Raw genomic sequence first — 57,671 nt, forward strand, 5'->3', positions numbered from 1 at the left:
AACTTGAAAAAATGAGTCGTGTTTAATAAGTGAAGTTCATATAAATAAGCCTAGATAATACTTGTTTACTAGGCTTGTTTGCTTATATGATACTCAAATAGTGGAAAGGGAACTCTTTGTTGGGATGTGGAAATAGGTTATACTTTCTTTCTAAGAAATGAAGGGGATTATTGAACAGGTTATTAACCAATTAGAAAGTGAAGGGAAAGAACGTATAAAAATTACTCAACAAGAAATTTGCGAGAAGTTAAATGAATATGGAGTACCGTTTATCGGGTTTAAAGGATAGGGGTTAAATCGATAGAAAAAAGGCTTTGACAAGATGTCAAGGCCTTTTCTAATAACTCATATTAAGGATAATGAATTGGTGATGCTGGACCTAGATCAATTCCAAAGAGCATCCAAATGATCAGCATCGCAGCCCATACAATTGAAAATACAATTGTATATGGAAGCATAACAGAAATCAATGTACCGATACCCATCTTCTTATCATACTTTTGAGCAAAGGCAATAATAATTGCAAAGTATGTCATAAGTGGTGAAATAATATTGGTGGTTGAATCTGCAATACGATAAGCCATTTGTGTTAACTCTGGAGAGTACCCAAGTTGCATCATAATTGGGATAAATACAGGAGCCATAATCGCCCACTTAGCAGAAGCGCTACCGATGAATAAATTAATAAAACCGGCAACAACCATAAATGCAAGAACAAGTGGAATTCCTGTAAATGAAACGCTTTGTAAAAATTCAGCTCCGTATACACCTAATACAAGGCCCATGTTTGTTTCGTTAAAGAAGGCAACAAATTGACCTGCTGTGAAGGCAAGGACAATGAACATTCCCATAGATGCCATTGTATCAGACATTTGATTTGCTACATCTTTATCATTTTTAATCGTTTTAGTCATAATTCCATAAACAATACCTGGAATCAAGAAAACAAACAAAATAATTGGTCCTAATGAACGCATAAATGGCGAGTTGACGATAGCGTTAGGGCCATCCCCACGAAGAGGTCCCCATTCAGGTACAATGAGTAATGCCATAACAGCAATAACTGCTACCATTGAAATACCTGACCATAATAACGCTTTTTTCTCATTAGAGTTTAAATAGTCAATCTTTTCAGCGTCATCAGTCTCTGTTTTCTTATAAGATCCTAGACGTGGTTCAACCAATTTCTCGGTAACAAACGTACCAGCAATAGTTAATACAAATACCGACGCAGCGATAAAGTAATAGTTCATTGCAATGTTGATTGTCTCAGCGTAAGCAGGATCAAATGTTGCTGCAGCTTGTCTTGTTAATTCCCCGAGCATTGGATCGGTTGCAGATAAAAATAAGTTTGCACTAAATCCTGCAGAAACCCCTGCAAATGCCGCAGCTAAACCAGCTAATGGGTGTCTACCTAATGCAATGAATAGAAGTGCACCTAGTGGTGGCAATACCACATAACCTGCATCAGAAGCCACACTTGACATAATCCCAGCAAAAACTAATGCTGCTGTGATAAGTCTTTTAGGAACAGAAGTAACAAGTCCGCGAAGTGCTGCACTAATTAAGCCACTGCGCTCAGCTACTCCGATACCAATCATTGTCGCTAGTACGACACCGAGTGGAGCAAAGTTAATAAAGTTACTTACCATATTCGTGACAATGTAATGTATGCCTTCAGAAGAAAGTAGGTTTGTAACAGTTACTTCTACCCCTGGTTCCGCTGGACTTTCTACACTAATGTTCATGCTAGATAAGATGGCAGAAGCGAAAACAACCAATACCGCTAAAATGGCAAATAAGGTAATTGGGTGAGGTAGTTTGTTACCGGTAACTTCAATAAAGGTTAGGAATTTATTGAAAGCACCTTGCTTTTTACCTTTTTCCATGAGTTAGAAAGCTCCCCTCTAATATGTAATTTTCTGACGATATTGTATCTGGGTCTAGACACGTGTATCATTCTACATCACTTAGGAGTAAGTAGGAAACAAGAATTCGAAAATGAACGAAAAAATGAATCGTAAGTCCTATAAATATCTTAGAATAATAATTGAATAGTTAGATAATAGAAGAGATATTTGAATCTTTAAATATAAAATGAATTTTATTAGGCGGATAAAGAGAGGGGAAGCACCTTCGAGTAACTATCTATTGGAATTTATTGAATACACAATATTATACTAAAAAAGTTATGGTTAAGTATAAAAAACCCCCTCAGTAATGAGGGGGTAGCTAATATTATGCTTTTTGAACGTTAGCTGCTTGCTCGCCACGGTTACCTTCAACGATTTCGAAAGTCACTGATTGACCTTCTTCAAGCGATTTGAAACCTTCGCTTTGGATAGCTGAGAAGTGAACGAATACATCGTCTCCACCTTCGCGCTCGATGAAACCAAAACCTTTTTCTGCGTTAAACCATTTTACTGTACCTTCTAACATTGTATTTCCTCCTATAAGTGCAACTCGCACCAATTGTATTACTATTCTCGTCATTAATAATGTTCAAGAGGAAATCAACATTCGTTTCTTTCATCTAGCACCTTAAGAACGATCAAAAATAATTAACCTTAGTTTAACATATAGGCTTTCATGCAGCAAGTGTTTTTAGCAAAAAGTTGGAAATTAACTGACGATTAGAAGGTATTTACCTAATTGTTCTTGAAGTTAACGTTAACGTAAATGGTAGTCTACTAGTAAGCGAGTGTTTTAATGTGAGGTGAATACGATTGTTTAAAATTAGTGAACTGGCAAACGAATTTAGCATCTCTACAAGAACGATTAGATATTATGAAGAATTACATCTCCTCACACCAGCGCGTACAGATGGAAATCAGCGAATGTATTCAAAAGGTGATCATGTCAAGCTTCAATTAATTCTTCGTGGTAAAAAATATGGATTTACCCTTGAAGAAATCAAGGAAATGGTCCAACTTTTCGAGGTCGATCCAAGTGGGGTAAAGCAGCTTGAGCGGACGATAACATTTGGTGAAAAACGTTTAAATGAAATTACGATAAGGATTAATGAATTGACACAATTGAAAAATGAAATGGAAAATCTCTTATGGGAGTTTAGAGAAAGAGTGAAAAAGGGGAGATAAACATGAACTTTTATGAAGATGATTTAGTTATTCAACGAATACTTAAACAAAAACTTGATCCAGATATGTACAATTGGGCAGATGAAAGACTAAGAATGTTCGGAAAGAGTTGCGCTACAGAAATTGATGAAAGAGCTAAGCACACCGACCAAGAAGGGCGGCCTAAACTAGTGAAATATGATCGTTTTGGCGAAGATATTTCAAAGGTTTGGGTTAATGAAGGGTATAAGAAAACCGTCCTCGATACGTATCATACAGGAATTGTAGGCTATGTTCATAAGCAGATTCCTGAATTAGAAAAAAAGGGTAATTATTTATACTCTTATGCACAAGGTTACCTTTTATCTCAATCAGAGCCAGGTTTTTATTGTCCAGTCACCTTATCGATGGCCACTGCTCTTTTGCTTGATCGATTTGCATCCGAAGAAGTAAAGGAACGCTTTTTACCCCATGTGTTATCGACAGGTGAAATTGAACTATATGAGGGAGCAACCTTTTTAACCGAACGGCAAGGTGGGTCAGATGTTGGTGCTAACGAAACGAAAGCAATTGCAGACGGGGAGACATATTTATTATCTGGTGAGAAATACTTTGCATCAAATGCTGGTATGTGCGGTGTAGCTATGGTATTAGCAAGAATTGAAGGGGACCGAGAAGGAACCAAGGGACTAAGTTTGTTTGCAGTTCCCTGGAAAGACGAGTATGGGTCATTGAATGGTATTTCGATTAGGCGATTAAAAGATAAACTTGGCGTCAGGGCTGTGCCGTCTGCAGAAGTGGAATTTAAAGAGGCAAAAGGGCATCTCGTAGGTGAGACATCAAAAGGGATCTACTATATGATGGAAGCACTTAATTTATCTCGAATTTGTAATGCTGTTGCTTCGATAGGAATTATGCGCAGGGCCTTACAAGAAGCACTAAAATATGCAAAGCTACGGCATGCATTTAAGAGAAAACTTATAGAATATCCTATGGTGCAAGAGACCCTCTTAAATCTTACTGTTAAACACGAGGTAGAAACGCTAGCAACTTTCGAATTAGTGGAACAATATGATCAATTAATGAGTAATGATGAAACAGTTTTAACCGAAGAGGCGGCATATGTGCGTTTACTTATTGCCATTATAAAGAAAGAATCAGCTGAGCAAGCAATTCATTTTTCGCATGAAGCGATAGAAATGTTAGGTGGGAATGGTTACATTGAGGACTTTGTCACACCAAGACTTTTAAGAGATGCTCAAGTATTGACTGTATGGGAAGGGACAGCAAATGTGTTAGGACTCGAGATTATCCGATTAATGAACAAAACAAAAGTTCATTCCCTATTTATCAAACGGATGAAAAAATCGGTAAAAGATGTTCCTGCTAGCCTTACCAAGTCCAGAGATATGATACTAAATGAAATTGATACACTTGAAAGGTTGACCCAATTTATTGAAGGAACTGATGAGGACACTAAAACATATTACGCGAAAAAAATGGCAAAACAAATGGTTCTTATATTTGAAGCACAAGTGGCGTTATCATGGGCAAAAAAAGGAACGGAACGGGAAGAAAAAATAGTAGAACGTTTTTGTAAACAGTCTTTTAACCAGGATCGTGCATTTGAAGATGCGGCTCAGTTAAAGGAAGATTTTAATTTGATTGTTCGATAATTTTTGAACCGCTCTATCAAATGAGCGGTTCTTCACTATGAGATTACCTTTTAGGTATACGTAAACCATTGATTTATAGGTACTATTTCGTCTATTATAAAAGGTGCCTTGTTTTTAGAGAAAACCTAAGAGCAGAATATGAGCGGATTAAGTAGGAGAGAAATCATATGACAATTAAACGAAATGATCCTTGTGTATGTGGGAGCGGTAAAAAGTATAAGAAGTGTTGCATGAATAAAGAAACATCAAAAGTCGTTTCTGAGCAGCAATTTGAGCAGTATGTAACGAAGCGTAAACTTTTAATTGAGAAGATGCGTATGTATATGAAAGAACAGTTAACGGCTAAGCAGCGTTATTTCCTAGAAAAAGAGTTTAATGACCGTACGAATGGTGAAGTTCCAAGTGAACTCCGTGGATCCTTTACAGACTTATGGATGCTATTTTTCAATCGATCAGATGAAGGTCGCCGTTTAATTGAGAGTTTTCTAAGTGATCGTAAAAACCACTTAACAGAAGAAGAAATTGAAATGGTAGTGAGATGGGCAAGTCTAACACCTCGAATTCTTCAAGCGGTTAATAAAACCGATAACGTTGTGACATTTACAGACTGCCTATCAAATGAGTTATATAAAGTGTCATTAGCTGAAGAGAACCAAACTTCTTTTGCACCTTGGTATGGTACGTTCAGTCTGATTGAACCATTTAATAGCAGACATATGTTTTATGGAGTTAGATTGTTTGAAGGACCGATGAACATAAAAGAAGCAACAACTTACATAAGAGAAGTAGCAGAGGCAAAAGAAGCTTCTGTTGAAGAGATTATGCGGGATTATTACCCTGAAATTCTAAGTGTATTTATTAGAGGGCAAAAATCTAAAGAGAAGACAAAAACAAAAGTGGTATGTCAGCACATCGCAAAATGGAATGTCCATGATGAAGAGGAAGTTGTTAGACTTTTAGAAGGTCAACCATCTATCTATCTTGAAGATTGGTCAAATGAAAACAAAATGGCCAGCTTTATTCTAGATTGGTATCGTTATGAGGATTCCGAAATGGAGGGCGATGTCCTAACTGCTGAAGTAAAAAGTACACTCCAAATTAAGGGGACAACGTTGATCGTTGAAGCCTTTGACGAAGAAGCACTAACAGAGGTTAAAAACCTCTTCTCCACTAGCTCGTCTGCTTCTTTTGATGAAGAAACGATTGAGGAGTGGGAAATTCCTCTTCATGCAGAAATGAAAAATATGTTAGTACAGATGGATCCAGAACTACCTAAATGTTTTTCTTTGTTTGCCCAAAATAACCTTCAAGCCCAAATTAAAAAACCACTTTCTATTGAAGAAGGTCGAACCATTCAGCAATTAGTGAGGGAAGGGGAGCTTGAAGTTGTAGAGACATGGATGCGTCAGTCAGAATATGATTTATTTATAGCTCAAAAAAGTAAGGTAGGGTCAACCGAATATACAGCTGATTATAATTCGATACGAAAGCATTTAAATTTACCATTATCTCCATATGTAACTGGCGGAGATCGTCGTCAATCAACTCACGCAATGATTGCCTTAGATCGTGAGCAGGTTGATAAGGTTAATAGGGGAGCAGAAAAGAATACAGGGACGTTTTATTTACCTTTGATAGAACAATTTAAAGAAGTGAAGACAGCTGGGAAGTCAGATTCTACGATTCGTAAATATACAAACAGCTTAAAAATTTTAGAGGAATTATTTGACTCCGTAAGTGGAGAGATTAATAATGTTGAAGAAGTGGATGAGTCAGTATGGAATGATATGTTAATGGGCCACTTAGTTGAGCATTATTCAACACTAACGAAGACACAATGCAAGGACTTTATTAGTGTAACGAAAGCATTTACAAAATGGGTGGATGATCATGAGGGGACAACCTATTCAACTTTTGTTACCGATTTATTAAAAGAAGTAGAAACAACATTATTAAAGCCTGCCGATACAAAGAAATAAGAGAATTTAACAACCGTGCAATTAACATGCACGGTTGTTTTTCTAAATTGATCATAATAATATTATGTAAACATATATAAGTGAAAGCTAATAGCGATCACTTATAATATTAGATACCCATACGTTTACGTTGGTTGTTAGGCTTTTTTGTTAATTGACTAGACATTCTTTTCGTTTTGATGTCTTTCGTTGAACTTGAGTGAGTAGAAGATGTTTGTTGTTTCTTTCTCTCGAGTTGTTGTTTGATTGCATCTTGCAAACTGATTTTCTTTTTTTTCAATTGTTTCTCGTCCATAATGACCTCCTAAGTTTCAATCCTATTCTATTATAAATCAAACGAGCTAATAAGTGTATGAATATTACTCCTTACAGGCATGGAAGGTTTTGTTTACTCTGTAAAAGGCTATTACTAAACGTATAAATAAGCAGTGTGCGTCAGTACAGAGAGGGGAACAATATGCAGCAAGTAAAAGATACCATTAAAGAAGTTTTCTTCGCCGTTCTTCCAATAACAGCCGTTGTTATTATTTTGCAATTTACGCTAATTGGGCTGCCTATGGAAATGTTTTTTCAATTCTTAATCGGTGTGGTGATGGTTAGCGTAGGGTTAATTTTATTTTTAATTGGTGTCCATGTAGGGCTATTACCTGTTGGGGAGATGATTGGTTCTACCTTGCCTAAATCAAAAAAAGTTTGGTTGATCATTGTAGTTGGTTTTATTTTAGGGTTTGTCGTGACGGTTGCAGAACCAGATGTTCGGGTACTCGCCCAACAAATTGACGATGTATCAGGTGGGGAGATCTCTCAGATGGTTCTCATCTACGCTGTTGCATTAGGAGTGGGGATATTCGTGGCACTTGCTATGATGAGAATTATTTATAATATCCAATTAAAATGGTTGTTATTAGGTGGTTATAGTGTCGTTTTTATGCTGGCGATGTTTACACCGGATACGTTCATTCCGATATCCTATGATGCTGGTGGCGTAACGACAGGTCCAATGACTGTTCCTTTTATTTTAGCATTAGGTGTCGGAGTTGCATCAGTGTTAAAAGGCAAGACGTCTTCAAGCGATAGTTTTGGATTAGTTGCACTCGCTTCTATTGGACCAATTATAGCGGTTCAAATATTAGGGGTGATAAACGGATGAATATTACGATTTTCGAAGGGTTTAGTGAAGTATTATTAGAAGTGTTTTTTGCTTTATTACCTTTACTTGTGTTTTTTTTAGTATTCCAATTCTTCTTTTTAAAGCTTGAGAAAGAAAAATTATTTAATATTGGAAAAGGTATGATTTTATCATTCTTTGGACTAGCATTCTTTTTGCAAGGCGTTCATGTAGGCTTTTTCCCAGCGGGTGAAGTTATGGGAGAGAAGTTAGGGGAGTTAACCTTTACTTGGGTGTTGATCCCTATTGGATTTGTGTTAGGTTTTGTGGCAACTTTCGCTGAACCGGCAGTGAGAATTTTAATTGAGCAAGTTGAAAAGGTTTCTGGTGGTTATATTTCTGAGAAGATCATGCTGTACACATTATCCATAGGAGTAGGTGTCTCAATTGCCTTGTCCATGCTTCGAATTTTAGTTGGTTTCTCACTATGGTATTATATCATTCCAGGTTATTTGATTGCGGTTGTTTTACTCTTTTTAAGTAGTAATACTTTTACTTCTATTGCTTTTGATTCAGGTGGAGTGGCTACTGGTCCGATGACTGTTACCTTTATTTTAGCTATTGCAGTGGGTGTGGCTTCTGTTACAGAAGGACGCGATCCGTTAATGGATGGGTTTGGAATGATTGCGTTAGTTGCGCTAGCTCCCATATTATCCGTATTAGTGCTTGGAGTTTTATATGAACGAAAAGGGAGGGAAGAAAGTGAGTCTAAATCGTAGTCAACAACTTTTTGTTACAATCGTGAAGAAGCATCATGCTAAACCACTTGTAAAAGCAGCTAAGAATGCTGGTGCTGAAGGGGCTACTATCCTTTACGCAAAAGGAAGTGGGATCCACGAAAAAAAGTCTTTCATCGGCATTCCCATTGAATTTGAAAAAGAACTTATTTTAACGATTGCTAAAAAGCAGGTCATGGATCAAATCGTTCATGCCATAGTTCAGACGGGCAAATTGAATGAATCAGGGAAAGGAATTGGCTTTACAATTGATTTAAAAAAAGTAACTGGAATCGCTCATTTATTAGACGATCCAGAAGAGGCTGATCAGGTCATGGGTGAGGAGGATGAAGACATTATGCCAAAAGAAGATATTCCATTTGATTTAATTGTTACCATTGTTAAGAAAGGATCTGCTAATCAAGTCATTGATTCTTCATTAGAGGCTGGTGCAGAAGGTGGGACGATTTTAAATGGACGAGGATCTGGAATACATGAAAAAGCCTCTCTTCTTAATATCCCAATTGAACCTGAAAAAGAAGTGGTACTTACATTGATTCATCAGAAAAAAACGAAAGAGGTCCTTCAAGCGATCGAAACTGGAGTTGGTCTGAATCAATCTGGTAAGGGGATTGCTTTTGTAATCGAGGTAGATAAGGTTGTAGGGATTAATCATGTTATAGAAGAATTGATAGAAAAGACTACCGAGTAATTAAAACGAGAGAGAGGAGGCCTTCTCTCTCGTTTGTTTTTTTATGAGTCCTTATAAAAAAATCACAGCATTTGCACGCCGTTATGCAAAAGGTTCTTTAAAATTGCTTTTGTCTCCGTGATTTTTGACTTATCTCCTTGTAAAATATACTCATGTAATTCACATAAATAATAGTCAATTTCATGATATTGGACAGATTTTTTTGTTTGCGCTTCTCTTTCTTTTAAAATCGTAACATGAGTGGTATAATCAATCACTTTATTTAATACATCAATAATTTCTTTGGAGAGAATATGAACACTGACAAGCTCCATATAACGTTTATGTCTGACGAAGGTTAACAAGTTTTTTATTTCTGTATTATGGATAGTGAGGATCATCTTACCTCGGTCAAACCCCCAAAACACTCCGTATTTTAGTTCATTGACCTCCTGAACAATTTCATTCAATTGATTTTTCTTCACTTGAATAGACAGGTTGTCGAATTGATCTTTTGAGAAACGCTTCATTTTTTTCACCCCATTCAAATCGCTGATTCGAAAAGAAAATTAATTCATTCTATGCGATAATGAAGCCGATTATTAAACGAAACAATAAATTGTTTGGTTTTTTATGGGTTATAGCAGGCATTGAGATAGTATGAGCTTATAAAAAGTAAAGGGTATAAAAAAATGATGAACAGTAATGTATTCTGAATATAATTTCAAATACCGTATTAAGTTATTAAACATAGAGCTAAAACTACTAAAATATTCTGACAAGTTGTATACTAAAAGCAAGTGTTAATGAAGGGGTGAATAATCTTTTATGAAATTTCTTGTTGTTGGAGCAGGTGCAGTTGGTGGATATTTTGGTGGGAGATTACTTGAAAAAGGTGAAGATGTTACATTTTTAGTCAGATATAAACGTCAAGAGCAATTACTCGATCATGGATTAGTGATTGAAAGTGTAAATGGAGATTACACAACCACTCCCAAAACGGTAGTAGAAGGAGAAGATGGCCAATTTGATGTCGTTTTAATAAGCACGAAAGCCTACCATCTTGATCAAGCGATTGAAGCAGTTAAACCTTTCGTACATAAAGAAACAGTTATCATTCCTATGCTAAACGGGATTGATCATATCCATTCACTACAGCAAGCCTTTAATCAAGAAAGGGTTATCGGGGGATTATGCTTTATTGAATCAACAGTAAATGAGGATGGTCAGATCATACAGACGAGTAAAGCGCATCAATTTATATTTGGAGAGCTAGATGGTAAGTATTCAGACAGAGTAAAAAGAATCGAAAAAGCATTCTCAGGAGTAAATGCTTCTGTTAATGTGAGTGAGTCCATTTTACAAGAGATGTGGCATAAGTATTCATTTATTACAACGATGTCGGGTGTCACAACATTATTTAGACAACCTGTAGGACCTATTCGCAACTTGAGGGAAGGAAGCGAAGTTATTAAAGGGTTGTTTGAAGAAGTTGCCAAAGTCATGCGTGCAGAAAATGCTCCCATTGATGATGCCCTTGAAACTATTCAGTTTGATCGGTTTCTAAGTGTAGAAGCAGGGATGAAATCCTCGATGCAACGAGATATGGAAAAACAATCAGCTGTTGAAGTAGATCACTTACAAGGTTATTTATTGGAAAAAGCAAGAAAGCATCATATTGAAGTTCCCATTTTAAAGAGTGTGTATGTTAATTTAAAATTATATGAGCAACAAACCCAATAAAAGAAAGCGGACTTTCAACTAGTGAAGGTCCGCTTTTTTGATGGGGAGAGAGGGGGAGTAGTGTAATATCGCCAATGACCCATATATGACCAGCTGATACCTCTTTAATCTCCAATTAAACGATGTAAGAAGGTAGAAAAACAAACAAACATTCGCTACAATGAAGATATTAGATAATCGAGGTGGAACGGATGTTTAAACAAACGATGCAACAACTTTTAGAGGAGATTAGAACAAGCGAAGACTTCAAAGATCGAATTGTGCATTGGGAAGAGATTGAAGCGGTTGAAGCAAAGACAAAAGCCTTTCCAACGTTTATAGATGAAAAAATACAATATGCACTCCAAAAAAGAGGTATAGGCGAGTTGTATTCGCATCAGCATGAGGCTATTACACACACTCATTCGGGAGAAAATGTAACAGCGGTTACTCCGACTGCTTCAGGAAAAACACTTTGTTACAACATTCCCGTCTTGCAACAAATTCTAGACGATGATGAAAGTCGGGCTCTCTATTTATTTCCGACCAAAGCATTGGCGCAGGATCAAAAGAGTGAAATGAACGAGCTGATTGAGGAAATGGGCGTAGATGTAAAGTGTTTTACATATGATGGAGACACAGCTCCTACTATTCGTCAAGCAGTGCGAAAGGCTGGGCATATTGTGATCACAAACCCTGATATGCTCCACTCTGCCATTCTTCCTCATCATACGAAATGGGTTGCTTTCTTTGAGAATTTAAAATATGTCATTATCGATGAATTACACACTTATCGAGGTGTTTTCGGTAGTCATGTTGCCAATGTGATTCGTCGCTTAAAGCGAATTGCAGCATACTACGGAAGCTACCCTATTTTCATTTGTACCTCAGCTACCATTGCTAATCCCAAAGAACTTGCAGAGGGATTGACTGGTGTTCCCATGCGTTTAGTAGACAACAACGGCGCGCCTAGGGGGAAGAAACATTTTCTTTTCTACAACCCACCAATCGTGAATGAGGCGATGAACATCCGAAAAAGTGCAACGGTAGAAGTGAATGATTTAGCCAAACGCTTTTTAGAAAATAAAATTCAAACCATTGTTTTTGCTAAAAGTCGTGTGCGTGTAGAGATTATTTTAAGTCATTTACAAGAATTAACAAAAAAGAAAATTGAGCCAGACACAATTCGTGGATATAGAGGAGGGTATCTCCCTAAACAACGACGTGAAATAGAAAGAGGCCTACGCTCTGGGGAAATCATTGGAGTAGTTAGTACAAATGCCCTCGAACTCGGAGTGGATATCGGACAACTTCAAGTATGTATTATGACAGGATACCCTGGATCGATTGCAAGTGCTTGGCAACAGGCAGGTCGTGCGGGGCGTAGGCAAAATGAGTCCGTCATTATTATGGTCGCTGGATCTACGCCTATCGATCAATACGTCATTAATCATCCTGACTACTTTTTTGAACGGTCTCCAGAATCAGCAAGGATTAATCCAGACAATCTCGTTATTTTAGTGGACCATTTGAAATGTGCAGCCTATGAATTGCCTTTTAAAAAAGAAGAAACATTTGACGGGGTAGAAGTTGAAGATGTTTTAGAATTTTTAACGGAAGAGCAGGTTCTCCATCATCGTCAAAATAAATGGTATTGGATGAATGATGCTTTTCCGGCACACGGTATAAGCTTACGATCAGCGTCTCAAGAAAATGTCATTATTATTGATCAATCTGACGTGGCCAATCCAATAGTAATAGGAGAGATGGATCGCTTTAGTGCGATGACGTTACTGCATGATGAAGCGATTTACTTGCATCAAGGCATTCAATATCAAGTAGAATATTTAGATTGGGATGAAAAGAAGGCTTTCGTACGGGAAGTAGCAGTAGAATATTTTACCGATGCCAATCTAGCAGTTCAGTTGAAAGTATTAGAAGAGGACTTACACAAAAACAAAGAATATGCAGAGATATCGTTTGGTGATGTCATGGTCAATGCAAAGGCAACAATTTTTAAAAAGATTAAATTAACGACATTTGAAAACATTGGCTCAGGTCCAATCCATTTGCCAGAGGAAGAACTCCACACCAATGCTATGTGGTTAAGTTTCAGTGATTTTGTTGTCTCGGAATATAGTGAAGGGGCATTTGATCAAGCCTTAATCGGACTAGCTCACCTTTTTCAACATGTTGCACCCGTCTTTGTTATGTGTGACCGAAATGATTTACATGTGATCCCGCAAATGAAAGCTGACCATTCAGAAAAGCCGACGATCTTCATTTATGATCGTTATCCCGGTGGAATTGGGTTGGCAAAGGAAGTTTATCGAAATATTGACATCATCCTAGAAAATGTCGCTACATTAGTAAGATCCTGTTCGTGTGAAAATGGCTGCCCTGCTTGTGTCGGTGCATCAGGTGAAGCAGGAACTTATGTGAAGTCGACTGTGCTACGATTGGTCGGGATGCTAAAAAAACTGAGAGGGGGTTGTGATTAATGGCTTTAAAAGGAAAACTTAGTAGACTAAAAAAACATATGAATTTACAACCAAATGAAACAAGCCCTCCTCAAAATGAAGTTAAAGAAGATCTAACGGTTAGGGAAGAAGAAGTGGTGCCTTTTATAGATGAATGGAAGAACAACGCGACTGTTCCAAAATGGTTTGAAGATCAATATACGCTAATCCGTGAGGTACGTTATCCAATTGATACAAAACACGGAATCTATCATTTCTCCGAACTCAAAACTGTTGTCGAGAAATGGCAGGATTATCACATCCCGCACCCTTTATCTTCTAATGGAAGAGAGCAAAATGAACTGTTGTTTTTTGATACAGAGACCACTGGTTTAAGCAGTGGCGCTGGCAACAGAATCTTTTTATTAGGGTATGGACAAGTGACGGAGAAAGAAGTAATTGTTCGCCAATATTTCCTGCCAGGACCGGAAGCGGAAGTCGCGTTCTATCATCATTTTTTAACGGATGTTAACGACATGAAAAACTTAGTGACTTATAATGGTAAAGCTTTTGATTGGCCACAAGTAAAAACGCGTCATACCTTTGTCCGAAGTCAAGTGCCTCAATTGCCGAAATTTGGACATTACGATTTACTTCATGCAGCTAGAAGACTATGGAAGGAGCAACTACCTTCCTGTAAGCTTTCTATAGTAGAGAGTGATATTCTTGGTTTTAGTCGAGTAGAGGATACCCCTGGATATTTAGCACCTATGCTTTATTTTGATTTCCTTCAAGAACAAGATCCAGGCTTAGTGAAGGGGATCATCCAGCATCATGAATGGGATATTCTTTCATTGATTACTCTTTATGTACATATGTCTAAGCTTATCTTTAATGCGTGGGAAGAAGATTCATCCTCTTCTATCCACCCGGTTGAGAAGTATGAAATTGCGAGATGGTATAAATATTTAGGCGAGAAAGAAGCAGCCAAAAAGCTTTATGAATCAGTGAGCCTCACAACTGATCCTATACAACCTAAAGCTATTCTTGCACTTGCTCACATCAAGAAGCAACGAAAAGAGTATGAAGAGGCTTTATTGCTTTTCAATAAGTTGATTGATCAGAATGAATACTTGATTGAAAGTGCTATAGAGGTTTCTAAATTAATGGAACACCATTTTAAAGAAATTGATCAAGCTCTTGAGTATTCTACCCTAGCATATGATGCACTAACGGAAGGATTTGTCCGTAAAAATAAAAAAGAAGAAAAACTTGAAAATGAATTAATAAAAAGAAAAGAGCGTTTGAAAAGAAAGAAGAAATCGACTTAAGGAAAAAGTCAAGATCTATTTCCTGGGCAAGCGCAAAAAACGGCTTTTTTCTTCAAAATGTTACAATTGTGTGAATTGATTAATTTGTGCTCGATTCTTCAGAAAAATCAATTGTCAAGCTCATTAAAAGCAAGTAAAATATGAACTGGAAATTGAGTTGAAGAAAAGAGTGAGAAAAGTATGAGTAAAGCATTGTTGATTTTATTTTTCCTAATGATTGGATTTACCGTTTTTTTTATGAGTGAAATGAAAGACGAGGCTTCTACAAACTTGCAACAAAACAGCCCAATCTCGGTAAAAAGCGAGATAAGTGCTTAGAAATAGGTGAAACAACTAGTACACCTGTATACGTTTTTACATAGGTTAATATTGACTCACCAATAAAAGGAGGAAGTTAACCTATGAAAAAATGGAATAAGTGTCATCAACCCCCGACGTGTACAAAAGTAATGCCAGCAGTTGTTCACCCGACTAAGTGCAATGTTACTCAAAAAACATGTGAATACATTGTACCAGAAGTTCATCCAACACACACAACTCATGTTACAAACCATGTATATAAGCACGTTCACAGCTTCCCGCATACCGACTCATTTAAGCAAACAATCTCAAGTCAACAGTTTGTAGGGCACGGACCTGGTCCACAAGTTGCTGGAGCTATGATGCCGCCTCGTCCACCAATGGGAGGATACGGCCCGCAAGCTATGGGTCCTATGGCAGGAGCAAATATGGGACCTATGGGATTCGGTCCACAAGCGGGTGCAAATATGGGACCAAACATGGGACCTATGGGATTCGGTCCACAAGCAGGTGCGAATATGGCACCAAACATGGGACCTACTGCAGGAGCATATATGGGACCTATGGGCAAAGATAACGGCGGGTGCGGTTGTACCTACCGTTAATCAGGTAATAATCAACAGGGTCTAGACCACTATGGTGCTAGGCCCTGATTTCTTTCATAAGGGGTAATTAGATGATGAAAGTGTTAGCGATATCCGGCTATAAAGCTCATGAGCTAGGTATTTTCGATCAAAAACATCAAGGAATTGCCTACATAAAAAAAGCGATTGAACAAAAGCTCCGTACATTTATAGATGAGGGATTAGAATGGGTTATTATTAGTGGGCAGTTAGGTGTTGAGTTGTGGGCAGCTGAAGTTGTCTTATCTCTTAAGGAAGAATTTCCGCAATTGAAACTTTCTGTTTTAACTCCTTTTTTAAAGCAAGAGGAGCGTTGGAAAGAAGAGACCCAGCAACATTACAACTCCATTATTAACCAAGCTGATTTTGTTGACAGTATTACAAAACGCCCATATGATAGTCCAGCACAGCTTAGATTAAAAAACGAGTTTATTATTGAAAAATCACATGGGTTACTGCTTCTAGTAGATGAAGAAAAGCCAGGCTCACCAATGTACTACCTAGAACCTGCTAAAATTAAAGCAGAGCAGCAGAACTTTATTATCCACTACATTACACCCACAGATCTCGATTTACTTATACAAGATGAGCAAATGAATCACACGGATTATTAATAAGTCGAATAATTCAAATTGACAAGATAGCGAAGTTTTGAAAAAATAGAAAGAAATAACCTATAAGGTTGAACAGTCATAGAGGTGATGGGAATGAATAATCCAGAAATTCGTTTATCAGCAAAAGATATCTTAGATAAAGAATTTAAAACAAGTATGCGTGGGTATAATCCTGATGAAGTGGATAAGTTTCTTGACTCCATCATTCAAGATTATGAAGCTTATCAAAAAAGAGTTGCACAGTTGGAGAAAGAAAATCAAAAGCTTCGACAAGAGATGAAGCAATTATCTGAACGACCGCAACGTCAAACATCAACACCAAATGCAGGAAGTACGAATTATGATATTTTACAGCGCTTATCGAATTTAGAGAAAAAAGTATTCGGTAGTAAATTATACGAATAAGCGAGAGAACTTCGATAAGGGGAGAGGGAATTGATTGACATCTACATTGACGGTGCGAGTGCCGGGGACCCTGGCCCTTCAGGTGCAGGGGTTTTTATTAATTATAAAGATGGAAATGTAGAACAATTTTCCATCCCTTTAGGGAACATGTCTAATCATGAAGCAGAATATGAAGCATTAATTCATGCGCTTAAAATCTGCAAGGAAAAAGAGTTTAAACATGTTTCATTTCGAACAGATTCTCAATTGATTGATCAAGCCGTTGAGAAGCGTTATGTTAAAAATAAACGCTATGATCCCTATTTAAAGCAAGCTCTTACTTATATTGATGGCTTTGAATTGTTTTTTTTGAAGTGGATACCAAGCAAACAAAATCGTAATGCAGATCAATTAGCTAGAAAAGCGATTCAAAAGTCAAAGTAAATAATTACCCTTGATTTGCATTACGAAGATAGGTATAATTAGTTTTGTCGCTTATGACAAAAATAACTGTTCAGGTGATCGCTGCACGTTTATCGTGTAGAGGAAAGTCCATGCTCGCACTAGCTGAGATGCTAGTAGTGTTCGTGCCTAGCCAATTCATAAGCTAGGGTAGTCTGGCTTTTGCTGGACTAACGGCAAGGGAAGCACCTAAGTCTCTTGATATGGTGTGCGAACTTTGAAAGTGCCACAGTGACGGAGTCCATATGGAAACGTGTGGAGTGGAACGAGGTAAACCCCACGAGCGAGAAACCCAAAATTTGGTAGGGGCATTTTCTGAACCGGAATTGAACGGGTCAGATGAACAAGATCAATGGTCTTGTAGATAGATGATTACCACCGGAGTACGAGGTTCATCACCGCTTGTAGTACTAAGGTACAGAACATGGCTTATCGAACAGTTATCGATGACTTCATTGAGCGACATTGAGAAATCCCCCTTATAGGGGTTTTTTTCATTTATATACACAATTATAATTGTGATTTGTCAGGGCATTTAACAGAGCGTATAATAAAGACAACTGTTTATACATAAGGAGATACGGATCAATGAGTAAAGTGACATTAATAGCTACAGCTACAATGGGATTAGAAGCCCTTGTTGCACGTGAAGTAAAAGATTTAGGTTATACAGATATTAAAGTAGAAAATGGCAGAGTGGAATTTACAGCCGATGTAAGTGCCATCCCTCGCGTAAACTTATGGCTCCGTACGGCTGATCGTGTGAAGTTAAAAGTAGGAGAGTTCAAGGCATTTACCTTTGATGAGTTATTTGAAAAGACGAAAGCTCTACCTTGGGCAGATCTCATTCCTGTCCATGCAGAATTTCCGGTTATTGGTAAGTCCGTAAAATCGAAGCTTTTTAGTGTGTCAGATTGCCAGGCGATTGTTAAAAAGGCTGTTGTTGAAAGCATGAAAAAAAGGTACAAGCGTGGTTGGTTTGATGAAGATGGACCATTTTACAGAATAGAGGTTGCCCTACTTAAAGATGTAGTTACTCTCACCATTGATACAAGTGGTACAGGGCTTCATAAAAGAGGATACCGTTACTTGCATAACCAAGCACCTTTAAAAGAGACGCTTGCAGCAGCTATGGTGATGTTAACAACATGGAAGCCAGATCGCCCTTTTGCAGATCCGTTCTGTGGATCTGGTACGTTACCGATTGAAGCAGCAATGATTGGTCAAAATATCGCACCGGGCTTTAACCGAGAATTCGTATCAGAAGATTGGCATTGGATAGGAAAAGAGCATTGGAATACGGCAAGACAAGAAGTAGAAGATGTTGCTAACTACGATCAACCACTTGATATTATGGGATCTGATATTGACCATCGTAGCGTAGAACTTGCTCAAAATAATGCGATGGAAGCGGGTTTTGGTGATCTAATTACGTTTAAGCAAATGCAGGTTGGTGATTTTAGACATAAAGGTGAGTACGGTATCTTGATCGGCAACCCTTCTTACGGGGAACGTCTAGGGGAGAGAGCTGAAGTGGAAGAGATGTATCGTGATATGGGCGAGGCTTTTAAGCTTCTAGATACATGGTCTGTATATATGTTAACTTCCCATGAAGAGTTTGAAACTTTTTATGGGAAGAAGGCTAATAAGAAACGAAAGCTCTATAATGGAAATATTAAGACGGATTATTATCAATTTTTTGGACCAAGACCACCAAAAAAAGAAATGAATGATTAAAAAATAACACCATTCAAATATGAATGGTGTTATTTTTTAATCAACTATAATTTTATTATGTAAACTTATAGTTGATGAATACTTTGATATTGATTTGTATATGATATGTAATGAGAAAAAAGAAATGAGGGATAAGAATGAGCGAACCTTATAATGAACTAAAACAAGTTGAAATGGCCATTAAATCAGCTCAACGCATGGTTGGACAAGCGACTATGAGTATGGATCAAGAACAATTAGAAGCAGCAACAGATGCTGTGAACCAAGCAAAAGAACAATATAAAAGAGCAGTGTCTCATCAAACAGGTGTTGACCAAACATTTTTTGAATTCTCTGAGGAACTTTTACTAAAAGCTGATCAACAATTAAATGAAGCAAAAAAATAACCGTACTCTTATGAGTCGGTTTATTTTTTTGCTTATTCATCTTCAAAATCTGGATGGTCGATTTGTTCAAATTTCGGACTTATAAATTCAAGGTAGTCCATATCCTCGTCAAAGTGAATAGTCATACCATCTATATACCAAAAATCATCTTCGTTTACAAAGAAATCGACACCTTGTTTTGTAACAATGTAAGAAGTCTTTTGATGAAGCTCTTTAATCACGCCAACAGAAAAGCCACCAGAACCAATCCCACCAACTCTTACAAATAATCGTAATGTATCACCCTCTTTAAGAGGTATTTCATTTATATAAAATGAACTTGCAGCGTCTGTTATTGTAAGATTCATTTGTATACCTCCTATTCCATTAACACCTTATCACAAATTTCGACAAGATCCTAGAATAAATCACTGATAAGAGAAGGAAATACAGTTCGAGTGACGAATTAAAAAGAGTACGAAGAATACATAGTCTTTTAATGAAGAAGGGTGGCAATCATATGAGTGAGAGATTTAAAAAAGTAGAAGAAGATTTCTTAGCATATACGAAAAAAATGGAGGACTATGGGCAAGCGTTATCGCTACTTGCCTGGGATGCAAGAACAGGAGCTCCGAAGAAAGGAATCCAACAACGTTCTGAGGTCATTGGTACGTTATCATCAGATCTTTTTCAACTCTCAACATCTGAGGAGATGGCAGGGTATTTAGGAGAGTTACGTGAAGAGTCAGCGCAAGAGCATTTATCAGAAATCACAAAAAAGAGTGTCGCTGAATGCCATAAAGAGTTTGAACGTAACTTAAAGATTCCTAAAGATGAATACAAGGAATATGTGATGCTCCAATCACAATCAGAGTCTGTATGGGAAGAAGCGAAAAACAAAGCTGATTTTGAGATGTTTAGACCGAACTTAGAAAAACTTGTTGAATTTAAAAAGCGTTTTGTCGGTTATTTGGGTCATAATGGAAATCCGTACAATACATTGTTAGATGATTTCGAGCCAGGTGTGTTTGTCGATACGATCGACAAAGTATTTGGAGAACTTCGAGACCAATTAATACCTTTAGTAAAAGGGGTAACGGAATCAGGCCATCAACCACGAACGGACTTCTTATTTGAGAAATTTCCTCGTGAGAACCAGCAAGCGTTAAGTAAAGATATTCTGAAGGAAATTGGATATGACTTTGGTGCAGGGCGACTTGATGAGACAGTTCATCCATTTGCAATCGGCATCAACCCTAATGATGTACGAGTGACAACAAAATACAATGAAGATGATTTTCGCGTATCTTTATTTGGAACAATTCACGAAGGGGGACATGCCCTCTATGAACAAAACATCTCACAAGATTTAATTGGAACACCTTTATGCAGTGGAACATCAATGGGAATTCATGAGTCTCAGTCTCTTTTCTGGGAGAAGTTTGTTGGGAAAAATTTTGGGTTCTGGGAGCGAAACTATGATCTTCTTAAAAAAAATTCATCTGGACAATTTGATGATATTTCATTAGATGACTTTTATTTTGCGGTGAACCAATCAAAGCCATCTTTAATTCGTATTGAAAGTGATGAGTTGACGTATTGCCTGCATATCATTCTTCGTTATGAACTTGAAAAAGCGTTGATGCAGGGAGAGATAGAGGTGAGAGATTTACCTCATCTATGGAATGAAAAGATGGAAGAGTATTTAGGTATTAAGCCTGAACATGATGGAGAAGGGGTCTTGCAAGATGTTCACTGGTCATTCGGGGCTTTTGGATACTTCCCGTCCTATGCACTAGGTTACATTTACTCAGCCCAATTAAAAGAGGCATTGGTTAAAGATCTACCAAGCTTTGATGAATTAATCAGAACGGGTGATTATGCACCCATTCGTCAATGGATGACCGATCATGTTCATCAATACGGAAAAATGAAAAAGCCAGCTGGAATTATTAAAGATATTACAGGCGGTGGCATTGATTCGAAACCGCTTGTTCGTTATTTAGAAGAAAAATACCGTCGTTTATATAAGTTTTAATCGTTTAAGACTGTGCAAACAAAATGCACAGTCTTTTTTCAACATTGCCTCTATTAATTTCAATTACTGTACTCTTTTTAAAATTATAATACAAATACCTAAACAAATGATATACAAGATGAATAGAATGAACCAAGATTTCCTATACTTGTGCTAGAGGTGATAAGTAAATGGATGTGGTGATTTTTCAACCAAGAAAAGAACCAACCTATTCACAATTAGACGATCCTAAGCAAATAGAAGAATTAATAGGTGGACCTTTTACGGAGTTTAAATATAAAAAAAGTGGAAATGAATACAAAGCATTTTGTCATCACGAAGCATGGAGAAAGCATCGTGATGAAGTTGCTGCAGTATATGGAACCGTGGTATTAAGCTCATCTACAACATCTACTTTAAAAGAAAAAGACAGAAGCTTGTTAATTGATCACGGATTAGAAATTGAGAACTGGGAATTGAATTAACTTGAAACTTATGACTACAATTAATCGTTCTATATATAAAAGAAAGAGCGGAGGCGATTAATTGAAAGCTTTACTCAGGCCATTACTTTTAATGATGATCGTATTGTTAGCAGCAGCTTGTACAAACGAAATTGAAAAAGATCCATCAAAAACTAATGAACCTTATATTACTGGAAAGATCACCGATAAGGCTGATCAATCTATTCTAGTTGCGGATGAAATTTACTTTAGTATAGATAATGAGACGGTCATTATAAATGAGCTGGGTCAAACAATCGAACATTCTGATTTATCAGTTGGACATACAGTCGTCGTTTGGACCAATGCTCCGGTGATGGAATCTTTCCCAGCTCAAGGATATGCTGAAAAAATAGAAAAACAAGGAGTCGACTAACCAGCGCCTTGTTTTTTTTCATTTGATTTTCTTGTAAAGTGAAATGGGAGATACAGCAAGGTAAACATAGCCAGTGCGATTAGTTCTAATTGGAGTATGTACCAAGGGTGAGGGCCTAGAAAATCTAACAAACTAGCACCTTCAGGCTTATAAGCTAAGAACATATAATTAGCTCCCGTCAATATATTAATCAGATATACAACAGCCGCTAAACCGTTTAAAACAACAAAGGATTTTACGACTGATCTCATGGTTACACGGTATTTTTCCACCCACACCATATAAAGAATAGAAAGAATAATTCCTATATGAGCAATAAAAAAATGTAAAAATCGATAATGCGGGAAACCATAAAATAAATCTGGGGTGAGGATTGCTTGTAGTGCACCAGCCAATCCAAAAAAATAGACGACTTCAAAAACCCACTTCTTATTAGTCAGTAACATATAGATACAAAAGAACAAGCTAATTGTACAAAGGTGAAAAGGAAGGTTATAACGAATATCCCAAGTTCCTATACTTACAGTCCAAACAAAAAGACTAATCTCAGAAACGATAAGGAGGATCAGAAGTCCAGTTCGCATATTTGTTCCCATATAGCTTTTATTCCGACGTATATAAAGCCATACTGTTAAAATAAAAAAGATCATAATCACCACTAAATGATCGATTGATAAGAAAATCGGATAATCTAGATAGTGACCTGGTGCAAAATATTTATCGTACAAGCGTTATCACCTCGACTTAATCTAAACCATTCTCTGTATACTATAGAACGAATGTCGATACTTTATACAGCCGGATACTTAAGAAATCGATAATCGTTGAATCGCTTCTTGTCTTGCATGGTCTTGAACATGAGCATACACTTGTGTCGTTGCAACAGACTCGTGACCAAGCAAACTTTGAACTGTCAATACATCGACTCCATTTGAAACAAGGGCTGTCGCAAAGCTATGTCTTAATTTATGAGCGGTAATATCTTTATGACGAAGAAACTGATATTGCTCTTTTGCTCGCTTTAATTGTCGTTGAATCATTTTTTGTAAAGCACTAATGGTAACTCCTTTTGAGTATTGCTGTACTTGAAAATCATAGCCTACAAATAGAAAATCTTCCCCCCCGCTCGGACGGTATTTTATCGGCAAGGAATTGAGATAATGGTTGATTACATCTACCGTTTCCACTGAAAGAGGAATTCTGCGCTCCTTATTGCCTTTCCCTCGAACCTTAATTGCTTTTTCGACCTCATCAACATCTTTCATTTTTAAATTCGCTAATTCAGATATTCTTAGACCTGAACTAAGTAAAAGATAGATGACAGCATAATCACGTTCAACTAATTTATTGGCATAACGTAATTGGCGTCTAGATAAATGGGAAGTATCACGAATGGTCTTTAGTAGAAGCTGGGCTTCAGAAAGAGTTAGAAAAACAGGTTCTCTTTTTCCGATTTTTGGTCGTTCAACACCAATCACTGGATTAATCGAAGTTTCACCTTTTTTAACAAGATAATCAAATAATGATTGCAGAGCAGACACTTTACGGTTAATCGTCCTCGGTTCATTTTCCATTTCAAGAGCAAGATAGGAGATATAATACTCAATGGCACCTTTTTCAATTTGTAAAAAATCTTTAAGTGAAACCTCAGATGCTAGAAAGCTACGATCTTCTGAAACCCGCTCAACATATTGAAAGAAATAATGATAGTCATATATGTATCGTTGAATCGTTTGTTTCGAATACCCTAACGAAATTCTACTCACTAAATATTGTTGAATAAATGGAGGAAGTAGATCAATTTTACGATATTGCGCTCTAATTGCCGCCGTGAGAACATCTGTTTGTCTTTCGGCGTTTTTATGTAAATCATTTAATTTTGCAAAGAATGACATAGTATTCACCTCATTACTAGTTTATCGTAAAATATACGTTCTGTGAAATGTTGATTTCATGGAACGTAGATAAAATAGTTTGGTATGAATTGCTAAGAGTTATTGACAACCTTCCTTATAGATTGTTAACTTAATATATAACTCGGTTGACATAAATGACAGAGAGAAACTAAGGAAGGTGAAACAATGCAAAGTGAACATACATACTACAGTGTCAGAATGAGAGCTGCCAAAGGGGATTCTCATAAGAACGGAGGAAAACATATCTCGGGCGGAGAGGTGATCGCTACATTCAGTGAGCTTGAATCTTCTATTGCAAGATTAGTAGAAAAAGGACTCACTCATTCGCGGGGTAAACCTGAGTTTATGAATGTTGAATTTGAAAAGATTGAACAATCTGTTGAGCATGTTGCCCCATTAGCTGTTCACACTAATTCTGTTACTACCATTGAACGAGGGCAAGCGACCGCTCGATCTTTATTAACAGAAGCTGGCGTGCACCATAACGTGATTAATAAGTCTTACCAAGTACTATCACAAATCTCCGAACTACGGGGAGCGGTCTTAATCGATGTTCACACTGGCCAAAGACTAGATGACCCTGCCAAAAATGGGGTGAGAGTGTCACGGATGGATTGGCCTTGGAATAATTTTGAAAGCTGGGCTAAAACCTATCATCTTCCACAAAACAACAGAATGAAAGAAGCACTAGTTTTAGCAACAAAAGTCATTCATCACCCTGCAACAACCGCTGAACTATGCTGGTCAGATGATCCTGATTACATTACTGGATATGTGGCGAACCGAGCTCTTGGCTATCAGCGGATTACTCAGCTTAAGGAATTAGGGGACGAAAAAGGCTGCCGTATTTTCTATGTTGATCCAACAAAGGTCGAAAATCTTGATGCCTATATCAACTATTTAACGAGGCAGCCAGTATTTATTCACTGGGAAAAAGAGCAGGTGATAAATGATGAGTCTAGATCATTTCCTGGCACAACAGCTAACTGATACAAAGAAAGCAGGATTATATCGAACGTTCCGAACGATGGAATCAGCTCCGAAACGAACGAATAGAATCGATGGAGTCGAGCAACTAGTCTTTTCATCAAATAATTACTTAGGATTAGCAGCAGATAAAAGGCTTGCTGATGCAGCAAAATTGGCCATAGAAGAGTTTGGTACAGGCAGTTCTGGCTCTAGGTTAACAACAGGAAATACAACTTGGCACCAAAAGCTTGAAACGAAACTAGCTTCTTTCAAACAAACAGAGGCTGCATTATTATTTTCTAGCGGTTACTTAGCTAATATAGGCGTTCTATCAAGTATACCTAAACAAGGAGATCTCATTTTAAGCGACGAGTTAAACCATGCAAGCCTAATCGATGGGTGCCGATTATCAAAGGCAGACAAAGTCATATACCCTCATCTTCACATGGAAACACTCGAAAAGCAGTTAAAGGAGAACATGCAGTATAATCGCCGCTTCATTGTCACGGATGGTGTGTTCAGTATGGATGGTACCATTGCTCCTCTAGTTGAGATGAGAAGATTAGCCGATAAATACGAAGCATATATCATTGTAGATGATGCCCATGGTACGGGGGTTGTTGGTGAAAGTGGACGAGGAACAAGTGAACACTTTGGCGTGTTAAGTGATGTCATTATCGGTACTTTAAGTAAGGCAGTAGGTTGCGAAGGTGGATTTGTAGCTGGTTCAAGCATATTAATTGATTATTTAAAAAATCATGCAAGAAGTTTTATCTTTCAAACATCTATTCCGCAAGCGAGCTGCGCCTCTGCTTATACGGCTTTAGAAATAATGGATTCAGATAAAGGGCACTTAGAACGATTACGGTCATTATCTGCTCAAGTTCGGAGCGGGTTAACAAACTTAGGGTTCAATATCCGCGGAGATGAGACTCCTATTATTCCCGTTATGATTGGTGAGGCGGATAAAGCGTTTTTATTTGCAGAAAGACTTCAAGCAAAAGGAATCTTCGCGCCTGCCATTCGACCTCCTACCGTGCCAGAAGGTGAAAGCCGCATCCGCTTAACGGTAACAGCTGAGCATCAAAAAAGAGATATTGAACACTTGTTACAAAGCTTCTATTTAATAGGTAGAGATATGAAAGTGATTGGTAGAGAAAAGAACTTTGTATAAAAGGAGGAGGGACAGCATGAATATCGTTAGCCGAACCAAGGAAAAACAGATTCGTCTAAAAAGAGAGGATTTTATGGAAAATCCGTATCCCTTGTATGAAAGCTTACGTGGAATAAGCCCCATTTATAAGGGAAGTATGTTAAAACAACCTGGCTGGTTTGTTACGGGGTATAAAGAAGCTGCCCTTATCCTCAAAGAACCATCATTTTTTACTCGCATTCCCTTGCCTCGGTCTACAGAGAAATATGGACATCTCAAAAGAGCCCAAAGCAAGATGATGCTCTACATGAATAACCACGATCACCGCAAGCTCCGCCTACTAGTGAATAAAGGATTCACACCCAAACAAGTAGAAGAGTTTAAGCCCTTAATAGAGAAAATCACTCATTCCTTGCTAGATGAGCTCATTGTAAAAAAAGAATTTGATGTTGTATCAGAGTTTGCTTTTCCGCTTACAAGCCTAGTCATTGCAACCATTTTAGGCGTTCCTGAAGAAGACCGGAAACGCTTTAGAGTATGGGCTAGTGCGTTACTTCAATCGATTGATTTTTCGAGATCACATAAAACACTTGAAGAAAGTGATCGCTTAATAGGGGAACTTAACGATTACTTTACATTAGTAATCGACAAGAAGAGAAAAAAACCCTGTAATGACCTTATCAGCAAGCTGATTAAAGAAGAAGACAAGATAACGAACGAAGAATTAATTGCTACTTCCATTTTACTCGTTATAGCCGGGCATGAGACGACTGTTAACTTAATTAGTAACACGGTATTAGCTTTTGCCAAGCATCCTGCCCAATGGGAGCTTTTAAAGAGTGATTCTTCCTTAGTCGCCCCTTCGATCGAAGAAGTATTAAGATATGAGAGTCCTACACAATTGACAGCCAGGGTTGCGATGAAAGATACAGAAATCGCTGGCCATCAACTGACGAGCGGTGATCAAATCTATCTTATGCTGGGAGCGGCTAATCGAGATCCTGAAGTATTTGAGAAGCCAAATGAATTTATCATTTCAAGAAAGAGTATTCCGCACCTCTCTTTTGGAATGGGTGCACATTTTTGTTTAGGTTCCACACTTGCCAGGTTGGAAGCGCAGGCTGCTTTAGCTGCTCTTTTACAACGTTTAAACACATACGAACTCGTTAGTAATCAAATCAAATGGCGAAAATTGATGGGCTTTCGTTCCCTTGAACAACTAAGGATCAAAACGTTTAACACATCAAAATAGTTCTCTTTGTCTATAGAGCTGCTAAATGGTAGAATCATAGGCAATGGAGGGGATAGTTGTGCGTTTTTACAATTTGAATATTTCACATATTTTAATGATAAGTCCAATGTATAGGGAATTAAAACAACTAATTGAAAATGAGAAACTGGTACAATGCTTTCGTTTTAAATCTGAAGAAGAGGTCACTGACGCTGACTTAGATTGGGCAGATGCTATTGCCACCTTTAACAGTCAAGCAGACTTTGACTACAGTAAAGTAAAGTGGGTTCATTCGCTGGGGGCTGGCGTAGATCGTTTCTTACATAATAAGAGTTGGGATGAGGGTGTTCTATTAACAAGGACGATTTGTTCGTTTGGTCAAAGGATAGCCCAATATACTTTAAGCTATATCTTACAAGACCTACAGCAACACCATCTATTTGCAGAGGATAGTAACAAGAAAATCTGGGAGCCACGAACTCCTATATTAATGAAAGATAAGAAAGCTGTTATATATGGAACAGGGGAAATTGGTCAAGAGACGGCCAGAGTTTTATCGCTGTTTGGTATGGATGTGTACGGTGTGTCTCGCAGCGGTCGACAAAAAGATTTTTTCACAAAAGTATTTGCGATAAATGAACATCAAAGCGAATTAAAGGATGTCGGATATATCATTAACACCTTGCCGCTTACAACAGAGACTGAATTCTTATTTGATGAACACTTATTCTCCTGTTTCACACAAGCAGGTTTTATTAATGTGGGAAGAGGGGCTTCAGTGGATGAAGAGGCACTCCTTCTAGCAATCGACAAGGGCACTTTACGGTTTGCTGTTCTCGATGTGTTCCGTGAAGAGCCGCTTCCTTCTGGGCACCCTTTTTGGGATCATCCTAAGATCATAATTACTCCTCATATATCCGCCGTGACCACTCCGGACGAGGCTGTATCATGTTTTATTGATACGCTTTTTAACATTGAGCAAAACAAAGAGCTGCTGAATCAAGTCGATATTAAAAATGGGTATTGACGAGTTACTTTTAATATATTGGCATAAAAATTGCATTGAATATAGTGGCAGGATTCGTTGTCGTTTTGTCGAATGAATCTACTATTAAGAAACTGTTGGTATAGTTGTTTTAACAACATGAAGGAGGACATTAGTCATGAGAGAAGTCGTTATTGTAAGTGCAGCACGTACACCAGTTGGAACATTTGGAGGTGCCCTTTCAAGTGTACCAGCAGTGGACCTTGGAGCAGTTGCTGCAAAGGAAGCTATAAAACGTGCCAACATCCAACCAGAGGATATTGATGAAGTACTAATTGGTAATATCTTATCAGCAGGTCTAGGTCAAAACGTTGCTCGTCAAGTAGCCATCTATGCGGGCTTACCTGAAATCACTCCAGCCTTAGCGATCAACAAACTATGTGGATCTGGTTTACGTACGGTGAGCATGGGTGCTCAGTTTATCGCTTTAGGGGATGCAGATGTCATCCTTGCAGGTGGTGTTGAAAACATGAGTCAAGCACCATATGTGATGCCAAATGCTCGTTGGGGTCAACGTATGGGCGATGGCAAATTAGTTGATACCATGATCTATGATGCACTAACAGATAAATTCAACAACATTCATATGGGTGTGACAGCTGAGAATATCGCTGAAAGATGGGAATTAACGCGTGAAATGCAAGATGAGTTTGCTCTTCGTAGTCAACAACGTGCTGAAAAAGCTCAAAAAGCAGGCTTATTTGCTGAGGAGATTGTGCCAGTACCAGTACCACAACGTAAAGGTGAGCCAGTCATAGTTGATACTGATGAACATCCAAAGCACGGCTTAACAATGGAGAAACTTGCGAAGCTTCGTCCTGCATTTAAAAAAGACGGAACCGTTACAGCTGCGAATGCATCAGGTATCAATGATGGTGCAGCAATGGTCGTCTTAATGGCAAAAGAGAAAGCTGAAGAATTAGGAATTGAGCCACTAGCGACGATTAAATCGTATGGTAACGCAGCACTTGACCCTAAAATCATGGGGTATGGTCCTGTACCAGCTACGAAAAAAGCGTTAGCTAAAGCTGGTCTTTCTGTTGAAGATCTTGATCTTATTGAAGCGAATGAAGCTTTCGCTGCTCAATCACTTGCAGTAGTGAAAGATTTGGGACTTGATCCAGAGAAAGTCAATGTAAATGGTGGAGCCATTGCGCTTGGTCATCCGGTAGGAGCCTCAGGTACGCGTGTACTTGTTACTCTTTTACATGAAATGAAACGTCGCGATGCAAAGCGTGGTCTTGCTACATTATGTATTGGTGGCGGACAAGGAACGGCACTTATCGTAGAACGTCCATAATGATATGATTTAAAGAGAGCTCTGATATGAGCTCTCTTTTTTTATGATATACTACTCTTTAATAAACACTGAGCGAGGGATTGCAACATGAATATGAAAGAATTTGTGGGAGCCATTGAAAGGTCTTACGAACAAATGGAAGCCATCATACGTGCCCTTCCGTTTGGAGCCATTCTTACAGACACTCACCAAACAATCTTGTTTCATAACGATACGATTCAAAAAATGTTAAAGAAAACAGAAGAGGAAATAAACGGACAAGTTTTAACGAGCTATATTGATAACAGCTTAGTCAAGGGAATTGCTGAAGGAACTAACATTCATGTAACCCTTCATCAACGCACCTTCGTTCTAAGAAAAGAACATACAACCATTAACGGTGTTATTCATTATGTGTATTTAATCTCTTCTATCAAAGGTTTAGAAGAGCTTCTCTCAACAAATAGAGAAAAAACAGAACTCTTAGAAACGGTTATGGAGTTTGCATTTGATGGTATCGTGATCGTTGATAAAAATGGCTATATCACGATGCTAAGTAAAGAGTATGCGGATTTTTTAAACGTAAAAGCAGAAGACGTCATCGGAAAGCACGCAACCGAAGTGATTGAAAATACACGAATGCATATCGTGGCAAAAACAGGAAAACCGGAAATTGCTGATCTTCAGCGGATCAAGGGAGATTACATGATAGCCACTCGCTTACCCATTATAAAAAATGGTGAGATCACAGGGGCTGTCGGACGAGTCTTGTTTCAAAACGTAGGTGGTTTTAATTCACTGTATAAACGAGTGAAACTAATGGAAACAGAGCTTAAGAAATACAAGGGCGAATTTCGCGAGCAAAACAAAGCAACCTATACCTTTCATCATATTATAGGAGAAAGCGAGTCCATTCTGCGAGCAAAGCATCAGGCTGAACGTGCAGCAAATAGTGATTCAAATGTTTTATTACTTGGAGAAAGCGGGACAGGAAAAGAACTATTTGCACATGCGATACACAATGCAGGCAAACGCGCCCCTGGCTCATTCGTAAAAGTCAATTGCGCGGCCATTCCACCAGATCTACTTGAGTCAGAATTATTTGGGTATGAAGAAGGCTCATTTACCGGAGCTAAAAAAGGTGGAAAAAAAGGAAAGTTTGAAGCAGCTGATGGCGGGACAATATTCCTTGATGAAATCGGTGAGCTTCCTCTTCATATGCAAGTGAAGTTTTTACGCGTCCTTCAAGAAAAAGAAGTAGAAAAAATAGGCTCGACAACAAGTAAACCCATTGATGTACGAGTGATTGCGGCCACTAACCGCGACCTTGAGGAGATGGTTCATAAAGGTGAATTCCGACTTGATCTCTATTATCGTTTGAACGTAGTCGCGATTCACATTCCGCCACTCAGAGAACGCGAGCAAGACTTAGTACAATTATGTAATCATTTCACTGAAAAGCTCAGTCCCATTATGAAAAAAAGGGTGGAAGGTATTTCAAAAGAAGCTCAAAGGCTCCTCAATCAGTATCGTTGGCCAGGTAATATTCGTGAGCTTGAAAATGTGATTGAACGAGCAATGAATATGCTTGATGAGACATGGATCAAACCTATTCATCTCCCTGCCAAATTAACAGAACAAGCGACTGGGAAAGTAATCGAACCACTTGCCATTTCGATTGAAAAGGCTGAAAAGACAGCCATTATGAATGCATTGACCCAAACAAAAGGAAATCGTTCAAAGGCGGCTTCACTATTAGGTATTAGTCGCTCTACATTTTATGAGAAGTTAACTAAACACCAACTTTAAAACACCTTGCTTACGGCGGCAAGGTGTTTTAGTAGATAGCAGGAATAATAATGGCCAAAAGAATAGTCACTGTCTGCTTTTATGGACAAGATAAGTAGCTATATCTAATTATGTCCGAAATTCAGTACTTAAATAAGTAGATACTGTCCGTACAATCGTACATTTTAGGTGAACACCACAAACCGAATGGTTAATTATGGATGCAAGGACAAATGAAACCGCATACTTTCGTTCTTAATTTTAAAATTAAAAGTTGGCACACCTCTTGCATATATAAGTCTATGTACTTTTCTTTATGTAAGGTAGAGAAAGCGTATTCATAGATGTTGTAGGAGGGAAAGGTATGATTAATAAAGTAAAATCAGCAGAAGAAGCCGTTAAAATGATTCAAAATGGATCAACGGTTGCAACCGGAGGGTTCGTTGGGAATGGACACCCTGAAGCATTAACTTCTGCGCTCGAGCAGCGCTTCTTAAAGGAACAAAAGCCACAAGACTTAACACTAATGTATGCTGCAGGACAAGGTGACGGAAAAGAAAAAGGCTTAAATCACCTAGGTCATGAAACATTAGTATCTCGTGTTGTTGGAGGACACTGGGGACTTGCTCCAAAACTTCAAAAGCTAGCAATTGATAACAAAATTAAAGCGTATAACTTCCCGCAAGGAGTTATTTCACACTTGTTCCGTGATATTGCAGCTGGTAAACCTGGTACTCTCACTCATGTTGGCTTGAAAACATTTGTTGACCCACGTAACCAAGGTGGAAAATTAAACGAAAGCACAACTGAAGATTTAGTATCACTAATGGAGATTGCTGGACAAGATTATCTTTTCTATAAGACACTTCCTGTACATGTAGCATTAATCCGTGGTTCTCATGCAGATGAAGCGGGTAACTTAACTCTTCATAAAGAAGCAGGAACACTAGAGATCTTATCTATGGCGCAAGCAGCTAAAAACTCTGGTGGTATTGTCATTGCCCAAGTTGAGAAAGTCGTTGCTAAAGGAAGTCTTGACCCTCGTTTGGTTAAAGTACCTGGTATCTTGATTGATGCGGTTGTTATTGCAGAGCCAGAACAACATATGCAAACTTTTGCTGAACAATATAACCCATCTTATTGTGGCGAAATCAAAGCGGTTAATCGTGATTTACCTACACTTAAACTAGATGAGCGCAAAGTTATTGCTCGTCGTTCTGCGATGGAACTAGAACCATATGCTGTGACAAACCTTGGTATTGGTATGCCTGAAGGAGTGTCAATGGTGGCGAATGAAGAAGGTGTTGACCATCTTATTAATTTGACAGTAGAATCAGGTCCTATTGGCGGGATTCCAGCTGGTGGTATGAGCTTCGGTGCATCTATTAACCCTGAATGTATCGTTGATCAACCTTACCAATTTGACTTTTATGATGGCGGCGGATTAGATGTTGCCTTCCTCGGCCTTGCTCAACTAGATGGGAACGGGAATGTAAACGTTAGTAAGTTTGGACCTAAAATTGCTGGGGCAGGTGGTTTCATCAACATCACTCAAAATGCTAAACGCGTTGTATTCTGTGGAACATTTACAGCAGGCGGATTAGGTATTGAGGTGAAAGATGCTAAACTCACTATCGCTAAAGAAGGTAAAATCAAAAAGTTCTTAGCAGATGTTGAACATATTACCTTTAGTGGAGAATATGCAAACGAAACTGGACAAACCATTCTTTATATCACAGAACGTGCGGTATTTGAACTTGGACCTGATGGTGTTGTTTTAACAGAAATCGCTCCTGGTGTTGATCTTGATCGCGATGTACTAGATCAAATGGAATTTAAGCCAGTTATTTCTGAAAATCTAAAAACGATGGATGAACGAATTTTCCGTGATGAGAAAATGGGCCTTGAGCTTACTAACGGAAAAGCTGTTCTTTCTAAATAATCACTAAGGGGGAGAAAGAATGTTAGGTATCGTATTAGGTCTAATATTATTAATGTATCTTGCATACCGTGGTTGGTCGATCATTTGGGTTGCGCCAATTACTGCCGGGGTTGTCGCTATTTTTGGAGGACTTGATCTTCTAGATGCATATAAAAACACTTACATGGAAGGTTTCGTTAATTTTGCGAAACTATGGTTCCCAGTATTTATGCTTGGTGCAATCTTTGGTAAACTAATGGAGGATACTGGATCTGCTAGTTCAGTAGCTTCTATGATTACTAAAGTAATTGGTAAGCAACGAGCGATTTTAGGGGTAATTGTAGCTTGTGCTGTATTAACGTATGGGGGAGTAAGTTTATTCGTTGTAGTATTTGCGGTTTACCCACTTGCTATTGCATTATTCCGTGAAGCTAACATTACACGTCGATTAATTCCTGGTACCGTTGCTCTAGGTGCATTCACCTTTACAATGACGGCGGTTCCTGGTACACCACAAATCCAAAACCTTATCCCAACAGAGTACTACGGGACAACGGCTATGGCTGCCCCGTTCATGGGGATTATTGCTGCTCTAGTAATGGGTGTAGGTGGATATGTCTACTTAACGTGGAGAGAAAAACAAACACGCGCTGCCGGAGAATTCTACACGGAGCCAAAGGATCAAGATATTAAAGAGATTGATGAAGCTAAACTTCCAAATCCAATTCTCTCATTCTTACCATTAATTGCGGTTATCTTTACGTTAAACGTCTTTAACTGGGATATTGTCGTTTCTTTAATTACGGGTATTCTGATGATTATTGCCTTTAACTTTAAGATGATTAAGAAATTTACTGATTCTGTTAACAAAGGGGCGAGTGGTTCTGTTATTGCTATTGTTAACACGAGTGCTGCCGTTGGTTTCGGAGCGGTCGTTCGTGCAGTTCCTGGTTTTGAGAAACTTACAGACTTTGTTATGGGTATTCAAGGAAGTCCACTTATTTCACAAGCTGTAGCGATTAATATTTTAGCTGGTTCAACTGGATCGGCCTCTGGTGGTATGGGAATTGCCCTTGAAGCATTAGGCGATCGTTACATGCAATTAGCTACTCAAACGGGTATTGATCCTGAAGCGTTCCACCGTGTTGCATCGATTTCTTCAGGTGGTCTAGATACATTACCTCATAATGGGGCAGTGTTAACTCTATTAACAATCACAGGTATGTCGCATAAAGATTCCTATAAAGATATTTTTGTGGTAGGGTGTGCGATTCCAGTTTTAAGTGTGATTGTTGCGATTATTGTTGGCTCGATTGGTATTATTTAATTTAAACTTTTAACGATTATTAGGAGGTACAAACATGAAATTACAAGATAAAGTAGCGATTATTACAGGTGCAGGCCGTGGAATCGGTGAAGCAACAGCGTTCAAATTTGCAAAAGAAGGTGCAAAAATTGTTGTAGCTGACATGAATGAAGAAGAAATTAACGCAACGGTTGCAGCTGTTAAAGAATTAGGTGCAGAAGCGACTGGTTTTGTAGTGAATGTAACAAAGCGTGAAGAAGTGAAGAATTTATTCGCTCACACAGTTGAAACGTTCGGTCGCGTAGATGTGGTAGTGAATAATGCTGGAATCACTGCAGATGCTCAACTTCTAAAAATGACTGAGGAGCAATGGGATCGTGTAATCGATGTTAACCTTAAAGGGGTATTCATGGTTTCTCAAGAAGCGGCAACTATCATGAAAGAACAAAAAGGTGGCGTCATCTTAAATGCATCTTCTATCGTTGGTTCATTTGGTAACTTCGGTCAAACAAATTACGCTGCAACAAAGTGGGGCGTTAACGGTATGACTAAAACATGGGCGAAAGAACTTGGTCGTTTCAACGTTCGAGTAAACGCCATTGCTCCCGGCTTTATCCTTACGCCAATGACGGCAAAAATGCCTGAAAAAGTGTTAGACATGATGAAAGATAAGTCTGTACTAAACGATTTAGGAACACCAGAAGATATCGCAAATGGTTATGCGTTTCTTGCATCTGATGAAGCTCGCTTCATTACAGGTACAATCCTTAGCATTGACGGCGGCGTTGTCATCTAAATCTTCTTAAAACCAGCTACTTTAACCGGTAGCTGGTTTTATTTTTCTTTAACAGGAAAGAAAAACCTTTCATCTTTCAGAATAGTTCGTCATAATAGAGTGAGAGAGCGAGTAATGATGATAAGATCGGAGTCAATCTTTTGAAGAGTTGATGGGAGGATTTATCATGGAGAAAAAAACAGTAATCGTAACAGGTGGAAGTAATGGCATGGGAAAAGCAATGGCGAAAAAATTTGCAAGCCAAGGTGCCTATGTCACCATCAGCGGACGCGATGAGGAGCGCCTGCTTCAAGCTAAAGAGGAAATTGAGACATTTGAGGGACAAGTCCTCCCGGTAGTCATGGATGTACGTGATCCAGAAAAAGTTCAACATATGGTTGATGTTACAAAAGAAACATTTGGTCAAATTGATTACTTAGTGAACAATGCAGCTGGTAATTTCTTAGTTCGCGCTGAAGAATTATCAGAAAATGGGTGGAAATCCGTTATTGATATTGTTTTAAACGGAACTTGGCATTGCACACAAGCAGTCGGCAAGGAATGGATTGCAAATAAGCAACAAGGAAGCATTACGAATATTATTGCCACGTATGCATGGACGGCAGGCCCTGGCGTTGTCCACTCTGCATGTGCCAAAGCAGGTGTGCTTGCAATGACACGTACACTAGCAGTTGAATGGGGAAGTCAATACGGGATCCGTTTAAATGCGATTGCTCCTGGCCCGATTGAGGAAACAGGTGGTGCTGAGCGTCTTATTTTAAATGAAGCTGCCCACAAAAAAGTTCTTAAAGGCATTCCTGCGAGACGTTTCGGTAAAGTAGAAGAAGTAGCAGGTCTTGCGGCTTTCTTATTCTCAGAGGAAGCTAAATATATTAATGGAGATTGTATTACCATCGATGGTGGTCAATGGTTGAACGGAGCCTCATTTCAATCATAGAAATGTATTTAAGACCAAGAGCAAATTAGCTCTTGGTCTTTTTATTATGATTTCTTAGCGAATTGGAAAAACTAATGACATATCTAGTTATTCTACGTTTTAATTTCATAAAATCGGGTATTTTGTTTATCTGTTTATTATATCTGGAAGGAATGAATCAATGATTACATTTAATAACGTCTCAAAAGAATTTGTGGACGGTACAAAAGCAGTAGATAATTTGAATTTCACGATTGAAAAAGGAGAAATTTTTGTGGTAATCGGCCCGAGTGGATGCGGAAAAACGACGACGATGAAAATGATTAATCGACTGATTGACCCAAGCGAAGGTTCAATACATATTAATAATCAGTCAATTGCAGAAGGAGACATTCATAAATTGCGATGGAATATTGGATATGTCCTTCAGCAAATTGCACTTTTTCCGAATATGACTGTGGCTGAAAATATCTCTGTTGTACCTGAAATGAAAAAATGGTCAAAAGATAAAATCACTGCGCGGGTAGATGAGTTACTCGGTTTAGTAGGTTTAGAGGCTCATACCTACCGGGACCGTATGCCTCATGAGCTCTCAGGAGGTCAACAACAGCGTGTTGGAGTGGCAAGAGCCCTAGCAGCCAATCCTGACATTCTGTTAATGGATGAACCATTTAGCGCACTTGATCCAATTAGTCGGGAGCAATTACAAGAAGATGTACAGAACCTACAGGGAACGATTCAAAAAACGATCGTCTTTGTTACCCATGATATGGATGAAGCTTTAAAGCTTGGTGATCGTATTTGTTTGATGAAAGAGGGGAAAGTGATCCAAGTCGGAACTCCAGAGGAATTAATGACAACTCCTAGCGACCCTTTTGTCACACAATTTATTGGCAATCGTTCATTAGACAAGATGGAAAGCACAAAAATGCTCGTTAGGGATGTGATGGACCGAAATGTGAACCTCATTAACCACCCTACTTTATCAACGAAACACGTCATTAACCCTAATCAGAGTATTGAAGAAGCTTATCAACAATTAAAAGAAGGTTCTGCTCCTTATTTACTTGTGAAAGAAAATGGTGATGTCGTCGGTACGATTAGTTATGAAGATTTGGCAAGAACGTGGATGAAGGAGCGTGAAGCGTAATGGATACATTAAATCGCTTGTATCAACTCTTCATCCAAAGGCAAGATTTATTATGGAATGCCTTATGGGAGCATATTCAACTCTCTTTAATCTCTCTTTTAATAGCTGTTTTTATTGCAGTGCCACTAGGTGTGTTTCTCTCGAGGCAAACACGCATCGCTGAATTTGTCATAGGCATCACTGCTGTGCTTCAAACGATACCTAGTTTAGCGTTACTAGGTTTTATGATTTTATTTGTAGGAATTGGAACGACTCCAGCAATTATTGCCCTTACAGCCTATGCCCTACTTCCTATTTTGCGTAATACATACACAGGAATAAGTGAAGTAGACCCCGCCATACGTGAAGCGGCAAGAGGGATGGGAATGAACTCATACCGTCGTTTAGTCAAGGTTGAACTGCCGATCGCGATGCCTACTGTGATGGCAGGGATTCGTACGTCGATGGTATTAATAGTCGGTACAGCCACGCTTGCTGCATTAATTGGAGCAGGTGGACTCGGTGATTTGATTATGACTGGGATACAACGGGCAAATAATGAGTACATCTTACTTGGTGCCATTCCAGCTGCATTACTAGCCTTATTTTTCGATTTCATTCTCCGTTTTACAGAAAATCGTTCAAAAGGTGCATCATTCACACCGATTGTTACCGTGATTTCTCTTGCCTTATTGATTGTCATCATACCGCCTATCGTCGCCAGCCAAGGTGGTAGTGATGCAAGCACTAGGCTAGTTGTCGGTGGAAAAGAAGGGGCCGAGCCTGCAATCATTGCCAATATGTATAAATTGCTCATTGAAGATCAAACAGATACCCAAGTAACAGTTCAATCTGGCCTAGGTGGTACAGACTTTGTCTACAATGCCCTAAGAGGCGGTGATATTGATATGTACCTTGAGTTCTCTGGGACAGTTGTTGGTGATTTATTGAATATCGAAGAGTTTAGCTATGATGAACGAGAAGCCTATGAGCAGGCTAGAGATGGGATCTATGAGGCAGAACAACTCATCTTCTTAGAGCCAATGGATTACCACAATACGTATGCGATCGCTGTGACCAGTGAGTTTGTCGAAGAAACAGGGGTAGAGACGATTGCAGACCTCGCTCCATATCAGGATGAACTTTCAGCTGGATTTACATTTGAATTTATCGATCGACATGATGGCTACCCAGGTTTAATTGATAAATATGGAATAGAATTTTCAAATGTTCAATCAATGGAGGCAGCACTTCGTTCACGTGCTCTTGTGTCGGGCGATGTACAAGTGATTGATGCATACTCAACGGATGCTTACCTTGTGGAGTATGACCTCATCGTGCTAGAAGATAACGAACAACTATTCCCACCCTACCAAGGAGCTCCATTATTGCGGGAGGAAACACTCGAAGAGCACCCAGAGCTTGAAGAGATTCTTAATCAATTAGCCGGCATCATTACAGAAGAAGAAATTCAACAAATGAATTACCGTGTCGACTATGATGATGAAAACCCAGAAGATATTGCTAGAGAATTTTTAGAAGAAAAAGGCTTAATTGAGTAAATAGTAAAAAGCGACTTGCCAACTAGGCAGTCGCTTTTTTATAGGGGAATAAATTGATCTTTTTTGCCTGTATGAATCGCAAGTAGTTGCCATTTTTCATTTAAGTATTGCTTATCCAGATCAAGTAATTCACTTCTTTTCACACCAGAGCGAATATACTCTGAAAAAGTCCAAATCGCTTCTTTTGTTTCGCTCCCATTATTAGCAGCAATCACTTGAAGCGATTCAAGTAGAGCGGTTAAAACGGATAAATCTTCGCCTCCATATTGCCTGATTTGATAAAAGCAACGGTACAAATAATCATTGAATTGTCGTTGTTTTAAAATCACACGAAGGTTATCGCTTTTGTCATTATAGTAACTCCTCTGAAGATTCTTTTTTGCAAGTACGGTTAGCACTCTTGCTAATGCTCTCACTCCACTAACAGCAGTATTCGGATCGTTGATTCCAGAGGATAAAGCTCTTAGCGTGATTTCGACTAGTTTTGTTAAACCGAAATCGATATCTTGAACCGTAGCTCGTTCCTCTCCAATCTGAAGATGCTTGCGATACACATCTATATGTTCTTTGGGCAGATTGCCATACGTTTGGAGAAGAACAGCACCTTTTTCAATGTAGTTCCCTAAACCTGCTTCGACTTTGATAATGATGTTATCCGCTTCAGCTTGTTTAACTAATCCATCTAAATCTATCACTTGTAAGTAACCATTCTTTTCATTCACAATCAGATGCGGAGTACGTAAGATGAGTTCTTCACTTTCCCAATCTTTCCACGGTTCATCTTGATCGTTAGGTGTTATGTCTTCATAATAACGGTTGATTGCAGCAATTGTATTATCAGTAATTTGGTGAATTAAGTTACTTACTTGAATCCACCTTCCTACATGGTGAACAAAGAATACAAAGAACCCTACACAAACACTTGCAAACCCTACAGCTACTGTAGGAGATATAAATACTGTATTCGCTCTTTCTTCACGTAAAATAAGCAGTAAAACCAACGAGAAGAGAAAACCACCTATAAATACACCTAGAATACGTTGAGTATGGACATCACTCATAAAATTTTGCATCGTTCTAGGAGAAAATTCTGATAAATATGTTGTTAATACGACCATAATCGTTGAAAAAGAAATCGTCGTCATTGTCAATAAGGAAGATGAGATTGTACTTAGTAACGTTTGAGCGAGATTAATATCGGTTATAAGATAACTAGGTATACGAGAGAAGAGATCTGTGTGGTTGATTAAATAACGATCGGTACTAAAACAAATAATTGCAAGAATAATTGAAATCACACTATAAAGAGCTGGTATAAAATAAAATTGATTACGAATTTGCAACCACCTTGAATGCACATCATCACTCTCCTTATACCTTTTCAGTTAGTATAAACAGATTAGACGTACCTTATTTAAGAGAAGGAATAATAAGGGCACGTAACGAAGAAGACTATTATAGAAAAGGAGCTGAAAGAGATGTCCATTCAAAATCCATCAGATGATAAAATTAAAGAGGTTTTACATACGAGTAAACGGATAGCTGTAGTAGGCTTATCAGGAAACCCAAGCAGGACTTCTTATATGGTTTCTGAAGCCATGCAAAATGCAGGATACACGATCATTCCAGTCAATCCAACTGTTGAGGAAGTACTAGGAGAAAAAGCTGTCGCGCGCTTACAGGATATCGAAGGAGAAGTCGACATTGTCAATGTCTTTAGACGAAGTGAGCACTTACCAGAGGTCGCCAAAGATACTGTTGAAATTGGAGCAAAGACATTTTGGGCCCAACTTGGCGTTGCTAATCAAGAAGCTTATGATTATTTACATGAGCATGAGGTTGAGACGATAATGGATCGTTGCATTAAAGTAGAACATGCAAAGTTCAAATAATAATCGTAAAAACGTGCCCTCTTAATGAAGGCACGTTTTCTTTAATTTATATTTGGTTGAGATACATACACTAGGTTATCGGTCCATTCCCCAAATTCATAAATAAATCCTTTTCGTACGCATTCATATTCCATCCCTACACGTTTTGCTAAAGCAATGGAACCATGGTTATCTAGGTTAATATGAGCTTCGATGCGATGATAGTTCAGATTGTTGTGGGCTAGGCGCAATACTTCTTCTACAGACTCCTTACCATACCCTTGACCCCAATAGTGATTATGAATGGAATACCCGATTCTCCCCCAGTGAAAATCTTCACGTATTAAGGTAGAGACATCAATCACCCCAAGATGAGCCCCATCCTTTTTTCTAAATACACCGAATACATACAACGTATCTTGTTTGGCCGAAGATTGATGATGGTTTACTAAATCATAAAACCATTGCTCTGTGCACACACTCATATTAACTTTCCCTTCATCATATCGATGTTTTGAAGGTTCGCGCCGTTGATATTGCGTGAGCCAATTAAGGTAGTCTTGATACACATAAGGTCTAATTTCTAAGCGGTTTGTTAAGCCTGTTAGTATATAAGGATTCACGGTTGTCCTCCTGTATAAACGTAAGTAAATACCCGTTGTTCTATAGTTGATTGTATTATAGCATGGTATGTGGTGGATGAATCGTCAATGATTCGTCAAATTCCGCTATGACTTTTTTCATAGAAAAAGCAGGAATCCCCAAAAGAGGTTGCGAATACTGAAATAACAGCTACAATAGTAAAGGCGATAGTGAACGTATAATAGAAACGTGTGTTCGTTTGTGCTACAATATAAGTAGCATGTTGAAAGGAGTACCAATCTTGGCAAAGAAACAGCATCTTGATTATAACGATGACGCAATACAAGTATTAGAAGGATTAGAGGCGGTAAGAAAACGCCCTGGTATGTACATAGGAAGTACAGATGGACGAGGACTTCACCATCTTGTATATGAAATTGTTGATAATGCAGTAGATGAAGCACTAGCAGGATATGGTTCATATATTAAGGTAACCATTCACCGTGACAACAGCATTTCCGTCTCAGATGAAGGTCGTGGAATGCCTGTTGGAATGCATAAATTAGGAAAACCAACCCCAGAAATTATTATGACTGTATTGCATGCTGGGGGTAAATTCGGACAAGGGGGCTATGCAACTAGTGGAGGGTTGCATGGCGTAGGCGCGTCTGTCGTAAATGCTCTCTCCGAATGGCTCGTAGTTGAAATCAAGCGTGATGGCACTGTGTATAAGCAGCGTTTTGAAAATGGCGGTAAGCCTGTTACTACATTAGAAAAGCACGGTTCAACGAGAAAAGCAGGGACAACCATCCACTTCAAGCCTGATCCAACCATTTTTAGTGTGACAACATATAATTTCGAAACATTATCTGAGCGATTACGGGAAGCTGCATTCCTTTTAAAAGGATTAAAAATTGAATTAGTTGACATGCGAAGTGACCAGGAAAATGAACTATTTCATTATGAAAATGGAATAGAGGCGTTTGTTGAATATTTAAATGAAGATAAAGAAACGCTTCACCCAGTTGTATTCTTTGGTGGGGAGCATCAGGAGATAGAAGTTGAATTAGCATTTCAATTCAATGATGGCTATACAGAAAGTGTCTTGTCTTTTGTTAATAATGTTCGTACCAAAGATGGTGGTACACATGAACTTGGTGCAAAAGCAGCCATGACTCGTGCAGTGAATGAATACGCGCGTAAAGTAAAACTATTAAGAGATAAAGACAAAAATTTAGATGGGTCTGACATTAGAGAGGGATTCACAGCGATCGTATCTGTTCGTGTGCCTGAGGCGAAGCTTCAGTTTGAAGGACAAACAAAAAGCAAGCTAGGTACACCAGAAGCACGATCGGCTGTCGATGGCCTTGTATCAGAAAAGCTCTCTTATTTCTTTGAAGAAAACCCTGATATCAGTATGATGCTGATTAAAAAAGCGGTTAAAGCGGCTCAAGCTAGAGAAGCGGCTCGTAAAGCACGAGAAGATGCACGTAACGGAAAGAAGAGCAAGCGAAAGGATGTTCTCCTTAGCGGAAAACTAACACCTGCTCAATCAAGAAATCCAAAACGAAACGAATTGTATCTCGTTGAGGGTGATTCTGCTGGCGGTTCCGCTAAGCAAGGACGCGATCGTAAATTCCAAGCTGTTCTTCCCCTGCGTGGTAAAGTTATCAATACAGAAAAAGCTAAGCTAGAAGATATCATGAAAAATGAAGAAATTCGAACGATTATCCATACGATCGGTGCGGGTGTCGGTGCAGACTTTGATCTGGACGATGTCAATTATGATAAAGTCGTCATTATGACCGATGCTGATACAGATGGAGCTCACATTCAAGTGCTATTGCTTACATTCTTCTATCGTTATATGCGACCACTACTAGAAGCAGGTAAAGTATACATTGCCTTACCTCCACTTTATAAAGTGAGTAGAGGAACAGGAAAGAAAGAAGTGATCGAATACGCGTGGGATGAGCGTGAGTTAGAAAAAGCAACGAAAAAAGTCGGACGTGGCTACATGTTGCAGCGATACAAAGGGTTAGGGGAAATGAATGCGATTCAATTATGGGAAACGACGATGGACCCTGAAACACGTACATTAATCCGTGTAAAAATAGATGATGCCGCAAGGGCTGAGAAGCGTGTGACAACATTAATGGGCGATAAAGTAGAACCACGTAGAAAATGGATCGAAACGCATGTTGCCTTTGGTCTTGAAGAAGAAACAAACATCTTAGAAAATGAAAACTTAGCAGTAATTGAGGAGGAATAAGCGTGTCACAAACAGAGCGTTACTTAGACCTTCCTTTAGAAGACGTTATCGGTGATAGGTTCGGTCGTTACAGTAAATACATTATTCAAGAGCGCGCATTACCAGATGCTAGAGACGGTTTAAAGCCCGTTCAGCGTCGAATCTTATATGCGATGTACCGAGATGGAAACATAGCCGATAAACCATTTCGTAAATCCGCTAAAACGGTCGGTAATGTAATCGGTAACTACCATCCTCATGGAGATTCATCTGTGTACGATGCGATGATTCGAATGAGTCAAGAATGGAAAGTGCGTAATCTACTCGTTGATATGCACGGGAATAATGGATCGATTGATGGTGATCCACCTGCTGCAATGCGTTATACAGAAGCAAGACTCTCAAAGATCTCGTCTGAGCTTTTACGTGATATCGATAAAGAAACGGTTGATTACATTCCAAACTTTGATGACTCAGAAGATGAACCAGTCGTCTTACCAGCTATGTTTCCTAATCTTCTTGTGAATGGCTCAACAGGGATCTCTGCAGGGTATGCCACTGATATTCCTCCTCACCATCTTGAAGAAGTAATTGAAGGCGTGATTATGCAGATGGAAAAGCCTTCTACTACTCTTGAGGAATTGATGAGTGTTATCAAGGGACCGGATTTCCCTACTGGAGGGATTGTTCAAGGAATTGATGGTATTAAACAAGCATATCGAACAGGTAAAGGTAAAGTCATTGTACGAGCGAAAACGGAAGTAGAGGAATTACGCGGTGGTCGTCAGCAAATCACGATCACGGAAATTCCATACGAAGTGGTTAAAGCCAATCTAGTGAAAAAAATGGATGAACTGCGATTCGATAAAAAGGTGGACGGAATTGCTGAAGTTCGTGACGATACAGATCGTACGGGTTTACGCATTGTCGTAGAGCTAAAAAAAGAGGCAGATGCCAAAGCGATTCTCCACTATTTATTAAAAAATACTGATCTTCAAGTAACCTATAACTTCAATATGGTAGCGATCCATAAGAAAACACCAAAGCTTATGGGCTTACAACCACTTATCCAAGCCTATATTGAGCACCAGAAGGATGTTGCTACTCGTCGGGCGCAATTTGACCTTCGTAAAGCAACTGACCGTCAGCACATTGTAAAAGGCTTAATTAAAGCCATTTCCATATTAGATGAAGTCATTGCTACGATCCGTTCATCGAAAGATAAAAAAGATGCCAAAGAGAATTTAATGAGCAAGTATCAATTCTCAGATGCACAAGCAGAAGCGATTGTAACATTGCAATTATACCGTTTAACGAATACGGATATTACGACATTAGAAGAAGAAGCAGCAGAACTTGAACGTCGTATTCATGAATTAGAAGCTATTCTAGGTAGCGAAAAGAAGCTCATTTCCGTTATCAAAAAAGGACTACAATCGGTTAAAAAGCAATTCAAGGACGCTAGACGTACGGTTATTCGAGACGAGATTGAGGAACTGAAAATCAATATGGATGTTCTCGTGGCATCTGAAGACGTCATGGTAACGGTGACAGAAGAGGGCTATGTGAAGAGAACGAGCATACGTTCTTATACCGCATCAAACGGTGAACCACCTGGCATGAAGGAAGGCGACCGCCTTCTTGACCGTATTGAAGTGAATACGACCGAAACCCTATTGTTGTTCACTCGATTAGGTAGCTATCTCTATGTACCTGTTCATCAATTACCAGACATACGCTGGAAAGATAATGGTCAACATATTGCGAACCTCGTTAGTTTAGACCGCAATGATTCGATTTTAGCAGCAATGACTGTAAAGGACTTTTCTGATCAAGAATCGTTGCTATTTGTCACTAAAAATGGAATGGCCAAACGCTCTCAGCTGTCCTTATATCAAGCTCAACGCTTCTCAAAACCTTTAATGGCTTTAAAATTAAAGGGAGATGACGAGGTTATATCTGTGATGAGAACGAATGGGCAGCAAGAGCTGTTTATCGCCACTCATCAAGGATACGGACTATGGTTTGATGAAGAAGAAGTAAGTCTTGTAGGGCAGCGTGCAGCAGGCGTTAAAGCCATAAACTTAAAAGAAGATGACCGAGTAGTAGATGCAATATCAATTGTTCCAGGTGAGAAAGTCGATTTATTTATTGTCACTCATCGAGGGGCCGTTAAAAAGATGTCTTTAACTGAGTTCGAGAAATCCTCACGTGCGAAACGAGGTCTCGTCATGTTACGAGAATTAAAAACAAATCCTCACCGCGTTATCGGGTGTAAGAAGGTAACAAGAACCACCGTAATAGAAGTAGTAACGGCAAAAGATCATCTCGAAATGATTAACCCGTATAATTACCGAAATAGCGACCGTTATTCTAATGGTTCCTTTGCTGTTGACACGGCACAAGCTGGTGTCGTGAAAGAAGTAAGGCAATACCTTAAAGAACCAACGGAGCAATAAGAAAAAGCTGAACCTTAACTGGTTCAGCTTTTTTAGGCTTCTTTTGCCCACCCTTCTTTAATAAATCGAACGATAGAGCGGATAACGCCAATATCATTTAAGATCATGACTAACACGAGTAGGACAGGACCAACAAGAAGCCCCAAGGCGCCAAACAGTTGCAACCCGACAAATAGAGAGATTAAGACAGCCACAGGATTTAAATTTAGATTAGAGGAGAGGATTTTAGGTTCAATGAGCTGTCTCACTGCGACGATAATACCATAGAGAATTGATAACCCAATTGCCATAGAGAACTCTCCTGTAATATATAAATAGACAAACCAAGGAATAAGGATCGTTCCTGTACCTAGGTATGGTAACAATTCGGCAATTCCTATGACAACAGCTAGTGTGAGAGCGTGTTCAACCTTTAAGATTAAAAGGCCGACTAAGACAATAAACCCCGTAATTAACATCAAAATAAACTGAGCTTTCACAAAACCAAAAAGTCTTGCTCTTACAGCTATCCCGAATTTCCTTGATAACACCAAGAAGGAGGGAGGAACAACATCGCGTAATCTCTCTTTATAAAACGACCATTGTTTCCCCATGAAATAAATACTTAAGAAAATAAACAGAAAGGCCACTAAAAACGTCGGTACACCAAGTAGAACGTGTGTGATACGATCAACTAAGCTCTGGCCTGCTTGTCCAAGCAAGCTCCCTACTTGAGAACCAAGTTGAATAATACTTTGTCGAAGTGCTTCTTGCTCCTCGTGACTAAATGTATCAAAAATGCCGAGTATTTGCTGCCAAAAAGGGAAAATAACTTGATTGAAAAAATGTTGCAATGAGACAGAGGAGGTCTCGATCCACTGTGGTATTTGTTGAAAGAAGTTCCGCAAGCTGTAACCAATCAAAAATAACGTACCTGTCAATAAGGAACTAACTAAGATGATCCCAGCTAATAAACCAAACAAACTGGCAAAACCTGAGCTGAATTTAAGTTTTTCTTTCATAAAACGAATCCATGGCTGCAAAAACCAAGCAATAAATGCAGCAATCCAAAATGGATAGGTCACTGAAAATACGTTGACAACCAACCAACCAAGACCAATAATGGCAATTGATATTATAAATGTGCGAAGAATCATCAAACCATGTTCGCGTGTCATATCATTATTCCTTTCAAAGTAAGGATTAAAAACTGTATATATGGTAACTTGTACCATTATTTTAATTCTGGAAAATAGTAGAGTCAAACGAGTTTAGTGACAATTTGGCATTTTTAATAAGGTATATGAAGAAATCCTAGATAAAAGAACCAGGTGAAGTAAATTTATTATGTAAACTTAATAGAGATTAGCGTGACTTATAAAGGATAGATGCCTAATGATAGCTGAACCATCGATCATCCTATGAAGAATTCTTATGAATGAATTCCTTTTAAGCGTTTCACTGAGGATAATCTATAAACCATAAATATTAATCGTAGGATTGCTAAGAGGTTCATGAAAGAAGTTATGCAAGGCTGGAACTGATTAAATGTAAAGAATGAATACTTTGATTAAATTTTCTTTTTGTCTCAAAACAAGAAGTTTACTTTATATATGATACAGTTATTTTGTTATTTTAATTGGTTCCTATAATATATATTATGTAAACTTATAAATGAAAAGAAAAAGCTAAACATTTATTGATCGCCTTCCATTATTATAGATCCTAAAATACTTTCCATTGGACGTCAGAAAGTTGTTAATCGAATTTCTCGTAAGCACACTGGTTAAGGAGTTCATAAATAACTCTGAGCCACATACAAAACTCACTTGATACTTCTTATAATTTACATGCCCATCTCCATCAAAATACCCTCTTAAAAAATGACTCATATATTCATCAGGTACGTTAGGAAACTCCACAGTATTAAACTTATTTGGTTTTATCCCATGTAAATGTATAAGATCTGCTTTCATTATTTTTGCTATGAAATTAACCTAAAACCTCGGAACCCACGTATACTGATTCACTCCATTTGTTTTCGGTAAATCAAAGCTACATTTACTAAAAAGTAAAAAAAGACATAACTTCACAGGTCCGTAAATGTTATGTCTTTTTGTTCGTTATTCGTATTACGAAACTTGCTTATCCTCTTTTGTTGCAGTTCCTCCTCCAATAGCGCCTCCACTTTTGCCTATTAATAGTAAGTACAGCACAATACCGGTTCCTATTCCCCATGCTGGACTTACAAACGCTGTAATCATCCCAATCGCTAATGCATACCCACGAGAAATATTATCATTCACCATTGACATTGCCACGTAGGCACAGGCAAAACCTGTTAATAATAAGGTTAGTGATAGAGCAACAGGTAATAACGGTACGATGATCCCGATGATTGGCATTAAAAACCCTAATGGTAAAGCAAGTAAATACCAGCTAATTGTACCAGAAAAGATTGAATCTAATGATTTTCTTCCAGACTTGTAGCGTTCCATAATAAATACTTGAATCCCTGTCCACATAGGACCGTGTAACGGAATAAGCACCCCACCTGTAAACATTTGACCTAAGTTCCGAATCGCTAACGCCCAGTGCGTACGTGTGTGATTCACATCCACTTTTTCATCTTGTCTTGCTTTAGAGGCCTCCTTTAACAACGAATCGGCTACAAGAAGGTCCCCAAAGACTAGAACGTAAATCATAAGAGAAATCGGAATCGCCGAGAGAATCAATGACCAGGAAGGCATGCCTACTCCCCACGGAGACACAGTAGCAAGTAACTCACCAAATTGAGGAATGAAAAAGCCCCATTCGATTGCAAATGTTAATTCACCTGCAAATGTTCCAACAATCCCTGCTACGATAAAACCTACTAACATCGCATTGGATGCCATTAATACTTTTGCTTTTGTATTTGGTAAACGCCCAAACGGAATCGAAAACATTAACACTAATACAACGATCCAAGAGGTGATCAATGTAAAAGGTAAGGTTTGTACCCGATTGATCTCCGACATAAACGCAGCAATCGCGGCGCCAAGGATAATACCGGCTTTTAAGGGGCCCGGAACTAGTTGATTAAACTTTTGACCAAGTCCTGTTATCGCAAAGAAAATAAATAAGAAGGAAACGACTAAGGTGATCGCAATCATCGCTTGGACGGCTTCAGGTCCTGGCGACACACCACCTAAAAAGACTAATATTAAAGGCAGAGCTGGGGTAATCCAGCCAGCAGCATAGGCATCTCCAAATAAAACAGTTTGCGACCATACCCAGAATAATTGAATCGTTAAGATCGACCACGCTACTTCAAAAGGAATTTCAAAGAATTGCATCATTAATGGTGCTAAAGCTCCCCCTGTAGCAAGTGATAAAAAAGCCCCTTGAATCGCTTCAGGCCATGAAATAGCGACATGTACTCCAGGTAGCCGCATCGTAAAAGGTCCCCACTTAACACCTGGCTGAATTCCACCATATGTACGTTTTTTCCCCATTTTTCAACCTCCCTAATTTCTTAATCGCCCATAAAAGAAAACGCTTTCATAAACCATCAATAATATAAACTAACCAGTCAGTATGTTAGTCTATATACCTACTTTAAGTATTATTGCTTACAATGTCAACACTAAGATTGAATTTTCTGATTTTTTAAATGCGGTTTCTTACATGAAAAATCCATTAAGAAGGTTTTTCTCTTTCTTAATGGATTTACGTTAGTACCGAGCCTTTATGAACGAGCCTTCTTTACTTCTTCATCGCGCAGTTTTCGTCTTAGTAATTTCCCAACTGCTGATTTTGGTAGTTCCTCGCGAATTTCCACGTACTTAGGAACTTTGTACCGAGCGAGTAGTGTTTTAGTAAATGAAATCACTTCCTCTTCAGTCGTTGATTCCCCAGCCTTTAATGTAATAAATGCTTTTACCGTTTCTCCTCTGTACTCATCTGGAACACCGACGACGATTACCTCTTGAATGGAAGGATGTTGATATAGAATTTCCTCAATTTCACGAGGATAGACATTGTATCCACTCGCAATGATCATATCCTTTTTGCGGTCGACAATATAAAAGTACCCATTTTCATCCATTCGCGCCAAGTCTCCTGTAAACAACCAACCGTCTTTTAACACGGCACTTGTCTCCTCTTCTCGCTGCCAGTAGCCTTTCATCACTTGTGGTCCTTTAACGATTAACTCGCCTACTTCGCCTACAGGTACTTCAACAATACCACGATCGGTCTCTTGAATAATTTTAGATTCTAATCCTGGTAGTGGTATACCGACGCTTCCCACTTTTCTCTCACGTGTCGGTGGGTTAAAGTGAGTGGTTGGCGAGGCTTCAGACAGGCCATACCCTTCACATAAATTACAATTCGTTCTTTTTTCAAATAAATGGAGTTGCTCAATAGGCATAGCTGAGCCTCCACTATTAAAATAGGACACTTGATCGAATTCGTATTCTTCTAATTTCGGATGACTATTTAATCCTACATACATGGTCGGCACCCCTGAAAACTGGAAAGGCTTCTCTCGTTTAACCGTTTCAACAACTTCCTGGAGGTCGAAACGAGGTAAAATAATTTGATTACACCCACATTTGAAGCCTAAAAAGACGTTACAAGTTAAGCCATAAATATGAAACATAGGTAAAACACTCATGATTTTTGGATTATCTGGGTACTCAATAGGTTTAAACATAAACTCATAGATTTGTTCTAAATTCGTAATCAAATTACGATGTGTAAGCATAACCCCTTTTGAAACACCAGTTGTGCCACCCGTATATTGAAGCATTGCGACGTCTTCCCCTGGGTTAATTTCTACTTGAGGTGGTTCTTCAATACCGCATTTCAAGAAATCCTCAAAATAGAAATCATGTTCATCAATTTCTGTTACTTGTGACCCTAAACTTACAACAATGACATGCTTAAGATTCGTTTTCTCCTGAATTTGTTTGACGCGTGGATAAAGCTGATCTAAGACAATCATGTATTCAGCCCCGGAGTCCGCAAGCACATGTTCAATTTCTCTTTCAATATACATTGGGTTGACTTGTACTCCAATGCCTCCAAGTTTTGATACACTAAACAACGTAAAGAGATAGTGAGGGGTATTCGGGAGCATAACGGCTAAGCGATCCCCTTTTGTAAACCCTAGACTATGCAGGGATGAAGTATATTGCTTGGTGATTCCATCAACCTGCTCATAGGTAAACGTTCGGTCATAGAATGTTATGGCGATTTTGTTCTTGTGTTTATCAACCGATTGGGTAAATAAATCATTCAATGAGAGATCGTCGACTTGAATCGTTTCTCCTACACTTTTATGATAAAGTGATAACCATGGCTTATCGTTGTAAATGGACATATTGATCCTCCTTGTATTGAGTAGTTTCAAGAATATTGAGCGTGAGCTGTCGTCTATCACTTGAAGGTTACCTTCTAGTTGGATATTTTTTCTAGGTAATACTTGTTTAATCGTTCTTTCATTAAATCTGGTAGTGGTTGACTTGATTGTGAATTAAAATCAAAATGAACCACAGCCGCTCGACCTCTCGCTACTACTTCTTTAGCCGGATTAAATACTTCATGGACAATGTGGAAGCTAGATGTACCGATTTTTTCGACCGAAGTTTCTATCGAAAGGATTTCGTCAAAATAAGCTTGTTTGATAAAGTCACATGAAGTTGATGCTAAAATGATATTCCAATTTTCGATCGTCATATCTGGATTGAGTTTTTTAAAAAATTCTACACGTGCTTCCTCTAAATAGATAAAGTAGCTGACATTGTTAAGGTGACCTAATGCATCGGTTTCACAGAAGCGTACTTTGACATTCGTCTCGAATTTCATTTCATTCTCCTTTGTAAATAGTGTTTTAATCATCCATGTTCTTTTACGGTTTAAGAATATCTTCTGCCAACACATACCTACTAGTTGGTATGTGTTGGCCTTGTAAGAGATACAAAATGATGTATTATGATTCTCTTTCAATTAATGTAGCAATTCCTTGACCCCCACCAATACAAGCGGTAATTAATGCTGTTGCTTGATTTCTCCTTTGCAATTCATAGATTGCCTTCGTTAATAAAATGGCTCCAGTTGCCCCTAATGGATGGCCATGTGCAATCGCACCACCATTGACATTTAATTTTTCGGGATCAAATTCTAATTCACGATCGCATGCGATGACCTGTGCTGCAAAAGCTTCATTTAATTCGATTAAATCGATCGTATTTAATTGAATCCCTGCTTTGTTTAGTAGTTTTCTTGTCGCTGGTACTGGCCCGATTCCCATAATAGTCGGGTCGACCCCACTCACCGCATAGTCACGTATAACCGCTAGAGGTTCTAACCCACAAGCCTTTGCTTTTTCTCTAGACATGATCACCACAGCACTAGCAGCATCATTTAATCCAGAACTACTTCCTGCTGTAACAGTCCCTTCTTTAAGAAATGCTGGGGGAAGCTTTGTTAACGCCTCAAGATTGGTTGATGGTCGTGGGTGCTCATCTGTATCAAATCTAACACTTTCACCCCGTTTAACTAGGATTTCTACGGGGACGATTTGATCCTTAAAATACCCCTCTTGCATAGCTCTAGCCATTCTTTGTTGACTTCGCACAGAAAATTCGTCTTGTTCTTCGCGAGAAATGCTGTATTTTTTTGCGAGATTTTCGGCTGTAATCCCCATAGGTGGGTCCCCAATTTCTTTCGGTGATAGTTGAGAAGCACGGAATTTAGGAGGAACTGGTGAATAGGGTTTGGTTGGACGATCCATCAAATATGGTGCCCGACTCATGCTCTCGACTCCCCCTGCCACAAAAACATCACCATCTCCTGCTTTGATCGCCTGGGCTGCAAGATTAATAGAGTTAATTCCTGATCCACATTGTCGATCAATTGTTAAGCCGGGAATGTCTAATGACAAGCCTGTTTGCAGGGCTGTTAAGCGAGCGATGTTCCCTCCACCACTTAGTACATTCCCCATAATGACATCATCCACCATATCTGCTGTAATCGAAGCTCGTTCAAGCGCTTCTTTAATAACAACAGCTCCATATTGATGGGCATCTAAGCCTGCTAGAGAACCACCTTGTTTTCCTATTGCCGTACGAACCGCTGAGACAATCACTGCATCTCTATTCGACATTATCCTTCCTCCTTCAATCATTTATAAATTAGATGTGTTCTTCTTTACCTTTCTAGATAAGTGACACAATTCCTTTAAATTTATATGCAGGTTCTATTTGAATAAAATCATTTCTCTCAAAATAAAAGCGACGAAACGTGGCTAATTGTTACTATACACAAATGGCTAAAGACTACTTCAACAAGAATAACCTACCTCAAATGATGAGGTAGGTTATTCTTGCTGCTATATCAAGTTCCACAAAAGGTTCGATAGGGACGATTTGATTGCGGTGGCAGTGTGGAATAATCATTTTGTTCAGGAGTATATGCGTAAGGATTAGTTAGTGCATGGAGAAGTCGTTCCATTACACTGTAATCACCATCATTCACAGCTGCACTAAGCGCTTCTTCTACTCGATGATTGCGAGGGATAAGCGCCGGGTTACTGTTTTGCATCATTTGCTGCTGCGAAGCTTTTGATTCTTCCTGTCTGCTTAATCTTGCCTGCCATAGCTCCTGCCATTTTGTGAATTCTGGTGTGCCAAACAGAACAGATTCATTCATCTTACCCAAGGTTAAAGCACGAAAAGTATTCGTGTAATCTGCTCGATATTTCTGCATTATGCTAAGGAGACCCTCAATCAGAGCTTCATCCTCTGGTTCCACATTAAAGATTCCAAGCTTTGATCTCATTCCATGCAACCAATAAGAACGATATAATGGCGTAAACTCTGAAATTGCTTCTTGAGCTATTTTGATAGCCCTATCCTGATAATCATCGAGAAGTGGTAACAACGTTTCAGCAAAACGAGAAAGATTCCATCCTGCAATGTATGGCTGGTTACCATATGCGTAGCGACCTTGAGTATCTATCGAACTAAATACCGTTGCCGGATCATACGTGTCCATAAACGCGCAAGGACCATAATCAATCGTTTCCCCACTAATCGCCATATTGTCAGTATTCATCACTCCGTGGATAAAGCCAACTAGCTGCCACTTTGCAACTAATTGCGCCTGACTTTTGATGACTTCATTAAGTAGGGATAGATAGCGATTTGTCCCACTATCAGCTTCTGGAAAATGTCGCTTCCATGTATAGTCAGCTAAAGCTTGAAGGTCCACAACAGATCCCCATTTTGCAGCATATTGAAATGTACCAACGCGCAAATGACTGCTAGCCACACGGGTCAGAATTGCACCAGGCTGGACAGTTTCACGAATCACAGATTCTCCGGTTGCCACTACTGCTAGCCCCCGTGTTGTAGGAATTCCAAGACCATGCATCGCTTCGCTAATAATATATTCCCGAAGCATCGGACCAAGCGATGCTCGACCATCACCACGACGAGAATATGGCGTGACACCACCACCTTTTAGCTGAATATCAAACTGCTGCCCTTTAGGTGTTATTTGTTCACCAAGAAGGACTGCGCGTCCGTCGCCTAACATTGTAAAATGTCCAAATTGATGCCCAGCATATGCTTGTGCAAGAGGGGAAGCTCCTTCTGGAAGCTCATTACCAGCTAGCTCAGCTACACCCTCTTCGCTTTGGAGAGAATCAACTTGTAAACCTAGGTTTTTTGCTAACGTTGAATTAAGAATGATCAGCTTGGGTGAGCACACAGAAGTTGGGTTAACATTAGTAAAAAATGTTAGTGGCAGACGATTATAACTATTTTCCAAGTTCCATCCTATTTCTTTTCTTTTTAACATGGTATCTCCTTTTCACCTTTTGGCTTAATTGATCAATTTTTTCATCAAACGACATCATTCATTTTACATGATGTTATTAGTCACCTTATCCCTTTCAATACTTAAGAGCGCATATTATTGTGTACTGTTCCCAAGTACTTATCCCTTTTCTATCATAGTACTTTTAACAGGAAGAAGCTCGGTCCTTCCACTCATCTTTTCCAAATAAGAATCTCAGAATATATGAGTGGAAGCCCCTCCTATTACCATTATCTACCCTTCTGAAAGGTATTTAATCATCAACTCATTAATAATGTGAGGCTTTTCAAGGTGAACCCAGTGTGTGCCCTCAACTAAAATAAGCTCGGCTTTCGTACATCTCTTTACACTTTGTTTAGCTAGTTTTAACGAGAGGAAAGAATCCTTATAGCCCCAAAGCACTTGTACAGGTACGTTAATAAGAGACGTATTAACTTGAGCAAAAGTTCCCTTTTTTATTGCTCTATACCAATTTAACATAGAAGTTAAAGCTGTTGGGCGTGACCACGCATGAGTATATTCATCTAAATCCTTTTTAGAAAAAGCGCCTTGAAAACTTGTGTTCATTAAACTTTTTTTCATAATGTTGAACTCATTCGCTTGAAGAAACTTCTCTGGCAATAGCGGAGCCTGAAAGAAAAGAATATAAAGACTCTTCAGCCACTGTTTAGGGAAATATATTCTTTTTCTATTAAATTCTGCGGGGTGAGGGCTGTTTAATATTATTAATTTTTCAACATAATCAGGTTTACTTGATGCTAAATGCCAAGCAATAACTCCTCCCCAATCATGGCCAACAATCTTGGCTTTCTTATACCCGAGATATTCAATCAATCCAATGATATCATCTCTTAAAATATCTAATTTATATTCCTCCACTAGGATTGGCTTTTCACTCAAGTTATATCCTCTTTGGTCCGGAACAACAACTCGATATCCAGCTTGCCCTAAAGCTTCAATTTGATGCCTCCAGCCATACCAATATTCAGGAAAACCGTGGAGAAGAATAACGAGTGGACCATTTTCAGGCCCTGCAATAGCCGTATGTAAAGTTATTCCATTAGTCTTTATATATAGAAATTCTATCGATTTCATCCTATTCTCCTCCAAACTATAATCATAATGTGAGCGCTAATTTCCCCTTTTTTAGTCCTCTATTCTCTTTAAACGGAAGAAACAAACATGAATGATAAAAATAATCCCCCTAAAGAATATAAAACTCTTTAAGGGGTATAAACTTTAATTAAATGTTTGACAAGCAATCGTAATTATTTCGGGCAGTTCAATTTTTAAGTTATCAGTTGCTTGTCCTTTAAATTCGTAATCGCTTTCCTGCAATCAAAATATGAACACAAAACATACCACATGTAATTTGGTGTACATTAGAGGTTATACATTATCTCTAAAATGGTCATCAGGGTGAAGGTTATTCTGGATATACCTTTGAGCGTTTTGCACTTCTTCAGGTTTAGCTGTAATAGACTCATACCACCCTTTACTAGCCAACACTTCATAAATATGGAAATGGAGATCGTTTGATGTTTGAAAACATTCTTCATATACCTGCCGTAATTCAGTATGACTCGTCTCAAGAAGAGTAGAAACTAAGCTTTTACATCGACCTTTTTCTAATTCAAGCGACAATTGAAGCATTTCACGATCCGTCAGGCCTCTACCTTGGATGTTATTTGTCAAAAGGGCTCATCTCCTTTAATTACTGAACTCTTGATTGATTAAAGTATGTCGAGATTTTAAGAACGTTTTTTTGATGAGATTCAGCTAGATGTTCTAAAAGGGATCTCATCTCTTGATCCTCACATTGAGTAGCACACCAGTTCATGGTTTTAGCTATTATTTCCTCAGCCCGAATTTCGTCTTCAATAAGAGCTAATTCTTTCGTTGTTAACATTTTAAAGAGATCCTCCTTTCTTTTTTTGAAATTGATAAGTTCGTCATTTCAGTATCTTTTTGAGCATTTATTAGAATTCGTTTAAAGAGATGAAGTTATTCAACTATTAGGTCGCAAATGGGTTTGAAAAAATTCTATTTTCACAAGATATCGCTCATTATTTTTGGCGAATTCCATTGAATTAAAAGTTTTTATTTTAACCAAAGTCTCTCTAAATCAAGTGGGATGATCACTTCATCATTATTTATTGCTCGATGTAAGATTGGGTTCTCAAATTGTTCATATATTTCTTCTTTTACTCTTTGCCTCATGCTTTTAGTTTTACCTACGTGGTTCATTCTTTTTTTCATCCGAAAGCCTCCTTCTTATACATAATAAAGTGGGTCCTTTTTGGTAACACACTTCCCAAAACCAGGTTTGAAAACTTCTTTAAATTCCGCTCCTTGTTAGCTTATCAACAATAGATAAGTTTATTCGGAAATTTAACAGTTAGCCTTTAGGCGCATAACAACATGATTGATTAGCTAGTTAAATAAATTAG

At 38.6% G+C, this 57,671-nt stretch carries 55 protein-coding genes and 1 other RNA gene (1 of these 56 only partly in view); 36 read left to right on the forward strand and 20 right to left on the reverse strand.

Annotated features, from left to right (window positions below):
- Nucleotides 1-26, forward strand: the 3' end of a protein-coding gene (locus RYX56_RS04110; protein ID WP_317120864.1) for a hypothetical protein. It extends 133 nt beyond the left edge of the window; 26 of the gene's 159 nt are visible here — the last part of the coding sequence; its start codon lies beyond the left edge, outside the window; it ends in the stop codon at nucleotides 24-26.
- A gap of 324 nt (nucleotides 27-350) precedes the next feature.
- Here RYX56_RS04110 and RYX56_RS04115 read toward each other — a convergent pair whose 3' ends face one another.
- Together RYX56_RS04115 and RYX56_RS04120 are read right to left on the reverse strand one after the other, a co-directional pair.
- The gene (locus tag RYX56_RS04115) at nucleotides 351-1,889 is read right to left on the reverse strand and encodes an AbgT family transporter (RefSeq protein ID WP_317120865.1); all 1,539 of its coding nucleotides are present in this window, start codon (nucleotides 1,887-1,889) and stop codon (nucleotides 351-353) included.
- Nucleotides 1,890-2,238: 349 nt separating this feature from the next.
- Nucleotides 2,239-2,439: a cold-shock protein gene (locus tag RYX56_RS04120; protein WP_317120866.1), complete on the reverse strand. Its 201-nt coding sequence runs from the start codon at nucleotides 2,437-2,439 to the stop codon at nucleotides 2,239-2,241.
- A 281-nt stretch (nucleotides 2,440-2,720) separates the two neighbouring features.
- Between RYX56_RS04120 and RYX56_RS04125 the strand changes: the two genes are divergently transcribed.
- The 3 genes from RYX56_RS04125 (at nucleotide 2,721) to RYX56_RS04135 (ending at nucleotide 6,732) form a co-directional block, all read left to right on the forward strand.
- Entirely contained in the window at nucleotides 2,721-3,098 is a 378-nt protein-coding gene (locus RYX56_RS04125; protein ID WP_439108463.1) for a MerR family transcriptional regulator, read from the forward strand.
- A gap of 2 nt (nucleotides 3,099-3,100) precedes the next feature.
- On the forward strand, nucleotides 3,101-4,753 hold the full coding sequence (locus tag RYX56_RS04130) for an acyl-CoA dehydrogenase family protein (protein ID WP_317120868.1): 1,653 nt from the start codon (nucleotides 3,101-3,103) through the stop codon (nucleotides 4,751-4,753).
- 167 nt (nucleotides 4,754-4,920) lie between these two features.
- Nucleotides 4,921-6,732 carry an SEC-C domain-containing protein gene (locus RYX56_RS04135; protein WP_317120869.1) on the forward strand — a complete coding sequence of 604 codons (1,812 nt, stop codon included), beginning with the start codon at nucleotides 4,921-4,923 and terminating at the stop codon, nucleotides 6,730-6,732.
- Between the two features lie 109 nt (nucleotides 6,733-6,841).
- On the opposite strand, the gene RYX56_RS04140 is transcribed toward RYX56_RS04135, so the two are convergent.
- Nucleotides 6,842-7,027, reverse strand: coding sequence for a hypothetical protein (locus RYX56_RS04140; protein ID WP_317120870.1), 186 nt, complete (start codon nucleotides 7,025-7,027; stop codon nucleotides 6,842-6,844).
- A gap of 162 nt (nucleotides 7,028-7,189) precedes the next feature.
- Here RYX56_RS04140 and RYX56_RS04145 point away from each other — a divergent pair, with 162 nt between their 5' ends.
- Genes RYX56_RS04145 through RYX56_RS04155 form a run of 3 tightly spaced genes read left to right on the forward strand, consistent with a single transcriptional unit; the run spans nucleotide 7,190 to nucleotide 9,328 of the window.
- Nucleotides 7,190-7,882 (forward strand): DUF1538 domain-containing protein, encoded by a 693-nt coding sequence (locus RYX56_RS04145; protein WP_317120871.1) that lies wholly within the window; start codon nucleotides 7,190-7,192, stop codon nucleotides 7,880-7,882.
- A complete protein-coding gene (locus tag RYX56_RS04150; RefSeq protein WP_317120872.1) occupies nucleotides 7,879-8,619 on the forward strand; it encodes a DUF1538 domain-containing protein in 741 nt (246 codons plus the stop codon). The genes RYX56_RS04145 and RYX56_RS04150 overlap by 4 nt, the downstream gene beginning before the upstream one ends.
- Nucleotides 8,603-9,328, forward strand: a complete 726-nt coding sequence (locus tag RYX56_RS04155) for a P-II family nitrogen regulator (RefSeq protein ID WP_317120873.1) — start codon at nucleotides 8,603-8,605, stop codon at nucleotides 9,326-9,328. The genes RYX56_RS04150 and RYX56_RS04155 overlap by 17 nt, the downstream gene beginning before the upstream one ends.
- 62 nt (nucleotides 9,329-9,390) lie before the next feature.
- Here the strand turns inward: RYX56_RS04155 and RYX56_RS04160 are convergent, their stop codons facing one another.
- Nucleotides 9,391-9,837: a YkzI domain-containing protein gene (locus RYX56_RS04160; protein WP_317120874.1), complete on the reverse strand. Its 447-nt coding sequence runs from the start codon at nucleotides 9,835-9,837 to the stop codon at nucleotides 9,391-9,393.
- Nucleotides 9,838-10,135: 298 nt separating this feature from the next.
- On the opposite strand from RYX56_RS04160, the gene RYX56_RS04165 reads away from it, so the two are divergent.
- The 11 genes from RYX56_RS04165 (at nucleotide 10,136) to RYX56_RS04215 (ending at nucleotide 19,325) form a co-directional block, all read left to right on the forward strand.
- Nucleotides 10,136-11,050 carry a ketopantoate reductase family protein gene (locus RYX56_RS04165; protein WP_317120875.1) on the forward strand — a complete coding sequence of 305 codons (915 nt, stop codon included), beginning with the start codon at nucleotides 10,136-10,138 and terminating at the stop codon, nucleotides 11,048-11,050.
- Nucleotides 11,051-11,241: 191 nt separating this feature from the next.
- The gene (locus RYX56_RS04170; RefSeq protein WP_317120876.1) at nucleotides 11,242-13,530 is read left to right on the forward strand and encodes a DEAD/DEAH box helicase; all 2,289 of its coding nucleotides are present in this window, start codon (nucleotides 11,242-11,244) and stop codon (nucleotides 13,528-13,530) included.
- Nucleotides 13,530-14,819: a ribonuclease H-like domain-containing protein gene (locus RYX56_RS04175; RefSeq protein ID WP_317120877.1), complete on the forward strand. Its 1,290-nt coding sequence runs from the start codon at nucleotides 13,530-13,532 to the stop codon at nucleotides 14,817-14,819. The genes RYX56_RS04170 and RYX56_RS04175 overlap by 1 nt, the downstream gene beginning before the upstream one ends.
- 180 nt (nucleotides 14,820-14,999) lie before the next feature.
- On the forward strand, nucleotides 15,000-15,137 hold the full coding sequence (locus tag RYX56_RS04180) for a hypothetical protein (RefSeq protein ID WP_317120878.1): 138 nt from the start codon (nucleotides 15,000-15,002) through the stop codon (nucleotides 15,135-15,137).
- An 83-nt stretch (nucleotides 15,138-15,220) separates the two neighbouring features.
- Complete coding sequence (locus RYX56_RS04185; protein ID WP_317120879.1) at nucleotides 15,221-15,724, forward strand: spore coat protein; 504 nt, start codon at nucleotides 15,221-15,223, stop codon at nucleotides 15,722-15,724.
- A gap of 74 nt (nucleotides 15,725-15,798) precedes the next feature.
- On the forward strand, nucleotides 15,799-16,356 hold the full coding sequence (locus RYX56_RS04190; RefSeq protein WP_317121303.1) for an SLOG family protein: 558 nt from the start codon (nucleotides 15,799-15,801) through the stop codon (nucleotides 16,354-16,356).
- A gap of 93 nt (nucleotides 16,357-16,449) precedes the next feature.
- A complete protein-coding gene (gpsB, locus tag RYX56_RS04195) occupies nucleotides 16,450-16,761 on the forward strand; it encodes a cell division regulator GpsB (protein ID WP_317120880.1) in 312 nt (103 codons plus the stop codon).
- Between the two features lie 30 nt (nucleotides 16,762-16,791).
- Nucleotides 16,792-17,184 (forward strand): reverse transcriptase-like protein, encoded by a 393-nt coding sequence (locus tag RYX56_RS04200; RefSeq protein ID WP_317120881.1) that lies wholly within the window; start codon nucleotides 16,792-16,794, stop codon nucleotides 17,182-17,184.
- Between the two features lie 66 nt (nucleotides 17,185-17,250).
- Nucleotides 17,251-17,639, forward strand: an RNA gene (rnpB, locus tag RYX56_RS04205) — RNase P RNA component class B.
- 151 nt (nucleotides 17,640-17,790) lie between these two features.
- Nucleotides 17,791-18,939, forward strand: a complete 1,149-nt coding sequence (locus RYX56_RS04210; protein WP_317120882.1) for a THUMP domain-containing class I SAM-dependent RNA methyltransferase — start codon at nucleotides 17,791-17,793, stop codon at nucleotides 18,937-18,939.
- Nucleotides 18,940-19,076: 137 nt separating this feature from the next.
- Complete coding sequence (locus tag RYX56_RS04215; RefSeq protein ID WP_317120883.1) at nucleotides 19,077-19,325, forward strand: DUF2564 family protein; 249 nt, start codon at nucleotides 19,077-19,079, stop codon at nucleotides 19,323-19,325.
- Nucleotides 19,326-19,357: 32 nt separating this feature from the next.
- Here the strand turns inward: RYX56_RS04215 and RYX56_RS04220 are convergent, their stop codons facing one another.
- Complete coding sequence (locus RYX56_RS04220; RefSeq protein ID WP_317120884.1) at nucleotides 19,358-19,672, reverse strand: HesB/YadR/YfhF family protein; 315 nt, start codon at nucleotides 19,670-19,672, stop codon at nucleotides 19,358-19,360.
- A 152-nt stretch (nucleotides 19,673-19,824) separates the two neighbouring features.
- Between RYX56_RS04220 and RYX56_RS04225 the strand changes: the two genes are divergently transcribed.
- The 3 genes from RYX56_RS04225 to RYX56_RS04235 all read left to right on the forward strand — a co-directional run bounded on the left by RYX56_RS04225 (nucleotide 19,825) and on the right by RYX56_RS04235 (nucleotide 22,200).
- On the forward strand, nucleotides 19,825-21,342 hold the full coding sequence (locus tag RYX56_RS04225; RefSeq protein WP_317120885.1) for a carboxypeptidase M32: 1,518 nt from the start codon (nucleotides 19,825-19,827) through the stop codon (nucleotides 21,340-21,342).
- A gap of 170 nt (nucleotides 21,343-21,512) precedes the next feature.
- Nucleotides 21,513-21,806, forward strand: coding sequence for a hypothetical protein (locus RYX56_RS04230; RefSeq protein ID WP_317120886.1), 294 nt, complete (start codon nucleotides 21,513-21,515; stop codon nucleotides 21,804-21,806).
- 61 nt (nucleotides 21,807-21,867) lie between these two features.
- Nucleotides 21,868-22,200, forward strand: coding sequence for a DUF3221 domain-containing protein (locus RYX56_RS04235; protein ID WP_317120887.1), 333 nt, complete (start codon nucleotides 21,868-21,870; stop codon nucleotides 22,198-22,200).
- On the opposite strand, the gene RYX56_RS04240 is transcribed toward RYX56_RS04235, so the two are convergent.
- Nucleotides 22,197-22,928, reverse strand: a complete 732-nt coding sequence (locus RYX56_RS04240; protein ID WP_317120888.1) for a YwaF family protein — start codon at nucleotides 22,926-22,928, stop codon at nucleotides 22,197-22,199. The two genes, RYX56_RS04235 and RYX56_RS04240, sit on opposite strands and share 4 nt — an antisense overlap.
- 78 nt (nucleotides 22,929-23,006) lie before the next feature.
- Entirely contained in the window at nucleotides 23,007-24,095 is a 1,089-nt protein-coding gene (locus RYX56_RS04245) for a tyrosine-type recombinase/integrase (RefSeq protein WP_317120889.1), read from the reverse strand.
- A 186-nt stretch (nucleotides 24,096-24,281) separates the two neighbouring features.
- Between RYX56_RS04245 and bioW the strand changes: the two genes are divergently transcribed.
- From bioW to RYX56_RS04305, 12 genes are all read left to right on the forward strand, one after another.
- Entirely contained in the window at nucleotides 24,282-25,106 is an 825-nt protein-coding gene (gene bioW / locus RYX56_RS04250) for a 6-carboxyhexanoate--CoA ligase (protein WP_317120890.1), read from the forward strand.
- Nucleotides 25,069-26,259, forward strand: a complete 1,191-nt coding sequence (bioF, locus tag RYX56_RS04255; protein ID WP_317121304.1) for an 8-amino-7-oxononanoate synthase — start codon at nucleotides 25,069-25,071, stop codon at nucleotides 26,257-26,259. Before bioW ends, bioF begins: the two co-directional genes overlap by 38 nt.
- A gap of 16 nt (nucleotides 26,260-26,275) precedes the next feature.
- A complete protein-coding gene (locus RYX56_RS04260; protein WP_317120891.1) occupies nucleotides 26,276-27,490 on the forward strand; it encodes a cytochrome P450 in 1,215 nt (404 codons plus the stop codon).
- A gap of 58 nt (nucleotides 27,491-27,548) precedes the next feature.
- A complete protein-coding gene (locus RYX56_RS04265; protein WP_317120892.1) occupies nucleotides 27,549-28,496 on the forward strand; it encodes a D-2-hydroxyacid dehydrogenase in 948 nt (315 codons plus the stop codon).
- Between the two features lie 136 nt (nucleotides 28,497-28,632).
- A complete protein-coding gene (locus RYX56_RS04270; protein ID WP_317120893.1) occupies nucleotides 28,633-29,814 on the forward strand; it encodes an acetyl-CoA C-acetyltransferase in 1,182 nt (393 codons plus the stop codon).
- 87 nt (nucleotides 29,815-29,901) lie between these two features.
- Nucleotides 29,902-31,602 (forward strand): sigma 54-interacting transcriptional regulator, encoded by a 1,701-nt coding sequence (locus RYX56_RS04275; RefSeq protein WP_317120894.1) that lies wholly within the window; start codon nucleotides 29,902-29,904, stop codon nucleotides 31,600-31,602.
- Nucleotides 31,603-31,945: 343 nt separating this feature from the next.
- Nucleotides 31,946-33,523 (forward strand): acyl CoA:acetate/3-ketoacid CoA transferase, encoded by a 1,578-nt coding sequence (locus tag RYX56_RS04280; RefSeq protein ID WP_317120895.1) that lies wholly within the window; start codon nucleotides 31,946-31,948, stop codon nucleotides 33,521-33,523.
- A 19-nt stretch (nucleotides 33,524-33,542) separates the two neighbouring features.
- A complete protein-coding gene (locus tag RYX56_RS04285) occupies nucleotides 33,543-34,829 on the forward strand; it encodes a GntP family permease (protein WP_317120896.1) in 1,287 nt (428 codons plus the stop codon).
- 34 nt (nucleotides 34,830-34,863) lie between these two features.
- On the forward strand, nucleotides 34,864-35,604 hold the full coding sequence (gene fabG, locus RYX56_RS04290; protein WP_317120897.1) for a 3-oxoacyl-[acyl-carrier-protein] reductase: 741 nt from the start codon (nucleotides 34,864-34,866) through the stop codon (nucleotides 35,602-35,604).
- Between the two features lie 166 nt (nucleotides 35,605-35,770).
- On the forward strand, nucleotides 35,771-36,541 hold the full coding sequence (fadH, locus tag RYX56_RS04295) for a 2,4-dienoyl-CoA reductase (RefSeq protein ID WP_317120898.1): 771 nt from the start codon (nucleotides 35,771-35,773) through the stop codon (nucleotides 36,539-36,541).
- Between the two features lie 160 nt (nucleotides 36,542-36,701).
- A complete protein-coding gene (locus tag RYX56_RS04300) occupies nucleotides 36,702-37,670 on the forward strand; it encodes an ABC transporter ATP-binding protein (protein WP_317120899.1) in 969 nt (322 codons plus the stop codon).
- Nucleotides 37,670-39,211: an ABC transporter permease/substrate-binding protein gene (locus tag RYX56_RS04305; RefSeq protein WP_317120900.1), complete on the forward strand. Its 1,542-nt coding sequence runs from the start codon at nucleotides 37,670-37,672 to the stop codon at nucleotides 39,209-39,211. The genes RYX56_RS04300 and RYX56_RS04305 overlap by 1 nt, the downstream gene beginning before the upstream one ends.
- A 38-nt stretch (nucleotides 39,212-39,249) precedes the next feature.
- Here RYX56_RS04305 and RYX56_RS04310 read toward each other — a convergent pair whose 3' ends face one another.
- Nucleotides 39,250-40,569 carry a DUF2254 domain-containing protein gene (locus tag RYX56_RS04310; protein ID WP_317120901.1) on the reverse strand — a complete coding sequence of 440 codons (1,320 nt, stop codon included), beginning with the start codon at nucleotides 40,567-40,569 and terminating at the stop codon, nucleotides 39,250-39,252.
- 120 nt (nucleotides 40,570-40,689) lie between these two features.
- On the opposite strand from RYX56_RS04310, the gene RYX56_RS04315 reads away from it, so the two are divergent.
- On the forward strand, nucleotides 40,690-41,103 hold the full coding sequence (locus tag RYX56_RS04315) for a CoA-binding protein (RefSeq protein WP_317120902.1): 414 nt from the start codon (nucleotides 40,690-40,692) through the stop codon (nucleotides 41,101-41,103).
- A 41-nt stretch (nucleotides 41,104-41,144) separates the two neighbouring features.
- Here RYX56_RS04315 and RYX56_RS04320 read toward each other — a convergent pair whose 3' ends face one another.
- Nucleotides 41,145-41,705 carry a GNAT family N-acetyltransferase gene (locus tag RYX56_RS04320; protein WP_317120903.1) on the reverse strand — a complete coding sequence of 187 codons (561 nt, stop codon included), beginning with the start codon at nucleotides 41,703-41,705 and terminating at the stop codon, nucleotides 41,145-41,147.
- A 260-nt stretch (nucleotides 41,706-41,965) separates the two neighbouring features.
- Here RYX56_RS04320 and parE point away from each other — a divergent pair, with 260 nt between their 5' ends.
- Nucleotides 41,966-43,936: a DNA topoisomerase IV subunit B gene (parE, locus tag RYX56_RS04325; RefSeq protein ID WP_317120904.1), complete on the forward strand. Its 1,971-nt coding sequence runs from the start codon at nucleotides 41,966-41,968 to the stop codon at nucleotides 43,934-43,936.
- A 2-nt stretch (nucleotides 43,937-43,938) separates the two neighbouring features.
- Nucleotides 43,939-46,374, forward strand: a complete 2,436-nt coding sequence (gene parC / locus RYX56_RS04330; RefSeq protein ID WP_317120905.1) for a DNA topoisomerase IV subunit A — start codon at nucleotides 43,939-43,941, stop codon at nucleotides 46,372-46,374.
- Between the two features lie 32 nt (nucleotides 46,375-46,406).
- Here parC and ytvI read toward each other — a convergent pair whose 3' ends face one another.
- The 11 genes from ytvI to RYX56_RS04380 all read right to left on the reverse strand — a co-directional run bounded on the left by ytvI (nucleotide 46,407) and on the right by RYX56_RS04380 (nucleotide 57,480).
- Nucleotides 46,407-47,531 (reverse strand): sporulation integral membrane protein YtvI, encoded by a 1,125-nt coding sequence (ytvI, locus tag RYX56_RS04335; protein ID WP_317120906.1) that lies wholly within the window; start codon nucleotides 47,529-47,531, stop codon nucleotides 46,407-46,409.
- Between the two features lie 510 nt (nucleotides 47,532-48,041).
- Nucleotides 48,042-48,329 (reverse strand): LAGLIDADG family homing endonuclease, encoded by a 288-nt coding sequence (locus tag RYX56_RS25800; RefSeq protein ID WP_369293538.1) that lies wholly within the window; start codon nucleotides 48,327-48,329, stop codon nucleotides 48,042-48,044.
- Nucleotides 48,330-48,485: 156 nt separating this feature from the next.
- Nucleotides 48,486-49,850, reverse strand: a complete 1,365-nt coding sequence (locus RYX56_RS04340; protein WP_317120907.1) for a hypothetical protein — start codon at nucleotides 49,848-49,850, stop codon at nucleotides 48,486-48,488.
- 233 nt (nucleotides 49,851-50,083) lie between these two features.
- Nucleotides 50,084-51,721 carry a long-chain-fatty-acid--CoA ligase gene (locus tag RYX56_RS04345; RefSeq protein WP_317120908.1) on the reverse strand — a complete coding sequence of 546 codons (1,638 nt, stop codon included), beginning with the start codon at nucleotides 51,719-51,721 and terminating at the stop codon, nucleotides 50,084-50,086.
- Nucleotides 51,722-51,795: 74 nt separating this feature from the next.
- Complete coding sequence (locus RYX56_RS04350; RefSeq protein WP_317120909.1) at nucleotides 51,796-52,206, reverse strand: acyl-CoA thioesterase; 411 nt, start codon at nucleotides 52,204-52,206, stop codon at nucleotides 51,796-51,798.
- Between the two features lie 124 nt (nucleotides 52,207-52,330).
- Entirely contained in the window at nucleotides 52,331-53,506 is a 1,176-nt protein-coding gene (locus RYX56_RS04355; RefSeq protein WP_317120910.1) for a thiolase family protein, read from the reverse strand.
- A 230-nt stretch (nucleotides 53,507-53,736) separates the two neighbouring features.
- A complete protein-coding gene (locus tag RYX56_RS04360) occupies nucleotides 53,737-55,203 on the reverse strand; it encodes a protein adenylyltransferase SelO (protein ID WP_317120911.1) in 1,467 nt (488 codons plus the stop codon).
- Between the two features lie 252 nt (nucleotides 55,204-55,455).
- On the reverse strand, nucleotides 55,456-56,316 hold the full coding sequence (locus RYX56_RS04365) for an alpha/beta fold hydrolase (protein WP_317120912.1): 861 nt from the start codon (nucleotides 56,314-56,316) through the stop codon (nucleotides 55,456-55,458).
- Nucleotides 56,317-56,610: 294 nt separating this feature from the next.
- A complete protein-coding gene (locus RYX56_RS04370; RefSeq protein ID WP_317120913.1) occupies nucleotides 56,611-56,916 on the reverse strand; it encodes a spore coat protein in 306 nt (101 codons plus the stop codon).
- Nucleotides 56,917-56,935: 19 nt separating this feature from the next.
- Nucleotides 56,936-57,130, reverse strand: a complete 195-nt coding sequence (locus tag RYX56_RS04375; protein ID WP_317120914.1) for a hypothetical protein — start codon at nucleotides 57,128-57,130, stop codon at nucleotides 56,936-56,938.
- Between the two features lie 191 nt (nucleotides 57,131-57,321).
- Nucleotides 57,322-57,480: a hypothetical protein gene (locus tag RYX56_RS04380; protein WP_317120915.1), complete on the reverse strand. Its 159-nt coding sequence runs from the start codon at nucleotides 57,478-57,480 to the stop codon at nucleotides 57,322-57,324.
- Between the last annotated feature and the right edge of the window lie 191 nt (nucleotides 57,481-57,671).

Source organism: Alkalihalophilus lindianensis (assembly GCF_032843265.1).
In the GTDB taxonomy this organism is placed as follows: Bacteria; Bacillota; Bacilli; order Bacillales; family Bacillaceae_D; genus Alkalihalophilus; species Alkalihalophilus lindianensis.

Bases quoted from the DNA above. Each gene is read 5' to 3' on its own strand.
- RYX56_RS04115 (WP_317120865.1), bottom strand. From the start codon at position 1,889: ATGGAAAAAGGTAAAAAGCAAGGTGCTTTCAATAAATTCCTAACCTTT.
- RYX56_RS04120 (WP_317120866.1), bottom strand. From the start codon at position 2,439: ATGTTAGAAGGTACAGTAAAATGGTTTAACGCAGAAAAAGGTTTTGGT.
- RYX56_RS04130 (WP_317120868.1), top strand. From the start codon at position 3,101: ATGAACTTTTATGAAGATGATTTAGTTATTCAACGAATACTTAAACAA.
- RYX56_RS04135 (WP_317120869.1), top strand. From the start codon at position 4,921: ATGACAATTAAACGAAATGATCCTTGTGTATGTGGGAGCGGTAAAAAG.
- RYX56_RS04140 (WP_317120870.1), bottom strand. From the start codon at position 7,027: ATGGACGAGAAACAATTGAAAAAAAAGAAAATCAGTTTGCAAGATGCA.
- RYX56_RS04145 (WP_317120871.1), top strand. From the start codon at position 7,190: ATGCAGCAAGTAAAAGATACCATTAAAGAAGTTTTCTTCGCCGTTCTT.
- RYX56_RS04150 (WP_317120872.1), top strand. From the start codon at position 7,879: ATGAATATTACGATTTTCGAAGGGTTTAGTGAAGTATTATTAGAAGTG.
- RYX56_RS04160 (WP_317120874.1), bottom strand. From the start codon at position 9,837: ATGAAGCGTTTCTCAAAAGATCAATTCGACAACCTGTCTATTCAAGTG.
- RYX56_RS04165 (WP_317120875.1), top strand. From the start codon at position 10,136: ATGAAATTTCTTGTTGTTGGAGCAGGTGCAGTTGGTGGATATTTTGGT.
- RYX56_RS04170 (WP_317120876.1), top strand. From the start codon at position 11,242: ATGTTTAAACAAACGATGCAACAACTTTTAGAGGAGATTAGAACAAGC.
- RYX56_RS04175 (WP_317120877.1), top strand. From the start codon at position 13,530: ATGGCTTTAAAAGGAAAACTTAGTAGACTAAAAAAACATATGAATTTA.
- RYX56_RS04180 (WP_317120878.1), top strand. From the start codon at position 15,000: ATGAGTAAAGCATTGTTGATTTTATTTTTCCTAATGATTGGATTTACC.
- RYX56_RS04185 (WP_317120879.1), top strand. From the start codon at position 15,221: ATGAAAAAATGGAATAAGTGTCATCAACCCCCGACGTGTACAAAAGTA.
- RYX56_RS04190 (WP_317121303.1), top strand. From the start codon at position 15,799: ATGAAAGTGTTAGCGATATCCGGCTATAAAGCTCATGAGCTAGGTATT.
- gpsB (WP_317120880.1), top strand. From the start codon at position 16,450: ATGAATAATCCAGAAATTCGTTTATCAGCAAAAGATATCTTAGATAAA.
- RYX56_RS04210 (WP_317120882.1), top strand. From the start codon at position 17,791: ATGAGTAAAGTGACATTAATAGCTACAGCTACAATGGGATTAGAAGCC.
- RYX56_RS04215 (WP_317120883.1), top strand. From the start codon at position 19,077: ATGAGCGAACCTTATAATGAACTAAAACAAGTTGAAATGGCCATTAAA.
- RYX56_RS04220 (WP_317120884.1), bottom strand. From the start codon at position 19,672: ATGAATCTTACAATAACAGACGCTGCAAGTTCATTTTATATAAATGAA.
- RYX56_RS04225 (WP_317120885.1), top strand. From the start codon at position 19,825: ATGAGTGAGAGATTTAAAAAAGTAGAAGAAGATTTCTTAGCATATACG.
- RYX56_RS04230 (WP_317120886.1), top strand. From the start codon at position 21,513: ATGGATGTGGTGATTTTTCAACCAAGAAAAGAACCAACCTATTCACAA.
- RYX56_RS04245 (WP_317120889.1), bottom strand. From the start codon at position 24,095: ATGTCATTCTTTGCAAAATTAAATGATTTACATAAAAACGCCGAAAGA.
- bioW (WP_317120890.1), top strand. From the start codon at position 24,282: ATGCAAAGTGAACATACATACTACAGTGTCAGAATGAGAGCTGCCAAA.
- bioF (WP_317121304.1), top strand. From the start codon at position 25,069: ATGAGTCTAGATCATTTCCTGGCACAACAGCTAACTGATACAAAGAAA.
- RYX56_RS04260 (WP_317120891.1), top strand. From the start codon at position 26,276: ATGAATATCGTTAGCCGAACCAAGGAAAAACAGATTCGTCTAAAAAGA.
- RYX56_RS04270 (WP_317120893.1), top strand. From the start codon at position 28,633: ATGAGAGAAGTCGTTATTGTAAGTGCAGCACGTACACCAGTTGGAACA.
- RYX56_RS04275 (WP_317120894.1), top strand. From the start codon at position 29,902: ATGAATATGAAAGAATTTGTGGGAGCCATTGAAAGGTCTTACGAACAA.
- RYX56_RS04280 (WP_317120895.1), top strand. From the start codon at position 31,946: ATGATTAATAAAGTAAAATCAGCAGAAGAAGCCGTTAAAATGATTCAA.
- RYX56_RS04285 (WP_317120896.1), top strand. From the start codon at position 33,543: ATGTTAGGTATCGTATTAGGTCTAATATTATTAATGTATCTTGCATAC.
- fabG (WP_317120897.1), top strand. From the start codon at position 34,864: ATGAAATTACAAGATAAAGTAGCGATTATTACAGGTGCAGGCCGTGGA.
- fadH (WP_317120898.1), top strand. From the start codon at position 35,771: ATGGAGAAAAAAACAGTAATCGTAACAGGTGGAAGTAATGGCATGGGA.
- RYX56_RS04300 (WP_317120899.1), top strand. From the start codon at position 36,702: ATGATTACATTTAATAACGTCTCAAAAGAATTTGTGGACGGTACAAAA.
- RYX56_RS04305 (WP_317120900.1), top strand. From the start codon at position 37,670: ATGGATACATTAAATCGCTTGTATCAACTCTTCATCCAAAGGCAAGAT.
- RYX56_RS04315 (WP_317120902.1), top strand. From the start codon at position 40,690: ATGTCCATTCAAAATCCATCAGATGATAAAATTAAAGAGGTTTTACAT.
- ytvI (WP_317120906.1), bottom strand. From the start codon at position 47,531: ATGACACGCGAACATGGTTTGATGATTCTTCGCACATTTATAATATCA.
- RYX56_RS25800 (WP_369293538.1), bottom strand. From the start codon at position 48,329: ATGAAAGCAGATCTTATACATTTACATGGGATAAAACCAAATAAGTTT.
- RYX56_RS04340 (WP_317120907.1), bottom strand. From the start codon at position 49,850: ATGGGGAAAAAACGTACATATGGTGGAATTCAGCCAGGTGTTAAGTGG.
- RYX56_RS04345 (WP_317120908.1), bottom strand. From the start codon at position 51,721: ATGTCCATTTACAACGATAAGCCATGGTTATCACTTTATCATAAAAGT.
- RYX56_RS04350 (WP_317120909.1), bottom strand. From the start codon at position 52,206: ATGAAATTCGAGACGAATGTCAAAGTACGCTTCTGTGAAACCGATGCA.
- RYX56_RS04355 (WP_317120910.1), bottom strand. From the start codon at position 53,506: ATGTCGAATAGAGATGCAGTGATTGTCTCAGCGGTTCGTACGGCAATA.
- RYX56_RS04360 (WP_317120911.1), bottom strand. From the start codon at position 55,203: ATGTTAAAAAGAAAAGAAATAGGATGGAACTTGGAAAATAGTTATAAT.
- RYX56_RS04365 (WP_317120912.1), bottom strand. From the start codon at position 56,316: ATGAAATCGATAGAATTTCTATATATAAAGACTAATGGAATAACTTTA.
- RYX56_RS04375 (WP_317120914.1), bottom strand. From the start codon at position 57,130: ATGTTAACAACGAAAGAATTAGCTCTTATTGAAGACGAAATTCGGGCT.
- RYX56_RS04380 (WP_317120915.1), bottom strand. From the start codon at position 57,480: ATGAAAAAAAGAATGAACCACGTAGGTAAAACTAAAAGCATGAGGCAA.